General features: G+C 63.5%; 52 protein-coding genes and 1 pseudogene (2 of these 53 running past the window's edge). 32 read left to right on the top strand and 21 right to left on the bottom strand.

What is annotated here, in order from left to right:
• The 3 genes in view from AC1DYO_RS23345 to amrB are tightly spaced (at most 33 nt apart) and all read left to right on the top strand, a layout consistent with a single transcriptional unit that may run on beyond the window.
• Positions 1-230: the 3' portion of a DUF4760 domain-containing protein gene (locus tag AC1DYO_RS23345; RefSeq protein ID WP_477266832.1), read on the top strand. Its footprint begins 484 nt before the window's first position; the window shows 230 of its 714 coding nt (coding positions 485-714); the start codon falls outside the window, past its left edge; it ends in the stop codon at positions 228-230.
• Between the two features lie 33 nt (positions 231-263).
• Positions 264-3,266, top strand: coding sequence for a caspase family protein (locus AC1DYO_RS23340; protein ID WP_477266831.1), 3,003 nt, complete (start codon positions 264-266; stop codon positions 3,264-3,266).
• Entirely contained in the window at positions 3,263-4,948 is a 1,686-nt protein-coding gene (gene amrB, locus AC1DYO_RS23335) for an AmmeMemoRadiSam system protein B (RefSeq protein WP_477266830.1), read from the top strand. The genes AC1DYO_RS23340 and amrB overlap by 4 nt, the downstream gene beginning before the upstream one ends.
• An 84-nt stretch (positions 4,949-5,032) precedes the next feature.
• Here the strand turns inward: amrB and AC1DYO_RS23330 are convergent, their stop codons facing one another.
• A complete protein-coding gene (locus tag AC1DYO_RS23330) occupies positions 5,033-6,871 on the bottom strand; it encodes an MORN repeat-containing protein (protein WP_477266829.1) in 1,839 nt (612 codons plus the stop codon).
• A 151-nt stretch (positions 6,872-7,022) separates the two neighbouring features.
• Entirely contained in the window at positions 7,023-8,102 is a 1,080-nt protein-coding gene (locus tag AC1DYO_RS23325) for a trypsin-like serine peptidase (protein ID WP_477266828.1), read from the bottom strand.
• A gap of 403 nt (positions 8,103-8,505) precedes the next feature.
• On the opposite strand from AC1DYO_RS23325, the gene AC1DYO_RS23320 reads away from it, so the two are divergent.
• A complete protein-coding gene (locus AC1DYO_RS23320) occupies positions 8,506-9,597 on the top strand; it encodes a S1 family serine peptidase (protein WP_477266827.1) in 1,092 nt (363 codons plus the stop codon).
• Between the two features lie 91 nt (positions 9,598-9,688).
• On the opposite strand, the gene mgrA is transcribed toward AC1DYO_RS23320, so the two are convergent.
• The 7 genes from mgrA to AC1DYO_RS23285 form a co-directional block, all read right to left on the bottom strand.
• The gene (gene mgrA, locus AC1DYO_RS23315) at positions 9,689-10,735 is read right to left on the bottom strand and encodes an L-glyceraldehyde 3-phosphate reductase (protein ID WP_477266826.1); all 1,047 of its coding nucleotides are present in this window, start codon (positions 10,733-10,735) and stop codon (positions 9,689-9,691) included.
• 57 nt (positions 10,736-10,792) lie between these two features.
• Positions 10,793-11,935, bottom strand: a complete 1,143-nt coding sequence (locus AC1DYO_RS23310; RefSeq protein ID WP_477266825.1) for a Gfo/Idh/MocA family protein — start codon at positions 11,933-11,935, stop codon at positions 10,793-10,795.
• A gap of 11 nt (positions 11,936-11,946) precedes the next feature.
• Positions 11,947-12,693 (bottom strand): sugar phosphate isomerase/epimerase family protein, encoded by a 747-nt coding sequence (locus AC1DYO_RS23305; protein ID WP_477266824.1) that lies wholly within the window; start codon positions 12,691-12,693, stop codon positions 11,947-11,949.
• A 75-nt stretch (positions 12,694-12,768) separates the two neighbouring features.
• Positions 12,769-13,863, bottom strand: coding sequence for an ABC transporter ATP-binding protein (locus AC1DYO_RS23300; protein WP_477266823.1), 1,095 nt, complete (start codon positions 13,861-13,863; stop codon positions 12,769-12,771).
• 5 nt (positions 13,864-13,868) lie between these two features.
• Positions 13,869-14,804 (bottom strand): carbohydrate ABC transporter permease, encoded by a 936-nt coding sequence (locus AC1DYO_RS23295; RefSeq protein WP_477266822.1) that lies wholly within the window; start codon positions 14,802-14,804, stop codon positions 13,869-13,871.
• Positions 14,797-15,690, bottom strand: coding sequence for a carbohydrate ABC transporter permease (locus AC1DYO_RS23290; protein WP_142870207.1), 894 nt, complete (start codon positions 15,688-15,690; stop codon positions 14,797-14,799). Before AC1DYO_RS23290 ends, AC1DYO_RS23295 begins: the two co-directional genes overlap by 8 nt.
• A gap of 81 nt (positions 15,691-15,771) precedes the next feature.
• On the bottom strand, positions 15,772-17,010 hold the full coding sequence (locus AC1DYO_RS23285; protein WP_477266821.1) for an ABC transporter substrate-binding protein: 1,239 nt from the start codon (positions 17,008-17,010) through the stop codon (positions 15,772-15,774).
• A 393-nt stretch (positions 17,011-17,403) separates the two neighbouring features.
• Here AC1DYO_RS23285 and AC1DYO_RS23280 point away from each other — a divergent pair, with 393 nt between their 5' ends.
• Positions 17,404-18,447: a LacI family transcriptional regulator gene (locus tag AC1DYO_RS23280; protein ID WP_477266820.1), complete on the top strand. Its 1,044-nt coding sequence runs from the start codon at positions 17,404-17,406 to the stop codon at positions 18,445-18,447.
• Between the two features lie 223 nt (positions 18,448-18,670).
• Here AC1DYO_RS23280 and gndA read toward each other — a convergent pair whose 3' ends face one another.
• Positions 18,671-20,098 (bottom strand): NADP-dependent phosphogluconate dehydrogenase, encoded by a 1,428-nt coding sequence (gndA, locus tag AC1DYO_RS23275; protein ID WP_477266819.1) that lies wholly within the window; start codon positions 20,096-20,098, stop codon positions 18,671-18,673.
• 190 nt (positions 20,099-20,288) lie between these two features.
• Here gndA and AC1DYO_RS23270 point away from each other — a divergent pair, with 190 nt between their 5' ends.
• Complete coding sequence (locus AC1DYO_RS23270; RefSeq protein WP_477266818.1) at positions 20,289-20,726, top strand: VOC family protein; 438 nt, start codon at positions 20,289-20,291, stop codon at positions 20,724-20,726.
• Positions 20,727-20,751: 25 nt separating this feature from the next.
• On the opposite strand, the gene AC1DYO_RS23265 is transcribed toward AC1DYO_RS23270, so the two are convergent.
• The 5 genes from AC1DYO_RS23265 to AC1DYO_RS23245 form a co-directional block, all read right to left on the bottom strand.
• Complete coding sequence (locus AC1DYO_RS23265; RefSeq protein ID WP_477266817.1) at positions 20,752-22,392, bottom strand: copper resistance CopC/CopD family protein; 1,641 nt, start codon at positions 22,390-22,392, stop codon at positions 20,752-20,754.
• A 52-nt stretch (positions 22,393-22,444) separates the two neighbouring features.
• A complete protein-coding gene (locus AC1DYO_RS23260; RefSeq protein ID WP_477266816.1) occupies positions 22,445-22,963 on the bottom strand; it encodes a YcnI family copper-binding membrane protein in 519 nt (172 codons plus the stop codon).
• A 35-nt stretch (positions 22,964-22,998) separates the two neighbouring features.
• Positions 22,999-23,532, bottom strand: a complete 534-nt coding sequence (locus AC1DYO_RS23255; RefSeq protein WP_477266815.1) for a copper chaperone PCu(A)C — start codon at positions 23,530-23,532, stop codon at positions 22,999-23,001.
• Between the two features lie 104 nt (positions 23,533-23,636).
• Positions 23,637-23,993: a DUF2946 family protein gene (locus tag AC1DYO_RS23250; RefSeq protein WP_477266814.1), complete on the bottom strand. Its 357-nt coding sequence runs from the start codon at positions 23,991-23,993 to the stop codon at positions 23,637-23,639.
• Between the two features lie 118 nt (positions 23,994-24,111).
• Positions 24,112-25,014: a GntR family transcriptional regulator gene (locus AC1DYO_RS23245; protein ID WP_477266813.1), complete on the bottom strand. Its 903-nt coding sequence runs from the start codon at positions 25,012-25,014 to the stop codon at positions 24,112-24,114.
• A 263-nt stretch (positions 25,015-25,277) separates the two neighbouring features.
• Between AC1DYO_RS23245 and AC1DYO_RS23240 the strand changes: the two genes are divergently transcribed.
• The 6 genes from AC1DYO_RS23240 (at position 25,278) to AC1DYO_RS23215 (ending at position 32,863) form a co-directional block, all read left to right on the top strand.
• Positions 25,278-26,783 carry a UxaA family hydrolase gene (locus AC1DYO_RS23240; RefSeq protein ID WP_477266812.1) on the top strand — a complete coding sequence of 502 codons (1,506 nt, stop codon included), beginning with the start codon at positions 25,278-25,280 and terminating at the stop codon, positions 26,781-26,783.
• A gap of 53 nt (positions 26,784-26,836) precedes the next feature.
• Positions 26,837-27,835: an aldo/keto reductase gene (locus tag AC1DYO_RS23235; RefSeq protein ID WP_477266811.1), complete on the top strand. Its 999-nt coding sequence runs from the start codon at positions 26,837-26,839 to the stop codon at positions 27,833-27,835.
• 303 nt (positions 27,836-28,138) lie between these two features.
• Entirely contained in the window at positions 28,139-29,134 is a 996-nt protein-coding gene (locus AC1DYO_RS23230) for a substrate-binding domain-containing protein (RefSeq protein ID WP_477266810.1), read from the top strand.
• Positions 29,135-29,259: 125 nt separating this feature from the next.
• A complete protein-coding gene (locus AC1DYO_RS23225) occupies positions 29,260-30,813 on the top strand; it encodes a sugar ABC transporter ATP-binding protein (RefSeq protein WP_477266809.1) in 1,554 nt (517 codons plus the stop codon).
• The gene (locus AC1DYO_RS23220; protein ID WP_477266808.1) at positions 30,810-31,775 is read left to right on the top strand and encodes an ABC transporter permease; all 966 of its coding nucleotides are present in this window, start codon (positions 30,810-30,812) and stop codon (positions 31,773-31,775) included. Before AC1DYO_RS23225 ends, AC1DYO_RS23220 begins: the two co-directional genes overlap by 4 nt.
• Before the next feature lie 71 nt (positions 31,776-31,846).
• On the top strand, positions 31,847-32,863 hold the full coding sequence (locus AC1DYO_RS23215; RefSeq protein ID WP_477266807.1) for a zinc-binding alcohol dehydrogenase family protein: 1,017 nt from the start codon (positions 31,847-31,849) through the stop codon (positions 32,861-32,863).
• A gap of 16 nt (positions 32,864-32,879) precedes the next feature.
• Here AC1DYO_RS23215 and phnF read toward each other — a convergent pair whose 3' ends face one another.
• On the bottom strand, positions 32,880-33,629 hold the full coding sequence (gene phnF, locus AC1DYO_RS23210; protein WP_477266806.1) for a phosphonate metabolism transcriptional regulator PhnF: 750 nt from the start codon (positions 33,627-33,629) through the stop codon (positions 32,880-32,882).
• A gap of 119 nt (positions 33,630-33,748) precedes the next feature.
• Between phnF and phnG the strand changes: the two genes are divergently transcribed.
• The 13 genes and pseudogenes from phnG (at position 33,749) to phnE (AC1DYO_RS23145) (ending at position 44,352) form a co-directional block, all read left to right on the top strand.
• On the top strand, positions 33,749-34,210 hold the full coding sequence (gene phnG / locus AC1DYO_RS23205; RefSeq protein WP_477266805.1) for a phosphonate C-P lyase system protein PhnG: 462 nt from the start codon (positions 33,749-33,751) through the stop codon (positions 34,208-34,210).
• The gene (phnH, locus tag AC1DYO_RS23200) at positions 34,210-34,821 is read left to right on the top strand and encodes a phosphonate C-P lyase system protein PhnH (protein ID WP_477266804.1); all 612 of its coding nucleotides are present in this window, start codon (positions 34,210-34,212) and stop codon (positions 34,819-34,821) included. The genes phnG and phnH overlap by 1 nt, the downstream gene beginning before the upstream one ends.
• A 1-nt stretch (position 34,822) precedes the next feature.
• Positions 34,823-35,935, top strand: coding sequence for a carbon-phosphorus lyase complex subunit (locus AC1DYO_RS23195; protein ID WP_477266803.1), 1,113 nt, complete (start codon positions 34,823-34,825; stop codon positions 35,933-35,935).
• Complete coding sequence (locus AC1DYO_RS23190) at positions 35,932-36,201, top strand: hypothetical protein (RefSeq protein WP_477266802.1); 270 nt, start codon at positions 35,932-35,934, stop codon at positions 36,199-36,201. Before AC1DYO_RS23195 ends, AC1DYO_RS23190 begins: the two co-directional genes overlap by 4 nt.
• Positions 36,202-36,206: 5 nt before the next feature.
• Positions 36,207-37,106 carry an alpha-D-ribose 1-methylphosphonate 5-phosphate C-P-lyase PhnJ gene (locus AC1DYO_RS23185; RefSeq protein ID WP_477266801.1) on the top strand — a complete coding sequence of 300 codons (900 nt, stop codon included), beginning with the start codon at positions 36,207-36,209 and terminating at the stop codon, positions 37,104-37,106.
• Positions 37,103-37,879 carry a phosphonate C-P lyase system protein PhnK gene (phnK, locus tag AC1DYO_RS23180; RefSeq protein ID WP_477266800.1) on the top strand — a complete coding sequence of 259 codons (777 nt, stop codon included), beginning with the start codon at positions 37,103-37,105 and terminating at the stop codon, positions 37,877-37,879. The genes AC1DYO_RS23185 and phnK overlap by 4 nt, the downstream gene beginning before the upstream one ends.
• A gap of 2 nt (positions 37,880-37,881) precedes the next feature.
• Positions 37,882-38,589, top strand: a complete 708-nt coding sequence (gene phnL, locus AC1DYO_RS23175) for a phosphonate C-P lyase system protein PhnL (RefSeq protein WP_477266799.1) — start codon at positions 37,882-37,884, stop codon at positions 38,587-38,589.
• Positions 38,586-39,203, top strand: a complete 618-nt coding sequence (locus tag AC1DYO_RS23170) for a DapH/DapD/GlmU-related protein (protein ID WP_477266798.1) — start codon at positions 38,586-38,588, stop codon at positions 39,201-39,203. Before phnL ends, AC1DYO_RS23170 begins: the two co-directional genes overlap by 4 nt.
• Before the next feature lie 88 nt (positions 39,204-39,291).
• Positions 39,292-40,008: a DUF1868 domain-containing protein gene (locus AC1DYO_RS23165; protein WP_477266797.1), complete on the top strand. Its 717-nt coding sequence runs from the start codon at positions 39,292-39,294 to the stop codon at positions 40,006-40,008.
• Positions 40,009-40,117: 109 nt separating this feature from the next.
• Positions 40,118-40,974: pseudogene (phnC, locus tag AC1DYO_RS23160) on the top strand (phosphonate ABC transporter ATP-binding protein).
• An 86-nt stretch (positions 40,975-41,060) separates the two neighbouring features.
• On the top strand, positions 41,061-41,969 hold the full coding sequence (gene phnD / locus AC1DYO_RS23155) for a phosphonate ABC transporter substrate-binding protein (RefSeq protein WP_477266796.1): 909 nt from the start codon (positions 41,061-41,063) through the stop codon (positions 41,967-41,969).
• Between the two features lie 56 nt (positions 41,970-42,025).
• Positions 42,026-42,985, top strand: a complete 960-nt coding sequence (gene phnE, locus AC1DYO_RS23150) for a phosphonate ABC transporter, permease protein PhnE (RefSeq protein WP_477266795.1) — start codon at positions 42,026-42,028, stop codon at positions 42,983-42,985.
• Between the two features lie 8 nt (positions 42,986-42,993).
• Positions 42,994-44,352, top strand: coding sequence for a phosphonate ABC transporter, permease protein PhnE (gene phnE / locus AC1DYO_RS23145; protein WP_477266928.1), 1,359 nt, complete (start codon positions 42,994-42,996; stop codon positions 44,350-44,352).
• Between the two features lie 215 nt (positions 44,353-44,567).
• Here the strand turns inward: phnE (AC1DYO_RS23145) and AC1DYO_RS23140 are convergent, their stop codons facing one another.
• The 3 genes from AC1DYO_RS23140 to AC1DYO_RS23130 all read right to left on the bottom strand — a co-directional run bounded on the left by AC1DYO_RS23140 (position 44,568) and on the right by AC1DYO_RS23130 (position 48,026).
• Positions 44,568-45,419, bottom strand: coding sequence for a sugar phosphate isomerase/epimerase family protein (locus AC1DYO_RS23140; RefSeq protein WP_477266927.1), 852 nt, complete (start codon positions 45,417-45,419; stop codon positions 44,568-44,570).
• Between the two features lie 215 nt (positions 45,420-45,634).
• Positions 45,635-46,822, bottom strand: coding sequence for a Gfo/Idh/MocA family protein (locus tag AC1DYO_RS23135; protein ID WP_477266794.1), 1,188 nt, complete (start codon positions 46,820-46,822; stop codon positions 45,635-45,637).
• 148 nt (positions 46,823-46,970) lie between these two features.
• Positions 46,971-48,026, bottom strand: a complete 1,056-nt coding sequence (locus tag AC1DYO_RS23130; RefSeq protein ID WP_477266793.1) for a sugar phosphate isomerase/epimerase family protein — start codon at positions 48,024-48,026, stop codon at positions 46,971-46,973.
• Positions 48,027-48,427: 401 nt separating this feature from the next.
• Between AC1DYO_RS23130 and AC1DYO_RS23125 the strand changes: the two genes are divergently transcribed.
• From AC1DYO_RS23125 to AC1DYO_RS23105, 5 genes are all read left to right on the top strand, one after another.
• Positions 48,428-49,315 carry a sugar phosphate isomerase/epimerase family protein gene (locus AC1DYO_RS23125; RefSeq protein ID WP_477266792.1) on the top strand — a complete coding sequence of 296 codons (888 nt, stop codon included), beginning with the start codon at positions 48,428-48,430 and terminating at the stop codon, positions 49,313-49,315.
• A gap of 56 nt (positions 49,316-49,371) precedes the next feature.
• Positions 49,372-50,541, top strand: a complete 1,170-nt coding sequence (locus AC1DYO_RS23120) for a mandelate racemase/muconate lactonizing enzyme family protein (RefSeq protein ID WP_477266791.1) — start codon at positions 49,372-49,374, stop codon at positions 50,539-50,541.
• A gap of 2 nt (positions 50,542-50,543) precedes the next feature.
• Complete coding sequence (locus AC1DYO_RS23115) at positions 50,544-51,260, top strand: FadR/GntR family transcriptional regulator (protein ID WP_477266790.1); 717 nt, start codon at positions 50,544-50,546, stop codon at positions 51,258-51,260.
• 89 nt (positions 51,261-51,349) lie between these two features.
• The gene (locus AC1DYO_RS23110) at positions 51,350-52,330 is read left to right on the top strand and encodes an NAD(P)-dependent oxidoreductase (protein WP_477266789.1); all 981 of its coding nucleotides are present in this window, start codon (positions 51,350-51,352) and stop codon (positions 52,328-52,330) included.
• Positions 52,331-52,490: 160 nt separating this feature from the next.
• Positions 52,491-52,751: a hypothetical protein gene (locus AC1DYO_RS23105; RefSeq protein WP_477266788.1), complete on the top strand. Its 261-nt coding sequence runs from the start codon at positions 52,491-52,493 to the stop codon at positions 52,749-52,751.
• Positions 52,752-52,774: 23 nt separating this feature from the next.
• Here the strand turns inward: AC1DYO_RS23105 and AC1DYO_RS23100 are convergent, their stop codons facing one another.
• The gene (locus AC1DYO_RS23100; protein ID WP_477266787.1) at positions 52,775-54,067 is read right to left on the bottom strand and encodes an amidase; all 1,293 of its coding nucleotides are present in this window, start codon (positions 54,065-54,067) and stop codon (positions 52,775-52,777) included.
• Positions 54,068-54,189: 122 nt separating this feature from the next.
• Between AC1DYO_RS23100 and AC1DYO_RS23095 the strand changes: the two genes are divergently transcribed.
• Positions 54,190-54,537 (top strand): GFA family protein, encoded by a 348-nt coding sequence (locus tag AC1DYO_RS23095; RefSeq protein WP_477266786.1) that lies wholly within the window; start codon positions 54,190-54,192, stop codon positions 54,535-54,537.
• Positions 54,538-54,625: 88 nt separating this feature from the next.
• Here the strand turns inward: AC1DYO_RS23095 and AC1DYO_RS23090 are convergent, their stop codons facing one another.
• Positions 54,626-55,840, bottom strand: coding sequence for an MFS transporter (locus AC1DYO_RS23090; RefSeq protein WP_477266785.1), 1,215 nt, complete (start codon positions 55,838-55,840; stop codon positions 54,626-54,628).
• A gap of 174 nt (positions 55,841-56,014) precedes the next feature.
• On the opposite strand from AC1DYO_RS23090, the gene AC1DYO_RS23085 reads away from it, so the two are divergent.
• Positions 56,015-56,285: the start of an AraC family transcriptional regulator gene (locus AC1DYO_RS23085; protein ID WP_477266784.1), read on the top strand. The gene runs 701 nt beyond the window's last position; the window shows 271 of its 972 coding nt (coding positions 1-271); its start codon is at positions 56,015-56,017; the stop codon falls past the right edge of the window.

The raw sequence follows: 56,285 nt of genomic DNA, 5'->3' as shown, positions 1-56,285 counted from the left end.
ACAGTTTCGACCGCATCGTCTATTTCCTCAACCGTCTCTCCATCTGCGTCGACGGCAAGCTCTGCTCGCGCGATGTCGCCGACGCCTATTTCCGCGACTATGCGGTGTCGTTCTGGAGCTACTTTGCCGGCTACATAAAAAAGGAACGCAAGACCGGTTCCGCGAATTATGCCCAGGCGATCGAGAATTATGTAAGCCACGGGTCGCCGCCGCCGGCTGACTCGAAATAGCGGCGCAACACGGTGCCGGGCAGCTCTCATCCCTTGCGTGCTTTCCGGTGGCTGATCCTCGCCAGCCTTTTGGCGCTGGCATCGGTCGCCCGTGCCGAAGACCTCGATTTCCACCTCGATCTCAACACCGGCGGGCACAGCGCGAGGGTGACCGACTTAGCCTTCGCGCCGGACGGTGAGGAACTGGTCTCAGCGTCCGACGACAAAGCCATCCGCATCTGGGACTGGCAGAGTGGGGTGACACTGCGCACCATCCGCGGCTATCTCGGCAACGGCAATGACGGCAAGGTCTTCGCGATCGCCGTGTCGCCGGATGGCAAGACGATTGCCGCCGGCGGTTATTTCGGCGCCGGCATCGGTGACAACCCACCCTATGGCGATATCAGGCTGTTCGATTTCGCTACCGGCAAGATCAAGGCCGTGCTCAAGGCCGCCGATTACGCGATCTACGATGTCGCCTTCGCGCCGGACGGAAACACGCTGGCCGCCGGCGGCGGCGACGGCTTCGTCTATTTCTGGCACCTGGATGACAAATCCGCTTCGGGCTGGACGCTGGCGGCAAAACTCGATGCCGATTCCTGGCGTGTCGAAAAGCTTGGTTTTGCTGCAGCGGGAACCCGGCTGGTGGCCGCGACCACCGACAATGGCATAAGGCTCTGGGATGTCGCCAAGGGCGCGGAAATCGCCTTGCCCGCCGAGGCTGAACCGCTGCGCGACGTCAGCGTCGCCGCACTCGCTGTGTCATTGGACGGCAGCCTGTTCGCCACCGGCAGCAAGAACGGCGACGTCCAACTCTGGCAGGCCAGCGACGGCAAATTCGTTCGTTCCATGCCGAAGCAGGATTTTCAGATCGGCGCGCTGAGCTTCGCCACGGGCTCACGGCTTGTCGCATCCTGCAGCTATCGCTGCGCCGACAAGCACCGCTCGGTGGCCTGGAATACGGATAGCGGCGAGCAGGTGCTCGACTATGGCGGCCATGACGGCACGGTTTTTGCCAGCGCCAGCAATGGCGAAGGGTCGCTGGTGGCGACCGCCGGTGGCGCCCGCAATGCCATTCAGCTTTGGGACCCCACGACCGGCGAGCGCGAGGCGCTGCTGCAAGGGGTCGGCGAACCGGTGACTTCTGTCGGCATCGATACGGCGAGCGGCTCCGTCGCCTGGGGCAATGCCAACCCCTGCCCCGAACGCGTATCCTGCCCCGAACTCCAGGGCACGCTGGACAACGAACTGGCTTTGCCGACCGCCGAGCGGTTCTTCGAGGACCCGGAGGCATTGGCTGAAGAGGGCGCCTACGCCCGCGCCACACTAACCGATGGTGAGTGGTCGCTTCGCGCTGTCCCCAGTGGCAAGGACGGCCTCGAAAATGCCGTGCTGGAAATCACGAGCGGCGGCAAGGTGGTGCACAGCATCGAAAACGCCGCCACCAATGGTTTCGTCCATTCGGCCTATACGCTGATCGGCAGCGGCCTTGGCCTGATCACCGGTGGCAGCGACGGCACGCTGCTGGAGTACAAAACCGCGACCGCCGAGGTATCAGGCGAATTCACCGGCCACACCGGCGATATCAACGCCATGGCTGTCTCCGAGCAGGAGGGGTTGCTGGTCACCGGCAGCGCCGACCAGACCTTGCGGCTGTGGAATTTGAAGACGCACAAACTGATCGTGTCGATGTTTTTTGCCGGCTCCGAATGGATCGCCTGGATGCCGCAGGGCTACTATTACTCGTCCGCCGACGGCGACAGGCTGATCGGCTGGCAGGTCAATCAGGGCCGCGATCATGAAGGGCGGTTCATCAGCGCCGGTCAGCTGAAGAAATATCTCTGGAGCCCGGAAATGGTGCGCCGCGCCATCATCCTGCGCAGCGCCGAACAGGCGGTCCAGGAAATGCGCCCGGGCGTCGACCGCGAGCTGGAAAAGCTTCTTGAGCGCAAGCCGCCGGAATTCGGCATCAAGCTTGCGGCCGACCAGAGCAATGTCCGCGAGGGCTACGTTGCCGTCGAGATCACTGGGGCGGCCGAAGCCGGCGCCGATGTCGCCGGATTTTCGATCCTCTCGAACAGCCGCAATGTCGGCGATGTCACCGCGCGCTCGGTTGACGGCGGCAAGAGCACCATCGTCGAAGTACCGGTCGAGAACGGCGAGAACACCATCCGCATCACCGGCACCAATGAATTCGGCTACCTGACCGAGCGCAGCGTCACAGCACTGGCCAGGAAGACCGAGAAGCCCGCCAACAAGGGCAAGCTGTACGTCGCCGTGATCGGCGTCGACAAATATCCCTTCCTGACCGATGCCTGCGCCGGCCGTGCCTGCGATCTGCGCTACCCCGTCGATGACGCCACCGAATTCCTCGAGGTGATCTCGCAGAAATCGGCGCCTTTGTTCTCATCGATGGAGACTCTGGTGCTGGTCAACCGTGCAGCACTGGACGAGGCGCCCGACGCCGGCAAGGACGTCTTCAAGGTCGCCAGCGCCGACAGCATCCTGGAGCCGGACTCCGACACCATTGATGACCAGCTCGCCGATTTCCTCGACAGACCCGGCGAGAACGACACCACCATCATTTTCGTCGCCGGCCACGGCATCAACATCGACGAAGACTATTATTTCATTCCGACCGACGGCCGCAAACAGGACGCCGATCGCTGGAAGCGCTCCTCGCTGGTCGACTGGGGCGACATCCAGAAATCGGTCGAGCGGGCCAAGGGCATGCGCTTCATGCTGCTCGACACCTGCCATGCCGCCAACGCCTTCAACCCGCGCCTGGAAAAGGACGCGCAGGACGCGCGCATCGTCGTCTTCTCGGCCACCGCCGCCAACAACACCGCCGCCGAACTGCCCGAGCTCGGCCATGGCGTCTTCACCTATTCGATCCTCGAGGGCCTGCGCGGCCGGGCCAAAACATCGGATGGCGGCGTGACGCTGTTCGGCCTCGCCGATTATATCTCGCGCGAAGTGCTGCGGCTGACCGCTTCGAAGCAGAAGCCGTTCTACTATGTCGGCGGCGTCGAAAATATCGTGCTGGCAGAGCCGTGACCGCACGCTTGCTGTCACTTGCCATGCTTTGGCTGCTCGCCGTCGGTGCGTCACAAGCCGCACCGGTCGCCTGCCCGACGGGCAACGAGAACTTCCCGTCCTTCTACGATGACGCCGTGCTCTTCAACGACGCCATAGCGGCGGTCCCCAAAATCGAACCCTCCAACCAACGTCTCACCGGCATCACCGTACCGCACCACCTGCTCGCAGCCGACCTGGTGGCTCTCGGTTTCCATGCCGCTTCCGGCTTTCGCTACAAGCGCATCGTCATCCTGTCGCCGGACCATTTCCACAAGACGCAAAAACTCTTCGCCACCACGACGCGCGGGTTCGACACCGTGCTTGGCCCGGTCAAGGCCGACACGGCGGCCGTGCGCCTGCTGGAGGCGAAAGGCGACATGGTCGAGGACTCCTGCCTGTTTGCCAAGGAGCATGGCGTGGAAGCCATGCTGCCCTTCCTGCATCACTATTTTCCCGAAGCTGAAATCGTTCCGGTGGCGATGTCGGTCAAAGCCAAGCGCGATGACTGGGACCGATTGGCGGAGGCGCTGAAAGCGATCGTCGACAAGGACACGCTGATCGTCGAATCCACCGATTTCTCGCACTACCTGCCGCAGCACGAGGCCCGCCGTTTCGACCAGCAGACGCTGAACATGCTCGCCGCCGGATCGCTCGACGGCATCGCGGCACTGCGCCAACCGGATCATGCCGATTCCGTCGGCGCGCTCTACATCCAGACCAGGCTGCAGCGCGAACTGTTCGGCGCTCAGCCGCTGGTCGTCGCCAATGAGAATTCGCAGGCGCATTCGAGCGACTATGTCGCGCGCACCACCAGCTATGTCGTTGCACTGTTCGGCGCCTTCGGGCCCGGTTTCAACAACCCGGCCCGGCCAAACGACAAGCTCTATTATTTCGCCGGCGACGTGAACGTCGGCCGCGCCATGAAGAAGATCCTGGTCCGTGACGGCGGCGCCGAGAAGATCATCGACAGCGTGCTCGCCCTGACCCACTCAAGGCCGCTGATCGTCAATCTCGAAGGCGTCATCCTGCCCAACGTCCCCGAGGCGATCGACGACATGACGCTGGCCATGCCCACTGATCTCGCCATCGGCATGTTGCAGAAATTGCATGTCGCCGCCGTCAGCCTCGCCAACAACCATGCCTACGACCTCGGCCCATCCGGCTATGCCGAGACGCTGAGCGCGCTCGATGCGGCCGGTATCGCTCATTTCGGCCAGGGCGAGACCGAGGCACTTGCCGATCTTGACCTTGTCGGGCTGACCGACATCGACACCAATGGTTCCAGGAATACCGACCTGCTGACACCTGCCTTATTGGACCGGCTGCTGCACGACAATGCCGAGCGGCCGGTGATTGCCTTTGTCCATTGGGGCCGCGAGTACAAGACCGAGCCGTCGCCGCGCGAGGAGATGCTCGCCGACCAGATGCGGCTGCGCGGCGTCACCGCAATCGTCGGTGGGCACCCGCATGTGTCGAGCGAGGCGATCCTTCCGCTCGCCGGCGGCGATGTGGCGGAGATCTATTCACTCGGCAATTTCCTGTTCGACCAGAAGGCCGAGCGGTCGTCTGGGTCGATGCTGGAATTCAGGGTTTTCAGCCAGGGCACGATCTTTGCCAGGCTGATCCCGCTGCCCAATTATTTCGAGATGGGCTCGAAATAGAGCAATTCCAGGAAAAGTGTGAAGCGGTTTTCCCGGGAAAAGCGCGCAGCGCTTTCCCTTGAGGAATTGCGTCAAAGAAAGAGTTCAACAGCCCTCCAGATCGGCCGGCAGGTAGCAGACCGCAGGCTTGGTCCGGGTTTCAAACAGCGACTGCTTCGGCCGGAAATAGAAGAATGTGGCCGGCTTGCTCTCGCGCGTGCTGCCGTCTGCGAAATGGGCGGCGATGCTGAAGCGATGGATCGACGACATCGACGACCACATCTTCAGCCGCGCCGTGTAGCTGCTGAGGTTCTTGTTGCCGCGTACCGGCATGGGGATGCTGTAATCGGTCTTGCCGATCGGAAATTCGATGTTCTGGTAGCGCAGCGCTTCGGGCGAAGCGCCGCCGCCATCGCCGCATTCGGCCAGCGATTCGGGAACCTCGATGCTGACCAGCGAGACGACGACGAGAAACGGCTCGCTCTGCTGGGTGACAGCACCCTGATCGWCGACCCAGGAATAATCGAACTTGCCGATCCCCGTCACGCTCATCTTCTCGACGCTGCCGTTGATATAATCGGCAACGTCGCCGAACTTGACCTTGTTGGCGACCTGGGCGCGGCAGACGTCGAGCGCGTCCCTCGACGGGCAAGTGAAGCGCTGGGTCTCGAGCGTTGTCGTGTCGACGCCGGCCTCGGCCAGCACGTTCTTGACCGACACATCGACGCCGTCGCCGAAGCTGCCGATGTCCTTTGTGAACATGCGGCTCGGCTCACCAGTCGGGTTGTCTTCTTCGTCGGTCCGGGTGAACTGGATCGACATCTTCATGTCCTTCACGTCGCCCCAGCCATTGTTGACGATCGAAAAGTCGGGGCGGAAGCCGACGCAGCCATAGTGCTCGCTGATCGACAGCATCGGCTTGCGGTAGGCTTCGCTGGAAGCAACCTTCATTTCCAGGCTGTCGAGCTTGACCCTGGACTGATCGGTGGTCTTGAGATCGACTTCGGCGAAGGCCGGCGCCTGCTCCCAGTCCATGCCGTCATAGACATTGCCGGTACGAACCTGTCCGGTGCCGTTCCAGGCGTCATTGTACTCGTCCGACACCGGATAGATCGCGATGTCTTCGTCGCGCACCAGATGCTGGTACTGCATGTCGGCCTGCTGTGTCATGCGCTGGTCGACGGCAATGCCGATCTCGACCTTGTCGGCGGAACCGCCGCCGGTTTGCGCCTTGAGCAAGCCGCCCACCCTGGCATCGGCGAGCACATCGGGGCGCGCGCCGCCAATCTCCTTGCCCATCACCCATTGCGATTCATAGACGGTGCCGCCCGGCAGCCGGGTGCGAGCCTTGCCGTTCTTCAGGCCATCGGCAAATAAGCCGACGAATATCTCGCCCGTTTTCGTCTCCAGCCGGCCCTCGCCATTCGGCACGCCAGCCCTGAATTCCCCCTCGTAGCGATTGCCGTCGGCATCGACATGGATGCCGTGGCCATCGAGCTGGCCGGCGACCCAATGGCCGTCGAGGATCTCGCCCGAGCGCAGTTCCAATCGGCCCTGCCCATCGGGCCGGCCATTCCTGATCTCGCCGAAATAACTGGAATAGATGGTCTTGGGGTCGTAGCTCGCCGAGCCGCGCACGCGCCAGACCAGCCTGCCCTTGCCGTTGACGGTGCCGTCGGCCGCGACCGTCCGGTCCGGTGTCTGGCCGGCGGCCGGCTCCCAGACGAAGTCGAGGCCGAGTTCCGGATGGAAATCCCAGACCCGCACATTCTTGCGCAGCACTGAGCGCGTCTGGCTCTGATAGAGGATTTGCACCCGCTCGGCCCAGGCGCTGCCCGGCGAGGCAACGCCTTGATCGGCGACCGCAGGAAAGCATGTCAGCGCGGCCAGCATGGTTGCAGCCGCTATCGCCCTGACCCCGAAGATCATTCTTGCCCGCGCCATCGTTCCCAACCCCTTGGTTCGCCTAGCGTAAGCGCCGCCGCAAAACTGTGCAAGGGAGCGATTTCGATACAAAAAACCGGCCGCGGGAAAGTCCCGCCGCCGGTTTGGCATTGCTGGTTTTCGCCGCTGTTTGCCGGCGAAAGATCGGGCCTTATTTGTACAGGCCGTTGATCCACTCGATGTTGGCAGCGTTCAGGCGCACCGCGGTATTGGCATTGGGGCTTTCGGCCACGTTCACGCCGGTGACGACGCGCTGCTTGGCGCCATTGTCATAGGCGTAGACCGAGCTGCCGCTCGACCCCGGATAGGTATCGCAGTCGTACTGGAAATACTCCGGGCCGATATTTTCGGCGTGCACTTCGCAGGTCGCCTTCCACATCGTGCCCATCGGCTTGTCGCCGGGATAACCGATGATGTTGGCGGTGAAATCGCCCAGGTTCTCGTAGTTGGCATAACCCAGCCAGCCGAGATTGGTGCCGACATCCTGCTTCAGCGTGACAATGCCGAGGTCCCACGGAATGACCGAGCCGTAGTAGCCCTGATAATTGTCGATGAAGCCCTGCAGGATATAGACGCTCTCATAGCTGAAAGCGCCGAACGGAGCATCGTCGGCGGTGTTGCCGTTGAGCGCCGGCACGAAAATGACGTCATCGAGCCAGGCCTTGTCTTCGTTGCTGTAGAGGCAATGCGCGGCGGTGAGCACCGTGCGTGGCCCGATCAAGGTGGCCGAGCAGCTGCCATAGCCGCTCTTGGCTTTGCCTTCGAGATAGCCGATCGCGGTGAACGGGTAGGTCTTGGTGTTCTTGATCTGCTCGCGATCGTCGGCCCCGAACACTTGGCGGCCGGCTTCGTCGCCGCCCGTCAGCCCGGACTTGTCGGCATTCGGTGCGTTGGCCGGCGCATTCAGTTCCTTGATGACAAGGTCCTTCAGCGTATCGCCGGCATCGATCTTGATGTCCTTGCCATCGGCGGAACGGCCGACGATGCCATAGGATTTGACCGCCGTCCCCTCGTCGGTCAGCGGCGCCGCCCGGCTGGCTTCGTCTTCGGTCAGTTTCGGCGGGGCGATCGGTTTTGCCCGGCCAGGCTGGTAGTCGCCCGTCCCTACATCGCGCATGCTTTCGCCGTTGCCGGCATTCGCGGAGCCGGGATCGGCAGCGAAGGCGGGCATCGCCCACATTGCAGTGGATAGCAATACGGACGCAATGATAGTGCTTGTCAGTTTCGTCATGGTGAGACTCTCCCAAAAGTCAGCAAGGAGTGGATCAAAATATAGAAATATTGTCGAGATCGTGGTGGCGTTAAAAAATCAGTTTGGTTACCCGCCCGTATAAGATCATCGTTCCGGGCGGCCCCGTTAAAGCCCTCCGCCAAACGCACCCGCGTCGATATACTGCCTAAAATAATCCAACATTGGCAATGACAAATCGCTTCCACGTAGCCCGTGGGGGGCTATAGGGTTTGGGTGGGCTCTGCCCGACGGGGCACGATTAGCAAAAGTCGTATTCGGTTTTATGACCGCTCGCGCGCCGTTCGATCTGGCGCAGGGTGCGAGCGGCGTACCGGGTTCGCTTAGGCTGATTTTGCGCTAGGCAGGCATCGCCCGCCAATTGTCGTTCTCAGGAGGTTTCAAGGTGAACATTATCCATCGGTTCAGGCCGCTCGCCGCTGCATCGCTGTTGGGCGTCGCAGCCGCTTTCCCCGCCATCAACGCGCTGCATGCCGCAGACGCCGCCGTCCGGCCGGAAGCGGCGGTCTCGCCGATGGAGCGCGTCGCCGAAGCCAGGGACAAGGCCAAGGCCGAGAACCCCGACGGCGCCGACCGCGTCTATGGCGGCAAGGAAGCCGACAAGGGGGCTTATCCGTTCCAGGTGGCGCTGCTGACAACCGCCCGGCTCGATCCCAGCCCGGCCTCGCAGCCGAACGCGCAATTCTGCGGTGGCAGCCTGATCGCGCCGCAATGGGTGCTGACGGCGGCGCACTGCCTCAACGACAAGGGCCGGCCGATTTCGCCCGATACGGTGACCGTGCTGACCGGCGCCACCGACCTCACCGAAGGCAAGCGCTACAAGGTGGTCGAGGTCATCGTCAACGAGGGCTACAGCGAACAGACGCTGGACAACGATCTCGGCCTGCTCCGGCTGGCCGAACCCGCCGATGCGCCGGTCATCAAGATCACGCATGAGCCGACGCCCGACAGTGGCAAGACCACGGTCATCGGCTGGGGCAAGATGCAGGACGGCACCTTCCCGACCGCGCTGATGGTCGCCGATCTCGATCTCGAGCCGAGCGCAGCCTGCAACAGCGGCATCAAGTCGATCTATGCGCATGACCTGAAGGCCGCGCTCGGCGATCTCTCGCACCGCATGCGCTATTCGGAAAAGGGCATCGATGCCGCCGCCAATGCGATTGCCGCCGATATGTCGGATCCGCTGACCGGCAACATGATCTGCGCCGGCACCGACAGCGGCGAACGCGACGCCTGCAACGGCGACAGCGGTGGGCCACTGTTCATGACCGGTGCCGACGGCCCGGTGCAGGTCGGCGTCGTCTCCTGGGGCGAAGGCCCGTCGGATGGCACCGCCGCCTGCGGCCACAAGAACGCCTATGGCATCTACACGCGGCTCGCCAATTACACCGGCTGGATCGAGGAGAAGATGAAGACCTCGGCTCCTGCTGCCGGGGCGGCGCCCAAGGCTGGTCTCGGCACCGCCAAGAAGCCTTGAGGGCTAGACCGGTCACCCTTCCATAAAAATGAAAACGGCGGGATCTTCCCGCCGTTTTCATTCATATCCTTTGCCGGCTGTGTTTTTTAGCTCACTTCCGCGGCGGACCTTTACGCTCGGCCGAAGCCGCCCACAGATTGATGTCGGACTCGCGCGCGTAAGTGTCGATCTCGGCGAGCTCGGCATCGCTGAAGTCGAGCACCTTGAGCGCACCGACACAGTCCTCGACCTGTTCGGGCCGGCTCGCGCCGATCAGCGCCGAGGTCACCCGGCCCTTGCGCAGCACCCAGGCCAGCGCCATCTGCGCCAGCGTCTGGCCACGCTTGCCGGCGATCGCATTCAGCGCCTGGATGTTGGCGATGGTCTTGTCGTTGATGAAGGCGGGCCGCAGCGACTTGCCCTGGCTGGCGCGGCTGCCCTCGGGAATGCCGCCGAGATATTTGTCGGTCAGCATGCCTTGCGCCAGCGGCGAGAACACGATCGAGCCGACACCCAGCCCTTCCAGCGTATCGAGCAATCCGTCCTCTTCGACCCAGCGGTTGAGCATCGAATAGCTCGGCTGATGGATGATGCAAGGCGTGCCGAGCTGCTTCAATATATCGGCCGCTTCGCGCGTGCGCTGCGAATTGTAGGACGAGATGCCGGCATAAAGCGCCTTGCCCGAACGCACCGCATGGTCGAGCGCGCCCATCGTTTCTTCGAGCGGCGTATCCGGATCGAAGCGGTGCGAATAGAAGATATCGACATAGTCGAGCCCCATCCGCTTCAGGCTCTGGTCGAGGCTGGCCAGCACATATTTGCGGCTGCCCCACTCACCGTAGGGACCGGCCCACATCTCGTAGCCGGCCTTGGTCGAAATGATCAGCTCGTCGCGATAGCCGGCGAAATCGGTGCGCAATATGTCGCCGAAGGCGATCTCGGCCGAGCCGGGCGGCGGACCGTAATTGTTGGCGAGGTCGAAATGGGTGATGCCGAGATCGAAGGCCTTGCGCGCAATCGCCTGCTTGGTCTTGTGCGGCGTGTCGTTGCCGAAATTGTGCCACAGGCCGAGCGAGATCGCCGGCAGTTTCAGGCCGGATCGCCCGCACCTGTTGTAGAGCATTTTCTCATAGCGGTTTTCAGCCGGCTGCCAGCGCATGGGTACAGATCCTGGATTGAATGGGTGTCGGCGCGAGCGCGCCGMCACCCTTCTACCTCATTTCTTCTTCGCCAACAGCCCTTTTGCGTCCTTGACGCCGAGCGCGGCCGGCCGCTCGCAAGTGGTCTGCATGGCGACGAACTTGCCGGTCTCGCCCGACCGTAGCAGGCCGGTCATGACGTCGACGGCATGCAGCGCCAGCTCCATCGAGCAGCGGTGCGGGCGGCCCTCGCTGATCGCCAGCGCCATGTCGGCAAGGCCCGCGGTGCGGTAGTTGGCCATCATGCCCTGGCCGTGCGTTTCGTTGGGCACGCCGAACGGATGCTTCCACTTCGGCAGTTTCTTCACCGGCTTGGCCCCCTCGGTGATGCGCACGTCGCCGCCGAAGAAATTCGGATCCGGCACATACACCGTACCCGTCTCGCCATAGAGTTCCATCGGCGCGTGACCATGGGCCCAGACGTCCCAGCTGGTGTTGAGTGTGATCACGGCGCCGTTCTCGAACTCCAGCAGCCCGTGGATCGTCGTTGGCGTGTTGACCGGGATTTTCTCGCCCGCGCGCGGCTTCGACGAGATCGTGCGTTCCTTTGCGGGCGTCGTCGCGAAGGCCGCCACCTGCTTCACCGGTCCGATCAGCTGAATCAGATTGGTGATGTAGTAGGGTCCGATATCGAGCACCGGCCCGGCGCCCGGCTGGAAGAAGAAGTCCGGATTGGGATGCCAGTGCTCCATGCCATGGCCCATCACGTGACACGTGCCGCTGGTGATCTTGCCGAGTGCACCGGTGTCTAAGAGTGCGCGCACCAGCTGATGCGCGCCGCCAAGGAAAGTGTCCGGCGCCGAGCCGATGCGCAGCCCTTTCTTCTCGGCGCGGCTCTTGAGGTCGAGCCCTTCCTTGACCGACAGCACGAACGGCTTTTCCGAATAGACATGCTTGCCGGCGTCGAGGATCTGCTTCGACACCTCGTAGTGCACCGCCGGAATGGTCAGGTTGACGATGATGTCGATGTCGTCGGCCCCGAGCAGCCCATCGACGGTTTCGGCGCGCAGCTTGAACTCTTTCGCCCGTGCCTTGGCCGCATCCATGTTGATGTCGGCGCAGGCGCGCATCTCGATGCCGCGAAACAGCGGCGCCAGCGAGAAATACGCCTTCGAGATGTTGCCGCAGCCGATGACGCCGATACCCAGTTTCTTTGCCATGATGATTGTTCCTAGTAAGCCTTGACGGATGCGAGCGAGCGGCTGGCGAAGCGCTCGATGTCGTTGGGGTTATCCTGTTCCATGACGTAATACTTGGCCGCGCTCTTCGCCCGAAGCGTCTTGATCAGGCCGGCCCAGTCGATGGTGCCGTGGCCGACATCCGACCAGCCATCCTCGTCGAGGCCTTCGCCCGGTTTGGCCATATCCTTGACGTGGACGGCGCTGATGCGCTTGCCGTGCTTCTCGATCCATGGCAGCGGATCGACGCCGCCGCGGATCACCCAGGCGACATCCATCTCCCAGCCGATATCAGACGCGGCCGACAGAATATGGTCCTGCGGCACCGAGCCATCGGCGAGCTTCTTGAACTCGAAATCATGATTGTGCCAGGCAAAGCCGTAGCCGGCTTTTTTGGCCGTTTCGCCGACCTTGGCCAGACGCTCGCCGAAGCCGCGCCAGCCAGCGGCGTCGGACGGCCTGGAATCGGGCATGAGAAAGGGACAAATGACCAGCGTGATGCCGAGCGCGTCGGCCGTTTTGCGCACGCCGTCGAAATCATTCTCCAGCGCATCGATCGAGAAATGCCCGGTCGGCATCGCAAGCCCGTTCTTGTCGAGTTCGGCGCGGAACGCCTTGGGGTCGTCATAGACGCCGCCAAAACCTTCGACTTCCTTGTAGCCGAGCTTGCCCAGCATTTTCAGGATGCCGTCCCAGGGCAGGAAATTGCGGGCGCTGTAAAGTTGGAATGACCAGTTCATCGTCTCTGTCCGTTTCTTGGGTGGTGGGTCTTTGGGGATCGTTTGGGGGGATGTGATTGGGATGATTCTCGAAAATTACAGGCGATTGCCGGTGGCGGCATCGAACAGCGAGGCGCGTGCCGGATCGAAACCGAACTGGACCGGGTCGCCGCTGCGCAGTGTCCTTTCCGCCTCGACGCGAAACGACAGGTTGCGGCCGCCGAGCTTGGTCCACACCAGCGTGTCGGAGCCCATCGGCTCGACGATCTCGACCGAACCGCTGGCGGAAAACGGCATCGACTTTGCCGCGTCGCCGAAGGCGATGTGTTCGGGCCGGATGCCGAGCACGCAAGTACCCGTGGAACGCTCCGCGCCGTCAAAGACGTAGCGCTTGAGCGACACCGAAACACCGTCGGTCTTGAACGTTGGACCGGCCTCCAGTTGCCCTTCGAGGAAATTCATCGCCGGCGAACCGAGGAACCCGGCGACAAACCGGTTGACCGGCCGGTTGTAGATGGTCTGCGGCGCGTCGAGCTGCTGGATGACGCCGCCGCGCATCACCGCGATACGGTCGGCCAGCGTCATCGCCTCGATCTGGTCGTGGGTGACGTAGATCATGGTGTTCTGCAGCTTGCGGTGCAGCAGCTTGATCTCGACGCGCAGTTCCGAACGCAGCTTGGCATCGAGATTGGACAGCGGCTCGTCGAACAGGAAGACGTCGACGTCGCGCACCAACGCCCGCCCGATCGCCACGCGCTGGCGCTGGCCGCCGGACAAGGCGGCCGGCTTGCGCTGCAGCAGCGGCTCGATCTGCAGGATCTCGGCGGCGCGCGCGATACGCTTGGCGATCTCGTCCTTGGGCACGCCGGCGACGCGCAGGCCGAAGGACAGGTTCTTCTCCACCGTCATCTGCGGATAGAGCGCATAGGACTGGAACACCATGCCGATGCCGCGGTCCTTGGGCTCTTCCCAGGTGACATTTTTGCCCTTGATGAAGATGCGACCTTCGGAAATGTCGAGCAGCCCGGCAATGCAGTTGAGCAAGGTCGACTTGCCGCAGCCCGACGGCCCCAGCAGCACGATGAACTCGCCCTCGGCAACATCGAGGTTGAGCGTCTGCAGCACCGATACGGCGCCGAAATTCAACGACAGGTCCTGTATCGAAACGCTGGTGCCGTTAGCTGCCGCCATACCCATTACCCTTTCACCGCGCCGGCGGCGATGCCGCGCACGAAAAGCTTGCCGGAAATGAAGTAGACGATGAGTGGCACAAGGCCGGTCAGGATGGTGGCGGCCATATTGACGTTGTACTCCTTCACGCCTTGCACCGAGTTGACGATGTTGTTGAGCTGCACCGTCATCGGATAGGTGTCGGGGCGGGTGTAGACGACACCGAACAGGAAGTCGTTCCAGATGCCGGTCACCTGCAGGATGATGGCGACGACGAAGATCGGCAGCGACATCGGCGCCATGATGCGCAGGAAGATGCCCCAGAAGCCGGCACCGTCGACGCGCGCCGCCCGGAACAGTTCCTCCGGCATCGAAGCGAAATAATTGCGGAACAGGAGCGTCAGGATCGGCATGCCGAAGATCGAATGCACGATCACCAGCCCGCTAAGGCTGCCATAGAGACCGATCTCGCGCAGGATGATGACGATCGGATAGATCATCACCTGGTAGGGGATGAAGGCGCCGACGATCAGGATGACGAAGAACGTGTCGGCCCCCTTGAAGCGCCAGTTGGCCAGCGCGTAGCCGTTGACCGAGGCAATCGCGATCGACAGCAGCACCGACGGCACGGTGATGCGCACCGAATTCCAGAAGCCGCGCGACAGCCCGTCGCAGTTGAGGCCGGTGCAGGCTGTCGCCCACGCCTTGACCCACGGCTCGAAAGTGATTTCGAGCGGCGGCGAGAAGATGTTGCCGAGCCGTATCTCAGGCATGCCCTTGAGCGAGGTGACGACCATCACGTAGAGCGGCAGCAGATAGTAGACAGCCACCACGAAGAGCGTGCCATAGAGGAAGATGTTGCGGCGTGAGAAGACATGCCGCGGCCGAGGCCCACTCGGCCCCAGGGCTTCGCGCTCGGCGGCACCCGCGCCGGCGGGCAAGGAGACGGCCGGGTCAGCCACGCTTCTTGCCTCCAAATTCGAGGTAGGCCCACGGCACGATGACGATGACCACCGAGAGCAGCATCATGGTCGAGGCTGCGAATCCCTGGCCGAGATTCTGGGCGAAGAACATGTAGTCGTAGACGTACTTGGCCGGCACTTCGGAGGCGATGCCCGGACCGCCGCTGGTCTGGGCGACAACGAGGTCGTAGACCTTGACGATTCCGGAAGCGATGATGACCAGCGTGGTGATGAAGACCGGCCGCATCATCGGGATGACGATGAACAGATAGGTCTTCCACATCGGGATCCCATCCACCCGCGCCGCCTTCCAGATATCCTCGTCGATGCCGCGCAGGCCGGCCAGCATCAGGCACATGATCAGCCCTGTGCCTTGCCACAGCGCGGCGATCGAAATGCCGTAGATGACGATGCTGGAGTTATAGAGCGGGTCGAAGCTGAAGCTCGTCCAGCCGAGGTCCCGCACCACATGCTGGATGCCGAAATCCGGATTGAGCAGCCACTGCCAGACGAGACCGGTGACGATGAAGGACAGCGCGAACGGATAGAGGAAAATGGTGCGGAACGTGTCCTCGAAGCGGATCTTCTGGTCGAGTAGTGCGGCCAGCAGGAAGCCGATGACCAGCGAGAACACGAGTGAGATGGCGCCGTAGATCAAAAGGTTCTCGATCGAGATCAGCCAGCGCGGTGTCGACCACAGCCGGTAATACTGATCGAGGCCGACGAAATTCAGCCGCGGCAACAGCTTCGAATTGGTGAAGGAATAGAGCACCGTCCACAACGTCCCGCCAACGAAGACCACCGACGCGGTGAGGATCATCGGGATCGAGGCGACCTTCGCATTGAGGTTGCGGAACAGCGGGTTGGGGCGTTCGCTCTTGCTCATCTCGTCAGCCGGCTGGGTAAGGGCGTTGCGATCCCGGCCCTGCATTCGCAAGGCCGGGAGCGAGGTGAATTGCCTCCAACGTCAGTCTGCCGCCGCGATGAGGTCGGCGAAACGCTTCTGCGCCTCTTCCACCGTCATGTCCGGCTTGGCGAAGAATTCAGCGAAGAGATCCTCTTTCTGCTTCTGGGTGTCCTGCGACATCAGCTGGTCCGTCCACGGGATGACGGCGCCTTTGGCGAGGATGGCGAGGCCCTTCTTCATGCAGTCGTTTGCGGCATTGAGATCGACGTCGCCGCGCACCGGTAGCGAGCCCTTCTTGAGGTTGAAGGCGACCTGCGTCTTGGGATCAAGCAGCGTTTCGGCCAGCACTTCCTGCGCCTTGGACTTGTCGGCATCCTTGAGCAGCGGGAAGTAGAAGGCGTCGCCGCCGGTGGCGATGACTTCGTTCAGGCCGAGGCCCGGCAGGCAGGTGTAGTCCTTGCCCGCGACCTTGCCGGCAACCTGGAATTCGCCTTGCGCCCAGTCGCCCATGATCTGGCCGCCGGCCTTGCCGGTGATGACCAGATTGGTCGCCTGGTTCCAGTCCTGCACATTGGTGTTCTTGGCCATCTTGCGGGCATCGTCGGCGGCCTTGAAGACCTTGGCGATCTCAGGCCCGGCGGCGAACTTGGCATCCTTGTCCTTGTAGACCTTGAGGAATGCATCGGAGCCGCCCACGGCCGCCAGCAGCACGTCGAAGGCGCCGGAGGATTGCCAGGCCTGCCCGCCGACGGCGAGCGGGATGATGCCGGCCTTTTCCAGGGCGGGCGCTGCCGCGACGAATTCATTCCAGTCCTTCGGCAGCGGCACGCCGGCCTTCTCGAAGGCCTCGTTCGACAGCCACAGCCACTGCCAGGAATGGATATTGACCGGCACGCAATAGATCTTGCCGTCGATGGTGCAACTGTCGAGCAGGCTCTTCGGCCGCACGATTTCCGTCCACTTGCCCTTGGTGGCGACATCGGTGAGGTCGCGCATCAGGCCGGCCTGCACCAGTTCTTCGGCCTGCCGGCCGTGGTTGAACTGGGTGGCGCCCATCGGGTCGCCGCCGGTGATGCGGCTGATCATGATCGGCCGCGCCGTACCGCCGGAACCGGCGATGGCGCCGTCGACCCAGTGGTTGCCGGTGGCGTCAAATGCCTTGGCGAGTTCCGCAACCGCCGCCGCCTCGCCGCCCGACGTCCACCAATGGGTGACTTCCAGGTCGGTCGCGGCTGCCGGGCCGGCAAATTGCAGCGCGGCCGTCGCGGCAAAAGCAGCGGTCAAAAGTTTATAGCGCATTTCGGTTCCTCCCAGAATCTGAAACGTTACAGATTTTCGATACGGCAATTGTGCGGTGCGTGCAACCCCTCCGGTAGACGTGCCTCGATATTTTTTCGAGGCGCGAACAAATTCCTTTCGCATAAGCCGGCAAACTCCGCACAAAAGCAGCTGTTGCGCTGCAAAATCATGCTGCAGTGCAAGAAACCCACCTCGAGTCTCGTTTCTCGCGCGGCGTCGACCGGGCCTGAAAACCCTGTCGGAACCATGAATTAGGCAGTCTGCGGTGGCAAGATTGGCAATCTGTAACGTTTCAGTATACTGACGCTAGCGGGCGGACTGCCGTGCCACATCGTCATGTAAACGATTGTCGGCAGAGCCGGCGGCTGCTAAGCGCCTGACGGGGCGGGACGAATGGACAGGGACCAGACGGACAAGGACGGCGAGGCGTCGGCGCATGAGCGGCCGACGTTGAAGACGCTTGCCTTCATGACCGGGCTCGGCGTCACCACCGTCTCGCGCGCCTTGAAGGATGCACCCGAAATCGGCGCCGAGACCAAGCGGCGTGTTCAGCTCGTCGCCAGGCAGATCGGCTACCGGCCGAACCGCGCCGGTGTGCGCCTCAGAACCGGCAAGACCAATGTCATCAGCCTCGTCCTCAACACTGAGCACGAACTGATGAGCTTCGTCTCTGATATCATCTACGGCGTCACCGAAGTGATTGCCGACACGCCCTATCACCTGATCGTCACGCCCTATTCGCGCTCGCAGGATCCGCTGGATCCGGTGAAGTACCTGGTCGAGTCCGGCTCGGCCGACGGCGTCATCATTTCGCGCACGCAGCCCAATGACCCACGCGCCCGCTACATGCTGGAGCGCGGCATTCCCTTTGCCACACATGGCCGCACCGATATGGGGCTCGTCCACCCTTACCATGACTTCGACAACTACGCCTTCGCCGCCGAGGCGGTGCGCCATCTGGCCGGCATCGGCCGGCGCCGGCTGGCGCTGGTGACACCGCCTGTGGGGCTCACCTATTACGGCCACACGGTGAACGGCTTTGCCGATGCGCTGGGTGAGATCGACGCCAGCGAAGTGCCGTTCAACACCGTTTCGATCGACCAGTCGATCGATCAGATCAGGACACGGACCGCGCAGTTGATGCGCCGCGACGTCCGACCGGACGGTTTCGTCAGCAGCGCCGCCGCGGCGACGCTGGCCATTGTTGCCGGCATCGAGGATGCCGGCCTGAAACTCGGCCGCGACGTCGATGTCGTATCCAAACAGTCGTCGGAATTGCTGCATTTGTTCCGCCGGGAGTTGCTGGTCGTCAACGAAGACTTCCGCCTGGCAGGCACCGAACTTGCCCGCGCCGTTCTGGGCTGGATAGGCGGCGGCGCACCCGGCTCTTTGCAGAGCGTGGTCAAGCCGGGCAACGTCGTCGCCTATCGCGGCTGACTTGCGCTACCCTGAGAGGCAGGTCAGGCCGAGCCGGAGTCGAAGACGGGCGCGAAGCGACCAACTGGGTTGATACCGAGAACCGGAGCGGAGCGTACTTTTCGTACGTGAGCACCGGCCTACGCCGACCGTAGCCTTAGCTACCTCAACCCTCCTGAGGGCTTCGGCCGGCGAAGGCCGGAAGCGCAGGTATCAGCCATTTGCAGGCCGGCCTCACCTGACTCTAGCCAGCCGCCCCGCTGCCCCAGGGACCATGGAAAGCCCCCTGCTCGCCGATACGCTCGAAGCCATGCGCGCCGAAGAAATCGCGCTGCGCCTGGATCAGGTTCGATGTGCCGCGGCCCTGGCGATAGCTGTCGAAATAGGCGAGCGCCGACGCCAGCGCCGGCACCGGCGAGCCGGCCTCCGAGGCCCGAGCCACGATCCTGCGCAACGACGGATGCGCCTCCTGCATCATGGCGATGAAGGCCGGCGCCATCAAAAGGTTGGTGGAGGCTCCGCCGGAACCGAAGGCTTCCGCCATGGTGTCGAGCATCTGCGAGCGGATGATGCAGCCGGCGCGCCAGATCTTGGCGATCGTCGGCATCGGCAGGTTCCAGTTGAACTCCTTCGAGGCGCCGCTCATCACGGCAAAACCTTGCGCGTAGGCTGCGATCTTGCCGGCGAGCAGTGCCAGTTCCAGGTCTTTCAGAAGTGCCGCCTTGTCGCCGGCGATCTTGGTCACGCCGATGTTGCCATAGGCTTTTTCGGCGGCCTGCCGCTCGTCCTTGATCGAGGACAGCACGCGCGCCGCCACCGCGGCCTCGATGGCAGTCGCCGGAATGCCGAGCTGCTGCGCCTCGATGACCGACCATTTGCCGGTGCCCTTCTGGCCGGCGCGGTCGAGGATGATGTCGACCACCGGCTTGCCGGTCTTCGCATCGTCGGCGGCCAGCACCTTGGCGGTGATCTCGATCAGGTATGAATCGAGCCGGCCCTTGTTCCAGTTTTCAAAGACGGCGCCGATCTCCTTCGGCCCCATGCCGAGACCGTCGCGCAGGATGCCGTAGATCTCGGCGATCATCTGCATGTCGGCATATTCGATGCCGTTGTGGATGGTTTTCACGAAATGCCCGGCACCGTCAGTGCCGAGCCAGGCAGCGCACGGTTCGTCCTTGAACTTGGCCGAGATCGCGGTCAGCACGCTTTCGACGCGTTTCCAGGACTCTTCGGTGCCGCCGACCATGATCGACGGCCCATGGCGCGCGCCCTCCTCGCCGCCGGACACACCCATGCCGATGAAGGTCAGGCCCGAGCCCGCCAGTTCGGAAAAGCGCCGCATCGTATCGCGGAAATTGGCGTTGCCGGCATCGATGACGATGTCGTTGGCCGACAGCACGCCGCGCAGCGCTTCGATCTGTTCGTCGACCGGCTTGCCGGCCAGCACCATGATGATGATCGGCCGCGGCGGCCGGATCGCGTCAGCGAGTTCCTCCAGGCTGTAGCAAGGCACCACCCTGTCGCGCAGCGCACCGGCGCTTTCGAGGAAAGCATCGGTGCGCGCCTTGGTGCGGTTGAAGACGGCGATGCGGTGCCCGTGCTCGGCAATGTTGAGCGCCAGGTTGGAGCCCATCGTGCCAAGGCCGATCAGGCCGATTTCGGCTTTTTCCATCGTTTCTTCCCTGCTTTCGGATTTTGTTGAGGTCGCGTTTTGCCGGGATGATTGACGGGCCTTTCGCGCCGCGTCAACCGCTTCGCTGAATTGTGACGACCCCGCGCTGAGGTCGGGCCGAGCCAAGAAGGGTTCGTTGGTGGATCAGGCGACGCCTTGTCGATTGGAGATATGGCGATAGATTGGACTTATGGCAGTCAAACGAATGGACAATGTAGGTATCGTCGTCGAGGACCTCGAAGCGACGGTTGCTTTCTTTCGCGAGCTCGGCCTCGAGTTCGAAGGGCGGGCGACGATCGAGGGAGAATGGGCCGGACGTGTCACCGGACTGGGCGATCAGCGCGTCGAGATTGCCATGATGCGCACGCCGGACCGCCACAGCCGGCTCGAGCTCTCCCGCTTCCTCACGCCGCCTGTCGTCGCGGATCATCGCAACGCCCCGGTGAACGCTCTGGGCTACCTCCGCGTCATGTTCACCGTGGACGACATCGACGAGACGCTTGAAAGGCTCCGCAAGCGCGGTGCGCAGCTCGTAGGCGAAGTCGTCCAGTACAAAGACGTGTATCGGCTGTGCTACATCCGCGGGCCGGAAGGGCATCTCATCGGACTCGCCCAACAGCTCGGCTGAGCGCCCTTCGCGGGCAGGCTGACTATCACTCGGCGCGGATATCGATCGGCGCTTCGATCTTTACCACCTCGAAATCCGAAACCAGAATATCGAGCCGCGCCGTCCACCGGCCGGGAACCGGGATGACGAGATCGTCGACGCGCCAGGTGCCGTCGCCGGGCTTGGTCGCCGGACGCTTTATCGGCTCGATGCCGGAGTCGGGCTTGGACAGCACCAGCGTCACTTCCTTGGCGTCGAGCGGTCCGAAATCGCCGGTCATGATGACGATGGAAGCGACGACCTCCCCGGTATGGCCGGGCGTGATCTCGATATCGGCCATCGCCTTCAGCGTGTGGATATGGGTCGATGTCGGCTGTGCCGCGGCGATGGCCAGCGCCCGTGGCGGCGGCGTGAAGCGCCAGCCGGCGGCAACGCCGAAGATCAGAAGCACGATCAGCATTTCGACTGAGATCGAACGGGTGAGCCGGCGCCGCACTTCCGTCGCGCCGGCTTCTGCCGAGGCGGTCAGCCGCCAGCGATTGACCGCCGCCAGTGTGAACAGAAACACCAATAGTGCCAGCTTAATCAGCAACAGCCGGCCATAGGCGGTGTTGGCGAGCGCTGCCGGCGTCTGCACCTGGATGATGGCGAGCACGATGCCGGCGGCGGCAAGCACCGCCACCACGGGCAGAATCACGCGCGAAAACCGCCTCAGAAACAAGCCGGCCTCCGCCGACTGGCTGCCCAGCGCCAGGCCGAGCGGCAGCAGCGCCCCGGCCCAGAAAGCGATGCCCGCGCCATGCAGGAACACCATCGGCCGCGTCAGCCATTGCGGTTCGGCCGCACTCGCATGGCCGCTGGCGGCAAGGGCCGCGCCCACACCGGCCAGTCCGGCGAGCGCCAGCGGCCGGGCGGTGGCGCGCGGCCCGACCAGCGACAAAAGGCCAAACCCGAGCGCCGCCAGCGCAATCAGCACCGTCCAGCCGAAGCTGGCGCAGAGCCCGGTTTGCCAGACCACCGGTTGCGCCAGCCGCGCAAGCGGCGCGCCCAGAGCATCCAGCCCCTGGAACCCGAGCGACAGCGGTGCGGCGACCAGGCCGCACAGGATGGCGGCAATGACGAAACGCTGGCCTGAGCGCACGCCTTGCGCCAGCCAGACAAGCGCGAAGGCGCCGCCGACGCCGAGGAAAAGGCCGATGTAGAGAAGAACCTTGCCGGTCCAGATCGCCGACCGCAAATCCATGTCGACGGCCTCCGCCACCGCCGGCGCCGCACTTGGTGCGCCGACGGAAAACAGCACCGAGCCGCCAACCGGATGACCGTCGGCGGAAATCACCCGCCAGCTCAAGACATGTGTGCCCGACCCGAGCTTTTGCGGATTGTCTATCTCGACCGTCTGGTCGTCGAGGCGAAAGGAGGTCAGCGCGACAGGCGTTCCGTCGGGCCGCACCAGCGTCAGCACCAGCGGCGACACCGGCTCGCTGAAGGTCAGCGAAAATTGCGTAGGCGCTAGCTCCAGAACCGCGCCGTCGGTTGGCTCGGCCTTGATCAGTGCCGCGTGGGCAAAGGCCATGGTCGGGGCGGCAAGCACGGCCAGCAGCAGGATCGAGGCCAGTATGCCGAATGCCAGCCGGTCGACGCATCTGCCGGCTGTCCGTTCCTTCAGCTGGAAATAGGCCACGCTCATGCCACCACCAAAACAATGGCGCGCCGCTTCGAAGCAGCGCGCCACCAATGCATCACTTCTTCGGCAACAGATTGAGGCCGGGCGCCGGATCTTCCAGCGCATCCTCGTTCTGACCGGCCGCCGGAATCTCTATCCAACGCGTGGCAGCGCCATCGCATTCCTGCACCACCGGAAAATAGATCTTCTGGCTGGCCGGCAGATCGGCGGCCAGCGTGCTGCGGAAGACGAACTCGTCATAAAATTCATCCGGCAGGCTGCCGCCGCTCCAGTCGACTTCCTTGACGCCCGACGTCACCGCCTCGCCGTAGAGCTGGTAGGATTTCTCGTACTTGCCTTTCTTGACCTGCAGCGTCCAGCCCGGCTTCGGCATCGGCTTCACCGCGATCACCCCTTCCGGGATTTGCACGCGCACGGCAATCGTCGCCTTGCCGTCGCAGCCATGCGGCACCCGCAGCACGGCCTTGTAGGTCGAACCGACCGGCGCTTCCTGGGTTTCGAGCGTGATATGGGCGAAGGCAGCACTTGTCCCCAGGACGAGACATGCAACCGCGGGCAAAAGGTACTTGTTCATGATGGTCCCTCGAAAAATCGGTTGGCAATAATTGGTCAGTCGTTGTCTTCCTGGGGCGGCGCGCTGCCGATGGCTTGCACGGCAAACTCGACGGTCACCGTCCCGGCCTTCTCGAAGGTGAGCGTGGCGGCAAACATCTGGCCCTCCTTGGGCGGCTGCTTCAGATCCATGAACATCACGTGATAGGCGCCGGGGCCCAGCGTGACCTTGCCGCCCGCCGGAATTTCCAGGCCACCCTCGACCGGGCGCATGGTCATGACGCCATCCTTCACCCCCATTTCATGCAGTTCGGCCTTTGCCGAAATGTCGGAGGCAATCGACAGCAGCCGGTCCGGCGCGCTGCCCTTGTTGACGATGGTGAAATAGCCGCCGGCAACCTTGGCGCCTGCCGGCGTTGCGCGCGACCAGGGATGCTCGATCTCGATATCACCAGCCTTGAATTCATGTGCCAGGGCAGAGTGGGCGCCGACGAACAACAGGGCGAAGGCGAAGACGGCGCCGCCAAGACGGTGCTCGAGTGTGCGGAAGAAAGGCGTGCGGCGCGATGCGGCATGAAAAAAACGGGACATGGGTAAGCTCCATGAATATGAGGTCGCGCCGTTGCCGGTCGCGAACGATGTCGATCGTTGGATGGTTATCGCCTGCGCAGGTTACGCGAAGCGAGCGGCAGTTTTCAGGCCGCGACTGGCGGTGCGCGCGGATTGGCCGGTGAGCGCTCGCGCGTGACGTCAGGATACCTGACTGCCGGCAGAACAAAGGCGACTGTTTCAAAGGACAGACGGACCGGCGCCACACCGACGCCTGCCGGCGGCGCATAGGCCACGAAAGCCATGCTGCAGCCAAGCATGCAGCAAGCCGGCATATGCTGCTGGTGCGGATCGCCGCCGGGAAGCTTGACCGCACCCTCATGGGTGCAGATGACATTGCCGAAGGCGTCGATCTGTGACGCATCCGATGCAATGCCGAAAGCAAACACGCCGAGCGTCGACTGGAGCAGCAACACACAGGCGGCGACAAACGCGGCCGTCATGCTCCATCTCTTACGCCGGATGTTCAAAGACCTGCCTCTTCACGCAGCAACGATGGATGTCTAGCACGCGGCGCGCAGCCGGAAAATCGCCAAATCAGCGCTGCGGCAACGCGGCGCGTCAGGAAATTATGCGGTTGCCGGTTTCGGGGATCGAGGTCAGCAGCGTGTTGCGCGCCGACTTCAGATGCTTGCGGCAGGCAGCGTCGACCTTGCCGAGATCGCGCGACTTCAGCGCCGCGATATAAGCGAGATGCTCAGCCACCGCGACTTCGTTGCGTTCGCGCTCCTGCGCCTTGTTCCACTGGTAGTGGTAGTGGAAGATCATGGCGATGACGTCGTAGAAATCGACGATGAAGCGGTTGTGCGACGCCCGGTGGATCAGCCGGTGAAAGCGCTCGTCGAGCTCCGAGAATTCGTTGAAGCGGGTGGCGATCTCGCTGGCCAGAAGCCGGTGCTCGTCCTCCAGGCGGTCGAGATCGGCCCATACCGGGCTGTCCTGCGGCAAGGTGGCAAAGGCCGCAGCCGAGCGCAGTTCGAACATCTCGCGGATTTCGGTGAGTTCGAGCGCAAAGGCGCGGGTAAAACCCTTCAGCACCCAGTGGCTGTTGCGCCGCTTCTCGATCAGGCCGAAGCGGGAGAACCGGATCAGGAATTCGCGCACGCTGGTGGTGCCGACGCCGATCTCGCGCGCCAGTTCGAGCTCGTTGATCTGCATACCAGCCTCGGCGCCGCCGGCGAGCAGCCTGCGCATGAACGAGCGTTCGATGATCTGCGCCAGCGTGTCGGTCTCCTCCTCGGGGAAGAAATCGTCCGGCTTCGGCGCCCTGAGCACTGTCTTGCTGCGTTTGTTCCAGGCGATCAGCCCGGTCTCTTCCATGCGCGCCAGGATGGTGCGCACCGTGGTGCGGCTGACACCGAGCAGAGTGCCCAGCTCCGGCTCGGACGGCAGGCTCTGCGTTTCACCGAGCAGCCGCAGGCCCCTGTTGTAAGCGTCCTTGTAGACGTTGTTGCTCTTCGACATCCCTGCCCCGTTGCGCGCCGGCGCTTGCTGTGGCTGGCTTGAAGCGCGATATCACAGATGTTTCCTAGCGCATGACCCGGCAAAGCAAAACGCTTTCCCGTGTCGGACGCGGCTCCCTACAACCCACGCTTCCATCGGATGCATGGTCTCCTCCTGAAAAAACAATTGACGCACAAATGTTTTTTCCCGATAAAAGACATTATATGTAAACAGACGCGTGTCAATCCGCGCATCCCCCCAGGAACAGACCCAGGAAACTGCCCGTGAACGCCTCGAACAGCATTCTTCTGTCTCCCGCCGACAATGTCGCGGTCGCCAATGGCCGCATCGAGATCGGCACCGCTCTCCCCGGCGGCGCCGTCGCCACGGCCTTGATCGAGCCCGGCCACAAGGTGGCGATCAAGCCTATCGCCGCCGGCGAGGCGGTGGTCAAGTATGCCCAGGCGATCGGCCGCGCCACGCAGGACATCGCTCCCGGCGACCACGTCCATTCGCACAATCTGGTTTTCGAGTCCGGCCGCCTGCCGGTGGTGCCGCCGAGCGAGGCCGAGCACGCGACGGAGGCCGATCGCGCCCGCACGTTCATGGGCTACCGTCGCGCCGATGGGCGCGCCGGCACCCGCAACTTCATCGGCATCATCGCCAGCGTCAATTGCTCGGCCACCGTCTGCCATGCCATCGCCGACGAGGCTAACCGCACGTTGCTGCCAAAATATCCGGGGATCGACGGTTTCGTGCCGATCGTCCATGGCCAGGGCTGCGGCATGAGCAGCACCGGCGACGGCATGATGGTGCTGCACCGGACGCTCGCCGGCTACACCCGCCATCCAAATTTCGGCGGCGCGCTGATGGTCGGCCTCGGCTGCGAGGTCAACCAGCTCACTCTCTACGGTCAGAAGGGTGCGGCTGCAGGAAAACGCCATTTCAACATCCAGGACGCCGGCGGTTCGCGCAAATCGGTGGAAAAGGCGATGGGCGTGCTGGCTGAAATCGCCGAGGAAGTCGGCACGTTGCAGCGTGAGCCGATCCCGGTCTCAGAGATCGTCGTCGGCCTGCAATGCGGCGGTTCCGACGGCATGTCGGGCATCACTGCCAATCCAGCACTTGGTGCGGCCGTCGATATCCTGGCCGGCGTCGGCGGCATCGGCATCCTGTCCGAAACGACGGAGATCTATGGCGCCGAGCATCTGCTCGCCTATCGCGCGGCAACGCCCGAGATCGCCAAGAAGCTCGATGGTTTCGTCAAGTGGTGGGAGGACCATGTCGCCAAGCATGGCGCTTCGATCGACAACAACCCTTCACCCGGCAACAAGCGCGGCGGCCTGACCACCATTCTGGAGAAGTCGCTGGGCGCCGTAGCCAAGGGTGGCCAGACGCCGCTCAACGGCGTCTTCGGCTATGCCGAGAAAGTCACCGGCAGCGGCCTGGTGTTCATGGACACGCCCGGCTACGACCCGGTCTCGGCGACCGGCCAGGTGGCGGGCGGCGCCAACATCATCGTCTTCACCACCGGCCGCGGCTCCTGCTTCGGCTGCCGGCCGACGCCATCGATCAAGGTCGCCACCAACTCGACCATGTATCACCAGATGGAAGAGGACATGGACGTCAACTGCGGCGTCATCGCCTCGGGCGAGAAGACCATCGCCGGCATGGGCCGCGAACTGTTCGAGCTGATCGTCGAGACCGCGTCGGGCCGCAAGACCAAGAGCGAGGCGTTCGGCTACGGCGACAACGAGTTCGTGCCGTGGCATCTCGGCGCGACACTCTAAAACACTGACGAAAAACACGGGCTGCAAAGACGGCTCGCTACGGGAGGCTTTGGATGAACAAACGCCGCATCGGCACGACTGCGCTCGAGGTCACCGAGATAAGCTTCGGCGGGGCGGCGATCGGCGGGCTCTACCGGGCCTGTCCGCGCGAGGCGGCGATGGAGACGCTGCAGACCGCCTGGGAGGCCGGCCTGCGCTATTTCGACACCGCGCCCTTCTATGGCTTCGGCCTGTCGGAGCGGCGGACCGGCGATTTCCTGCGCTACAAGCCGCGAGATTCTTACGTGCTGTCAACCAAGGTCGGACGGCTGTTCCGTCCGGTGCCGGAAGACCAGGTTCCCGATCATTCCTATGTCGACCCGCTGCCTTTCGCGCTCGACTACGACTATTCCTATGACGGCATCATGCGCTCGGTCGAGTTTTCCTATGCGCGGCTCGGGCTAAACCGGATAGACATCCTGTTTGTTCACGACATCGGCACCTACACGCATGGTGTCGAGAAGACGAAGCTGCACTTTCGCCAGCTGATGGATGGCGGTCTGAAGGCGCTGGACGAGCTGAAATCGTCGGGCATCATTTCCGCCTACGGGCTCGGCGTCAACGAGGTGCAAATCTGCCTCGACGTACTGCGCGAAGCGCCACTCGACTGCATCCTGCTCGCCAGCCGCTACTCGCTGCTCGACCGCTCGGCCGAGGCTGAACTTTTGCCGCTCTGCCGGCAGCGCCAGACCTCGCTGATTATCGGCGGCGTCTTCAATTCCGGCATCCTGGCGACGGGGCCGGTGCATGGCGCGCATTTCGACTATGTGCCGGCGACACCAGACATACTCGAACGCGTCGGCGCGATGGAGAAAATCGCTGATGAAGGCGGCTATCCGCTGGCGGCGGCGGCGTTGCAGTTTCCCCTGCACGAGCCTGTCGTGGCCAGCGTGCTGACCGGTACTGCCAAGCCTGCCAACCTGACACGCAATCTCGACCTGTTCGACGTCAAGGTGCCGCAAACGGAATTCGCGAAATATGCTCCCTACACCATCGTGCAGGAGATCGGCTGACGGAACGCCACGATCACGTCATCCTCAAGAAAGAATGAATATTCCATATTGACTCGATGATGGAATTAATATTCCATAGTCATCAAGGAGGATCGGAAGCGTCTGGACGTGGCATTGAGGATCGGCATGGAGGCTTCTCCCCCGAGCCATGCGCAGGCCGATATGAAACACCGCTTGCGTCGACTGCATCGATGCACTATCAAAAAGCGTCAACTGTTTTTTATTGATAAAGTTCTGTTTGGGCCGCGCCTATCCGAATGGAGCTTCCGTAACCTTCACCGGGCGATCTAGGGAGGATTCCTAATGAAATTCGTGACCAGCATTCTCAACCGCCGCTCACTTGTGGCGCTCGCTGCCGCCTCGATGCTTGCCGGCGCGCTGCACACGGCGCCGGCTTCGGCGGCCGATGTGACCATTCCGATCATCGTCAAGGACACCACGTCCTTCTACTGGCAGATCGTTCTGGCCGGCGCCCGCAAGGCCGGCAAGGATCTCGGCGTCAATGTGCCGGAACTCGGCGCCCAGGCCGAGACTGACGTCAACGGCCAGATCTCGATCCTCGAGAACGCCGTSGCCGGCAACCCGGCCGCCGTCGTCATCGCGCCGACCGAAGCCAAGGCGCTCGGCAAGCCGATCGACGAGGCAGCAAGCAAGGTCAAGGTCATCGGCATCGACTCCGGCGCCGACTCCAAGGCCTTCACCTCGTTCCTCACCACCGACAACGTCCAGGGCGGCCGCGTCGCCGCTGACGGTCTCGCCGCGGCGATCGGCGAGGCGAACGGCGGCAAGGTCGAGGGCAAGGTTGCCCTGATCACCGCGCTTCCCGGCGCTGGCTCGCTCGAGCAGCGCGCGCAGGGTTTCAAGGAACAGCTCAAGGCGAAATATCCGGGCCTTGAACTGGTCGCCGACAAATATGCCGACGGCCAGGCCACGACCGGCCTCAACATCGCGACCGACCTGATCACTGCCAACCCCGACCTGAAGGGCATCTTCGCGTCCAACCTGATCATGGCGCAGGGCGTCGGCCAAGCGATCGCCGAGAACAACCTTGCCGGCAAGGTCGGTCTGATCGGTTTCGACAGCGACGAGAAGCTCATCAAGTTCCTCAATGACGGCGTCATTTCCGGCCTCGTCGTCCAGGACCCGTACCGGATGGGCTATGACGGCATCAAGACCGCGCTCGCCGCCTCGAAGGGCGAGAAGGTCGAAGCCAATGTCGACACCGGCGCCAACCTGGTCACCAAGGCCAACATGAAAGAGCCCAAGATCGACGCGCTGCTCAATCCGAAGCTCGACTGAGCATCGCCACAGGCGCATCGTCTCCGGGGCCTCTTGCCCCGGAGACACCCCGCATCCCGATCTATCGTGATGCGACAGGCTCTGGTCTACGTGCCCAATCGCAGGACCAATCTGGGAGGATTGTCATGACGTCCACGGCGCAGGAACTGCACCCGGCCCCGACCTTGGAGCCCGGCAGGACGATCCTCGAACTCAAGGGGCTGGAGAAGCGATATCCCGGCACCCACGCGCTGAAGCCGGTGAACCTTGCCTTCAAGTCCGGCGAGATTCACGCCATCGTCGGCGAAAACGGCGCCGGCAAGTCTACCCTGATCAAGCTTCTGACCGGTGTCATGCCGCGCACCTCCGGCGACGTCATCTGGGAGGGCAAGCCCGCAGCGCTGGCCACCCCGCACGAAGCGATGGCGCTCGGCATCAATGCCGTGCACCAGGAGGTCGTGCTCTGCCGCCACCTGACGGTCGCGGCCAACATGTTCCTCGGCGAGGAGAACTCGCGCTATGGCATCCTGCAGCAGCGCGCCATGGTCAAGGACGCGCAAAAGATCATCGACGATCTCGGCTTCGACCTGCCGGCGCATGTCGTTCTCGGCGATCTCACCATCGGCCAGCAGCAACTGATCGCCGCCGCCCGCGCCACGGTGCGGGGCACTAAATTCCTGATCTTCGACGAGCCGACCGCCTATCTCACCCGCAAGGAGGCCGACCAGCTGTTCAAGCTGATCCGCCGGCTGAAGGGCGAAGGCGTCACCATCATCTACATCAGCCACCGCATGGAAGAGGTGTTCGAGCTCGCCGACCGTGTCTCGGTGCTGCGCGACGGCACGCTTGTCGGTACAAGGAATATCGCTGAGACCAACGACGCCGAGTTGGTCAAGATGATGATCAACCGCTCGATCGAGCAGGTCTACCACAAGGAGCATTTTACCCCGGGTGCGGTGATCGTCGAAGCGAAGAACCTGTCGGGCAAAGGCTTCGAGAACGTCTCGGTCTCGGTGCGCGCTGGCGAGATCGTCGGGCTCTACGGCCTGATCGGCGCCGGGCGCAGCGAATTCGTCACCACGCTCTATGGCCGTCATCGCAAGTCGGCCGGCCAGATCCTGTGGGAAGGCAAGCCGGTCCAGGTCAATTCCGAGCACGACGCAATCAGGCTCGGAATGGCGCTGGCGCCAGAGAGCCGACGCGACCAGGGTCTGTGCCTCAATCTGCCGGTCGGCCTCAACCTCAATCTGCCGATCTACAAGCGCATTTCCAGCAACATGCTGATCTCGGGCGCGAAGGAAAAGGCCGAGGCGGATCGCCAGATAGCCGGCCTCAGGATCAAGACGCCGACGCGCGGCGCGCTTGCCTCCAGCCTGTCCGGCGGCAACCAGCAGAAGATCGTCATCGGCAAATGGCTGGCGCATGGCGCCAAGCTGTTCATCTTCGACGAACCGACGGTCGGCGTCGATGTCGGCACCAAGGCCGAGATCTACCGCCTGTTCGGTGCGCTTCTGTCGAAAGGCGCCGGCATCATCCTGATCTCGTCCTATTTGCCGGAGGTCTATGAACTCTCCGACACGCTGCACGTCTTCCGGCGTGGCAAGCTGGTCGCCACGCACGGGTTCCGCACCGCCGACCATGAAGAAATTCTCACGCAGGCGCTCGCCGAGAAACAAGAAAAGCTGGGAGGACAGACATGAGCACCGAAGCAGCAGCTGCCGAAAAACCGAAACGCAATTACAATGCCCTGTTCGGGCTGACGCTGCTGGCGCTGCTGGTCGTGTTGTGGGTCATCCTGTCGGTGTCGACGCAGAGCTTTGCCTCGGGCAACAACATCTCGAACCTTTTGCGCCAGGGCTCGATGATCGCCATCCTGGCGGTCGGCCAGACCTTCGTCATCATCACCGGCGGCATTGACCTGTCCGTCGGCGCCGTGGTCGGCTTCGCCACCGTCATCGCCGCCATGCTGATCAATGCCGGCGTACCGGTCTTCCTCGCCATCCTGCTCACGCTGCTCGTCGGCGTCGCCATCGGCCTGTTCCATGGCTTCGGCATCGTCAAGATGGGCCTGCCGCCCTTCATCATCACGTTGGCGACGCTGACCTCGTTGCGCGGCATCGGCCTGCTGATGACCAACGGCAACTCGATCTCGATCAACAATGACGCCTTCCAGGAGTTTTCGCGCAACTCCTTCATCGGTGTCCCCAATCTGTTCTGGATGGTGATCCTGGTCGGCATCCCGGCCTATATCTTCCTGCATCACAGCCGCTGGGGCCGCTATCTCTTCTCGGTCGGCTCCAACGCCGAGGCTTCACGTCTGTCCGGCGTCAATGTCCAGCGCACCATCTACATGGCCTACACGCTGTCTGGTCTGTGCGCCGCCTTCGTCGGCGTGCTCTTGGCCTCGCGCATCGGCATCGGCAATCCGACCCAGGCCGAGGGCTGGGAGTTGCAGGCGATCGCCTCCTCCGTCATCGGCGGCACCTCGCTGTTCGGCGCCGTCGGCTCGGTGCATGGCCCGCTGCTCGGCGCCTTCATCCTCGCCACCATCAACAACGGCGCCAACCTGCTCAACGTCAACGCCTTCTGGCAGCGCATCATCACCGGCGTTCTGATCATCGTCATTGTCTACTTCGACGGCCTGCGCCGCCGCGGCAAATGAATCCTCCCTGACCCTCTGCGCCGGTCCGCTCAACCAACGGACCGGCACCTTTTTAACAACGGAATTACTCAATGAAAGCCGCCGTCTGCCGCTCGCCCGGTGACCTTGTCCTGGAAGACCGCGCCGCACCCGGCGCTCCCCCTGCCGGCTGGGCACTGGTCGCGGTCAGCCATGTCGGCATCTGCGGCACCGACTATCATATCTTCGAGGGCAAGCATCCGTTCCTCGCCTACCCCCGCATCATGGGCCATGAAGTGTCGGGCACCGTCATCGAGACCGGCGAAGGCGTCGACCTTGCCATTGGCGAGCCCGTCATCATCAACCCCTATCTCGCTTGCGGCAAATGCATCGCCTGCCGGCACGGCAAGCCGAATTGCTGCGTAAGGATCGAAGTGCTCGGCGTGCATCGCGACGGCGCCATGGCCGAGCAGATCCTGGTGCCGGCGCAGAATCTTTATCCGGCAAACGGCCTGTCGCTGGCCGATGCCGCGGCGGTGGAGTTTCTGGCCATTGGCGCGCATGCCGTGCGCCGCGCCCGCGCTGAACCAGGTGCCCGCACACTGGTCATCGGCGCCGGGCCGATCGGGCTTGGCACAGCGCTGTTTGCCCGCATCGCCGGGCTCGATGTCAGCCTGCTCGACATGAGCACGGAGCGGCTGGATTTTGCCAAAGGCGAACTCGGCTTCGCCACACTCGACGGCTCGCAAAAGGCGGCAGCCGAGCTGGTGCGCGATGCTACCGGCGGGGAAGGTTTCGATGTCGTCTTCGACGCCACCGGCAACACCGCCTCGGTGCAGTCTGCCTTCGCCCATGTCGCCCATGGCGGCACATTGGTGCTGGTCAGCGTCGTCAAGGACGACATCGTCTTTTCCGATCCCGAATTCCATAAGCGCGAAATGACCCTGATCGGCAGTCGCAATGCGCTCAAGGCCGACTTCGACCACGTCGCCGCCTCGATCCGCAACGGCGCGGTGCCGCTGGCCAAACTCGTCACCCACCGCACGACACTGGCCAGCACGCCTGATGATCTCGCCCGCTGGGCGCATGAGAAATCCGGGTTGATCAAGGCGGTGATTGAGATTGCCTAAGGCGCCGGCAGGCGGCTTACAGGGCTGACAGCTTTAGCTCCACCCGTTCCGCCGGAAACCGCGTTTCGGCGAACTGGATCGGCTGCCCGTCCGGCGTAACGTTGATGGCGACCGCGACCAGCACGATGGCGCCGGGCTGCAGGTCGAGGTCGGCGAGATCGGCGGCATCGGCGTGGCGCGCCGACAGCACCGTCGATTGCCTGAGATAATCGTCGATACCGAACCGCTTAAGCGAGGCGGTGATCGAACCGGTCTCCGCCATCACAGCATCGATGCCGGCGAAACGCTTGGCCTCGTACCAGCTGGCAGCCCGCGACACCGGGCGTCCATCGGCCTCGCCGCGCGTCTCCAGCCGGATCACTTCAGTACCCCTGGCAAGGCCCAGCCCTTCGGCGACACGCTGGCTGGCCGGCTCAACCACTGATGTGAGCAGCACGATGTGCCGTTCCGATGTCTGCCCCTGAAGGCCTGTCGAAAACCGCGTCCGGGCGCCGATCGGATAGGACAGCCGCTTGCGCGACAACACGAAAGTGCCGCGCCCCTGTTCGGCTCTGAGCACCCCCTCCTGCACGAGAGCCGCAATGGCGCTGCGCACCGTGTGGCGGTTGACGCCGTAGCGTTCGGCCAGCGCCACTTCCGGCGGCAGGGCGGCGTTCTCGGCAAAATCGCCTGCCGCGATCGAATGCAGGATCTGGTCGGCGATCTGCCGCCACAACGAGACACCGCTGCGGCGTTCGATGCTGCTCGCGCTCTTTTGACCGACCATTTTCGTTCCCCGTCCCGCCCCTGTCATCCACCCGTCATGGACACGGGTTAGATAATAGGTATAATTTGTATAGTTGTCTATATCACTAGACAAATTTTACGCACTCAGGGAGTTGCTCCATGCGAGGACAGGAAGCCCGCGACCAGGCTGAGCGCAAAGCCGTGATGGCGACGCTGGCGCAGGCCAGCGGCGACGACATCGCCCGGCTCTGGAACGAGGCCGGCCTGACCTCTGAAGCCGAGCTCTTGCGCGGGCCGGAAACCGGCCTGGTCACCGTGCGCGGCCGGATCGGCGGCGGCGGCGCGCCCTTCAATGTCGGCGAGGCCACGGTCACCCGCGCCACCGTTCGGCTGCCATCCGGACAGGTTGGCCACAGCTACACGCTCGGCCGTGACCGGAAGAAGGCGAAGCTGGCGGCAATCGCCGACGCGCTCTGGCAGGACCCGGCGCAACGCCAGACCGTCGAGACCGCGCTGGTCGCGCCATTGCGGGCTGCCCAAGGCGAGGCGCGCGAAAAACGCCGCGCCGAGACGGCGGCAACGAAAGTGGATTTCTTCACCATGGTGCGCGGAGAAGACTGATGGACATCGCAGCCCAATCGATCGACGGCGGTTTCGCCGATCCGGTGTTCAACGCCCAGACGGTCTTCCGCGCCATCATGGACGCCATGGCGCGGCCGGGCAGTGTGCAGGCCCTGCCGGCCTTCGCCCGCCCGCCGGCGCCACTGTCGGCAACCGCCGGCGCCATCGCGCTTTCGCTGTGCGACCACGACACGCCGCTCTGGCTCGACCCTGCTTTGCAGACGTCGGCCGCGGTAAAAGCCTGGCTCGGCTTCCACGCCGGCGCGCCGCTCGCCAACACGCCTGCCGATGCGCATTTCGCCGTGATCGCCAACCCGGCGGAGATGGCGGCCCTCGACGGTTTTTCGCAAGGCACGCAGGACTATCCCGATCGGTCGACGACGCTGATCCTGCAGGTCGGCGATCTCGTCTCCGGCGCGCCGCTGCTGCTCGAAGGTCCCGGCATCGAAACCTCTGCCACCATCGCGCCGGCGCAGATGCCGCGCCATTTCGTCGAGCAGTGGAAGCAGAATATCAGCCGCTTTCCACGCGGCGTCGACATCATCCTGGCAGCGCCCGACGGCATCGCCTGCCTGCCACGCACAACGCGCATCAAGACGATGGAGGCGTAAAATGTATGTCGCGGTAAAAGGTGGCGAGGCCGCTATTCGTAATGCCCACAGCCTGCTCGCCGACCGCCGGCGCGGCGACCGTTCAGTGCCGGCACTTCGCCTCGACCAGATCGTCGAGCAGTTGGCGCTCGGCGTCGACCGGGTGATGAGCGAAGGCTCGCTCTATGACCGGGAGCTGGCCGCGCTCGCCATCGTCCAGGCGCGCGGCGACATGATCGAGGCGATCTTCCTGGTGCGTGCCTACCGCACCACGCTGCCGCGCTTCGGCTACAGCAATCCCATCGACACCGGCGCGATGCTGGTCGAGCGGCGTGTGTCGGCGACCTATAAGGACCTGCCCGGCGGCCAGTTGCTTGGGCCCACCTTCGACTACACGCACCGGCTGCTCGATCCCGCGCTCGCTGCAGGCGCCGACGTCGCCGAACCGTTGCAGCGCGAGACGGAAGCGCAGGCTATGCCGCGCGTCTCGGCGATCCTTGCCCGCGAAGGCCTGATTGAGCCGGACGGCGAGATGCCGCAGGACCATGTTCCCGGCGACATCACCCGCGAACCCTTGGAATTCCCGATGGCGCGCGACATCCGCCTGCAGGCGCTGTCACGCGGCGACGAGGGTTTTCTGCTGGCGCTCGGCTACTCGACGCAGCGCGGCTATGCCCGCAACCATCCGTTCGTCGGCGAGGTCCGCATCGGCGAGGTCGAGCTGGAGCTCGACGTGCCGGAACTGCCTTTCGCTGTGCCGCTCGGCAGCGTTCGCGTCACCGAGTGCCAGATGGTCAACCAGTTCAAGGGCTCGGCCAAGGCGCCGCCGCAATTCACCCGCGGCTATGGCCTGGTGTTCGGCCAGAGCGAGCGCAAGGCGATGGCCATGGCGCTCTGCGACCGCGCGCTGCGCGCTACCGAACTGGGAGAGGATGTCGTCGCCGCCGTGCAGGACGAGGAGTTTGTCATCTCGCACTCGGACAATGTCCAGGCGACCGGCTTCGTCGAGCATCTGAAGCTGCCGCATTATGTCGACTTCCAGGCCGAACTCGACCTCGTGCGCCGCATGCGCGCGGAACACGACGCGCGCGAAAATACCGACGTGCTGGAAGACAAGAAGGAGGCCGCGGAATGAGCCTAGTCGCCCGACCCACCGTGACCGCCGCCGCTATCATGGGAATGGCCGCCATACCCGCCACTGTAGTTGTCGCTACCGCCGATGTTCTCGCCATGCGCGCCCTCCCTCGGGGCAGGCAGAACCATCCTTCGAAGAAGAAAAGCGACCACGCCGACGAATGCCAGCAGCAGAATTCCAAGATGCATCCAACCGGTTTGGGTCATCCGATTTCGCCCTTGTTTGCGCGTCCTGGACGCCAGTTCGATAGCACAATGTGGATGTGATCGCCATGACCGACATCGCCACCTACAACTTCGCCTATCTCGACGAGCAGACCAAAAGGATGATCCGCCGGGCGATCCTCAAGGGCATCGCTATTCCCGGCTATCAGGTGCCGTTCGCGTCGCGTGAAATGCCGATGCCCTATGGCTGGGGCACTGGCGGCGTGCAGGTCACCGCCTCGATCATCGGGCCCGACGATGTGCTGAAGGTCATCGACCAGGGCGCCGATGACACCACCAACGCCGTTTCGATCCGCGCTTTCTTCAAGAAGGTCGCCAATGTCGCCGTCACCACCGACACGGCAACCGCCTCGATCATCCAGACCCGCCACCGCATCCCCGAACATCCGCTGAGCGCCGGCCAAATTCTGGTCTATCAGGTGCCGATCCCGGAACCCTTGCGCTTCCTCGAACCGCGCGAGACCGAAACGCGAAAAATGCATGCGCTGGAGGAATATGGCCTGATGCATGTGAAGCTCTATGAAGACATCGCCAAACACGGCCGTATCGCCACCACCTATGCCTATCCGGTGAAAGTCGAGGGCCGCTATGTGATGGACCCCTCGCCGACGCCGAAATTCGACAATCCGAAGATGCACCGCTCGCCAGCTTTGCAGCTGTTCGGCGCCGGACGCGAAAAGCGCATTTACGCCGTGCCGCCCTTCACCGATGTCGTCAGCCTCGACTTCGAGGACCATCCGTTCGAGGTGCAGACCTTCGACCAGCCCTGCGCGCTGTGCGCGGCCGAGAATGTCTATCTCGACGAGGTCATCCTCGACGACCATGGCGGCCACATGTTCGTCTGCTCCGACACCGATCATTGCGAGAAGCGGCGTGCCGATGGCCATCGCGGCCATCTTGCCCCCGAAACCCATCCTGTCTCCGAAAAAATGGAGCCGGCGCAATGACCGACGAACCGCTGTTGCGCGTCTCAGCACTGTCCAAATTCTACGGCTCGCGCGTCGGCTGCGAGAACGTCACCTTCGACCTCTGGCCGGGTGAAGTCCTGGCCGTCGTCGGCGAATCCGGCTCCGGCAAGACGACGCTGCTCAACTGCCTGTCGACGCGGCTCTTGCCTTCCTCCGGCACCGCCAGCTACCGGCTGCGCGACGGCCAGTTCCGCGAGCTCTACCGGATGAGCGAGGCCGAGCGCCGCTTCCTGATGCGCACCGACTGGGGCTTTGTCCACCAGAACCCGGCCGACGGCTTGCGCATGACGGTGTCTGCCGGTGCCAATGTCGGCGAGCGGCTAATGGCCGTCGGCGACCGCCACTATGGCAAGATCCGCGCCACCGCTGTTGACTGGCTGTCACGAGTCGAGATCGACGAAGACCGCATCGACGACGAGCCGCGCGCTTTTTCCGGCGGCATGCGTCAGCGCCTGCAGATCGCCCGCAACCTCGTCACCGGTCCGCGCCTGGTGTTCATGGACGAGCCGACAGGCGGCCTCGACGTCTCGGTGCAGGCGCGCCTGCTCGACCTATTGCGCGGGCTGGTCACCGATCTCGGCCTCGCGGCCATCGTCGTCACCCACGACCTCGCGGTGGCGCGGCTTCTGTCGCAGCGCATGATGGTGATGAAGGACGGCCGCGTGGTCGAAAGCGGTCTCACCGACCGCGTCCTCGACGATCCGCGTGCGCCTTACACGCAGTTGCTTGTTTCTTCGATTCTTCAGGTCTGACCATGCCCACGCCCCTCGTTGTCTCCGACGTCGCCAAAAGCTTCACCATGCATCTGCGCGACGGCGTTAAGCTGCCGGTCGTCGCCGGCGTCTCGTTCTCGATCCGGGCCGGCGAATGCGCCGTGCTCGGCGGCCCCTCCGGCGCAGGCAAGAGCTCCATCCTGAAAATGCTCTACGGCAACTATGCCGTCGACGAAGGCCAGATCATCGTTCAGCATGAGGGCGGCCTGATCGATCTCGCCAATGCCAGCCCGCGCACGGTGCTGGCCGTGCGCCGCCAGACGATCGGCTATGTCAGCCAGTTCCTGCGCACCGTGCCGCGCGTTTCGGCGCTGGACGTCGTCGCCGAGCCGCTGGTCGAACGCGGCGAGGACCGCGAGAGCGCGCGGGAGAAAGCGTGCGCCCTGCTTGCGCAGCTCAACCTGCCGGAAAAACTCTGGGCGCTGCCTCCGGCGACATTCTCCGGCGGCGAACAGCAGCGCGTCAACATCGCGCGCGGCTTCATCACCGAGCATCCCGTCCTGCTGCTCGACGAGCCGACCGCTTCGCTCGACGCCAAAAACCGCGATGTCGTGGTTGCGCTCATCGCCAGCAAGAAGGCGGCCGGCGTCGCCTTGCTCGGCATCTTCCATGACCTGGATGTGCGTGACGCCGTCGCCGACCGCATCATCGACGTCACCTCCTTCGCCGCCGGAAAAATCGCCGCATGAGCAGGAAATTATCGGAGGCGCCGTTCGTCCATGAGACGGCGCAGGTCGAGAATTCGACATTGGGGCGCTGGACCGAGATCGCCGACCGCAGCCGGGTCTCCGAGAGCATCCTCGGCGACTATTCCTACATGATGCAGGACTGCGCCGTCTGGTGCGCGACGATCGGCAAGTTCGCCAACATCGCAGCCGCCGTGCGCATCAACGCCACAAACCATCCGACATGGCGGCCGACGCTGCACCACTTCACCTACCGCGCCTCGGATTATTGGGACGACGCCGAGCATGAGAGCGAATTCTTCGCCCAGCGCCGTGCCAAACGCGTCACCATCGGCCACGACACCTGGCTTGGCCACGGCTCGACCATCCTGCCCGGCGTGACTGTCGGCGATGGCGCCGCGGTCGGCGCAGGTGCGGTGGTGTCGAAGGATGTCGCGCCCTACACCATCGTCGGCGGCGTGCCGGCAAAACCGATCCGCGAACGCTTCGACCGCCGCACCGCCGAACGCTACCAGGCGCTTGCCTGGTGGGACTGGGGCCACACCAGGCTGCGCGCCGCGCTCGATGATTTTCGCGAGCTAGAGGCTGAGGCTTTCCTGGAAAAATACGGCGGATAGCCCATCACATCATCGTCATAAGATCGGCCCGATTCACATCCTTGACACATGACTCGGACACGAGGCCATCTCCCCACAGGAGATCGCAATGCCTCAATCCATCAGACCCTCGCTCGCCGGCTTTTTCGAAGGCACCAACCCCAAGCCACCTGTGCATCTCGGCACGCGATACGACACAGCGGGCAATTTCCTGCTCGAGCCCGGCAACACGGTCGTCAGCCATCTCGTGAGCGGGTCGCCTTCCGAGGCGGTGGTGATCGAGGTGCGCGAGCGCATGCGCGCCATGCCGGATGCCGACCGGCTGGCCTTCACGCCGATCTCCAGCCTGCACATGACGTTGTTTCAGGGCATCATCGAATACCGTCGCCGGCTGCCCTACTGGCCGCAGGACGTGCCGCTCGACACCAGCGTCGACGACATGACCAGCCTCTATCTGGAGCGGCTCAAGGGCTTTGAGGGCCGCGGTGCGTTCAACATCAAGGTGCTTGAGGTCGTGCCGACCGGCCTCACCGTTGCCGGTGCCACTGAGCAAGACAGGCGCGCCATGAGCGCCTGGCGCGATACGCTATCGGTGCCGTTCGGTTACCGCCACCCCGACCACGATAGCTACATCTTTCACATCACCTTCGCCTACCAGATCCAGCGTCTTCCCGATGACCGGGCTGCCGCATGGCGGGACTTCTTCGACGACAGTCTGGCGCTCTTCGAACAGCAGGCTCCGGTGATCGAAATCAAGCCGCCAGCCTTCTGCAGCTTCAACGACATGAACCATTTCGAAGAGCTGCTGGTCCTGGGTCGCTCATAACTCACAGCTGTGGAGCGTAACAAAACTGACATGCTGGCGACACGGCAGGTTCATGTGGCTGCGCTAGGCGAAAGCCTGACGATCAATATGGTCCGCACTGGAACCTGCCATGTCAGCAAGCTCTGCCACTCTCGAAATCCGCGGCGTCTCCCGCCGATTTGGCAAGAACACCGCCGTCAGCGCCATCGACCTGTCGATCCCGCAGGGCCAGATGGTCGGCATCATCGGCCGTTCCGGCGCCGGCAAGTCCACCCTTCTTCGTATGATCAATCGTCTCATCGACCCCAGCCAGGGGTCGATTTTTTTTGACGGCGCCGAAGTCTCGCGGCTGCGCGGCTCGCCGTTGCGGCGCTGGCAGCGCGACTGCGCCATGATCTTCCAGCAGTTCAACCTGGTGCCGCGCCTTGATGTGCTGACCAACGTTCTGCTCGGCCGGCTCAATCATCGCTCGACCTTCTCCAACCTGCTCGGCATGTTCACCCGTGCCGAATGCGCCGAGGCGGTCGCCGCGCTCGAGCGCCTCGACATCGCCCGCACGGCACTGCAGCCGGCCGGCACGTTGTCCGGCGGCCAGCAGCAGCGCGTTGCGATTGCCCGCGCCATGATGCAGCAGCCCAAGGTGCTGCTCGCCGACGAGCCGATCGCCTCACTCGACCCGCTCAACGCCAAGGTGGTGATGGACTCGCTGCAGGATATCAATCTGCGCGAAGGCATCACCGTCGTCACCAATCTGCACACGCTTGACACCGCCCGCACCTATTGCAACCGCATCATCGGCATGGCCGCCGGCAAAATCGTCTTCGACGGCCCGCCGGAAGCGCTCAACCGTGAAGCCGTGCGCCAGGTCTATGGCGCCGACGCCAATGGCGCTGAATCTCCGAGGCCATCACCTCGACCAGCATCGCCTACAAGCAAAAGATCGAAGCATCCGCCAGCCCGCTCGAACCCGCTTTCCCGGGATACTGAGCGGCTGGGATCGCCAGCCCGCGTCAAGGGCACCTTCAAATCAAGAACGCTGCCGGCGCGGGGCCGGAACCTACAGGAGAGATAAAATGTTCAGGAAGATGGTATTCGGCGCCGTATCGGTGCTCGCCATGGCAACCAGCATGGCTCACGCGGCCGACCTCAAGGAATTCCGCGTCGGCATCCTCGGCGGTGAAAACGAAACCGACCGTCTGCGCAACTACCAGTGCCTGGCCGACCACCTGAAGACTGAATTCGGCTTCGAAAAGGTCTCGCTGTTCCCGGCCGCCGACTATGACGGCGTTATCCAGGGCCTGCTCGGCGGTACGCTCGACTTCGCCGAACTCGGCGCTTCCGGCTACGCCAGCGTCTACATCAAGGACCCAAAGGCGGTCACCCCGATCCTCACCACCCAGCAGACCGACGGCGCCACCGGCTACTATTCGATCGGCCTGGCGCTCAAGTCCTCGGGCATCACCGACATCAAGTCGGCCAAGGGCAAGAAGCTCGGCTATGCCGATCCGGATTCGACCTCGGGCTACCTGATCCCGCTGACCCAGATCCCGAAGGACACTGGCGCCTCGAACGAAACCTTCTTCGCTTCGACCCAGTTCAATGGCGGCCATGAGAACAACGTTCTTGCCGTCCGCGACGGCAAGGTCGACGTGGCGGTGGACGATTCCTCGGGCATCGGCGACTTCAAGAACGGCTACACCTCCGGCACCTTCCACAAGGAAGTCGCCAAGGGCGCCGTCGACCCCAACGACTTCGTCGAAGTCTGGCGCTCGGGCCTGATCCCGAACGGCCCGCTGGTAGTGCGCACCGCGCTCGGTGACGACATGACCGCCAAGCTGACCGCCTTCTTCACCGACCTGCCGAAGAAGGACAAGGCCTGCTTCGAAGGCGTCGAAGGTGGCGACTTCACCGGCTACGTTCCCGTCAAGCCTGACTTCTACAGCGTCATCGTCGAAGCCCGTAAGGCAGCCATCGGCGGCTAACGGCGAAATCGAAAAGGGCGGTGTTCTAAAACACCGCCCTTTTTGCATCTCCGATCATGACCCTTTCCGTGACAGCGCCCTCCGGCGTCACCCACCAGATGGCCGATGCCTGGCGACGCCAGACATCGTTGCGTCGGCTCTATACCGTGCTCGGCATCAGCCTGCTGCTTGCCGCCATGTTTTCCAGCATGTGGTTCGCCGACGAGGCCAATGCCGGCCACTTTTTCGACCGGCTGCCGCACATCCTCGATTTCCTCAGCTGGCTGGTCCCCAAGGACTGGAACGATGTCTGGCGGGCGCTGTTCGACATCGCCTCGCCGCATGACACCGGCACCCAGGAATTCAACTTTCCGCTCGGCCGCGTCTATATCTGGGGCGGCTTCTACATCCCTGAATATTTCGAGCTGATGCTGACCACGGTCAACGTGGCGTTGGTCTCGACCTTCATCGGCTTCATCTTCGCCGTGCCGTTTTCCTTCATCGCCGCGCGCAATTTGACGCCGCATCCGGCGTTGCGGCTCGTCGTCAAGCGCTTCATGGAGCTGCTGCGCGCCTTTCCGGAGATCGTCATTGCCGGCCTGTTCGCGGCCATCGTGTCGACCGGCCCGATCGCCGCCATCATCGCCATCGGTCTGCATTCGATCGGCGCGCTGGGCAAGCTGTTCTACGAGATCAACGAGAACATCGACATGCGCGCCGAGGAAGGCCTGAAGGCCGTCGGCGCCAACTGGTTCGAGCGCGTGCGTTTCGCCGACCTGCCGCAGGTGCTGCCCAATTTCCTGTCCTACACACTGCTGCGCGTCGAGATCAACGTGCGAGCTTCGACCATCATCGGCGCCGTCGGCGGCGGCGGCATCGGCGAGGAACTGAAGCTCTCGATTTCACGCGGCTTCGGCGCCAAGACCCTGGCGCTGGTGCTGCTCTTGTTCACGACCATCTTCATCATCGACCAGTTCTCCGCCTGGCTGCGCCGCAAGCTGGTGGGTGAGCAGGCCTTTTTGATGGGCGGAGCGTGACCATGGCCATGACTGTGGATGAGATCAAAGCCATCGAGGAGCGCTTTCCGCACGTGTTCCATCGCCCGTTCCTCCAGCGCTTCTGGCCGCTGTTCCTGGTTGCCGGCACCGTGCTTTACCTCATCTATGCCTTGTGGTTCTTCAGCCTGCCGCAGGTGCTGAGGGAATCGCATTGGGAGCGTCTGCCGCTCTTCCTGTCGCAATGGATCAGCTACGATCTGCAGCCGGAATTCCGCCTCGACCAGCCCGAGATCACGCCGAAATACCCGCGCTTTTCCGCCCTCGGCGACAACCCCAATCCCGACTGGGTGGTCAGGAACGCCGACGGCACCTTCACCGTGCTGATCGACGGCCAGGCCAAGTCCGTCACCTTCGACAAGACCAAGGCGACGATTGTCGCCAATGGCGAAACGGTGCCTGTCGCCCTGACCAGCGGCAAGCCGGTGATATCAGGTCCGGTGCCCGACTGGATCACCGCGCATGACGACGAGGTCGTCGCCAAGATAGGCTTTGTCGGCGAGGTGCGCGTCACCGTCGACCGCGTGAAGGTCCGCAAGCGTTTCCTCGGCTGGGCGAATTTCGTCTTCGACACGCGCTCGCCCTTCTTCGGCAAATCGACCGGTGAAGTGATCTCGCTGATCTGGTCCGGACCGGAACTGAAACCCGGCACCTCGAACCTGGCGTTGGCCGGCGACAACATCTGGAACAACGCGCAGTGGCAGCATGGCGACGTCTGGACGAAGCTGCTGCAGACCATCGTCATGGCGTTTCTCGGCACCTTGCTCGGCGCCTTCGTCGCCTTTCCGCTCGCCTTCTTCGCCGCCCGCAACATCACGCCGAGCGGCCTGCTCAGCCAGGTGCTCAAGCGCTTCTTCGACTTCATGCGCTCGGTCGACATGCTGATCTGGGCGCTGTTCTTCACCCGCGCCTTCGGCCCCGGACCGCTGGCTGGCAGCGCCGCGATCTTCTTTACCGAGATCGGCACGCTCGGCAAAACCTATTCGGAAAGCCTGGAGAACATCGACGACAAGCCGCGCGAAGGCATCAAGTCGACCGGCGCCAACGGCTTGCTGGTGCAGCGTTATGGCGTGATGCCTGAAGTCATCCCGGTCTTCATCAGCCAGACGCTCTACCAGTGGGAATCCAACACGCGTGGCGCCACCATCATCGGCGCCGTCGGCGCCGGCGGCATCGGCCTGAAGCTGTGGGAAGCGATGCGCACCAATTCCAACTGGGCCAACGTCTTCTACATGGTGCTGTTGACGCTGTTCGTCGTGTTCGTGTTCGACAACATCTCGAATTTCCTGCGCCGGAGGTTGAGCCGGACGATCCATGATTACAACAGGATCCAGGCCGAGCAGGGGTGACGCTGCGAGACGCCGGCGGGACAGCGCCCCCCTCTGCCCTGCCGGGCATCTCCCCCACTTGGGGGGAGATTGGCCGTCACCTTAGCCTTCGCCAATCTCCAGCGTCGCAGGAATAAGCGGCGCGCCCGACCTGCCAATCTCCCCCCTCGTGGGGGAGATGTCCGGCAGGACAGAGGGGGGCGCGAAGGATCGCAAGCGCTTGTCGGACGACGCCCCTACGCCGCCTTCTTCCACCCATCCCTGATATGCCTATACCCCTCCCGATACACCGCCTCCGGCGTCTCTGAAAAATCCCGCCACACCTTGGTCGCCGCCGCCAGATCCTTCAGCGAGCGCCCAAACGCCTCGATGGTCAGCCAGTCGTCATAGCCGCTCTTGCGGATCGCCGAAAAAGTCTCCTTCCACGGAATGTTGCCGCGCCCCGGCACGCCACGGTCATTCTCCGAAATGTGGATATGGACGACATTCCGTCGGTGCTTGGTATAGGCGCCGATCGGGTCGGCCTCCTCGATATTGGCGTGGAAGGTGTCGTACATCGCCTTGATGTGCGGCCTGTCGATGGCGTCGATGTGCTCGGACAGGTCGGCCATCGTGTTGAGCAGATAGCATTCGAAGCGGTTGAGCGCCTCCAGCCCGATGGTGACGCCCCGCTTGCCGGCATGATCGCCGATGGCGCGCTGCGAGGCGATTGAGCGCTTCTTTTCGGCGGCGGTCGGCCCACTGCCGGAGAAGGCGCCGAGCGTCGAATGCAACGGACCGCTCAGCCTATCCGCGCCCAATGCCACGCTGCAGTCGATCGCCCATTTCATGTAGTCGATGCCGGCCTTGCGGGTCGCCGCATCCGGCGAGATCAGATTCATCGCCGGATCGCCCATCGCCGTGACAGCCGTGCGCTCCAGCCCGATGCTGTCGAGCAGCTCGCCAAGCCTCTTGTAGTCGTCAGGCGCACCGGCAAAGACCGGTATCTCGACGCCATCGAAGCCTGTCGCCTTGATGTCCCTGAGCAGCGCCTCGTGCTTTTTCGAGACGTTGGTCGTCCACAAGAACATGCACATGCCGATTTTCATCGACATTCCCTCCCCATTTGACGGCGCGCCGGTCTTCTTTCGCCAGCTTCGCGCCATGCCCCCTCATCCGGCCGCTTCGCGGCCACCTTCTCCCCGTTGGGGAGAAGAGACTTTGCGTCGGCGCCAACACCTCCTCTCCCCTCGGGGAGAGGTCGGATTGCCCCGAATTGTCTTCCGCAATTCGGCTGGCAATCCGGGTGAGGGGGAGACGCCGCCTAAAGCTTCGTCCACGCCCCGTTCTTCTTCGACGACTTCACGCAAGCCTCGATAAAGGCCATGCCTTCGACGCCGTCCTGGATGGTCGGGAACACAACCTCCTTGCCCGGCTTGCCACCCTTCTTGCGGGCCGCACGGATCGCCCGCGCGGCCTCCTGATAAATGTTGGCGAAGCCTTCGAGATAGCCTTCGGGATGGCCCGAGGGGACGCGGCTGACACGGCCGGCGACCGGCAGCGCGCCGGCGCCATTGCGGGTGAGCAGCTGCTTGGGTTGGCCGAACGGCGTGTACCAGAGATAGTTCGGGTCGGCCTGCACCCATTCCAGCCCGCCCTTGGAGCCATAGATGCGCAACTTCAGCCCGTTCTCATGGCCGGGCGCCACCTGGCTCGCCCAGATCATGCCCTTGGCCGGATGCGTCTTGCCGACCGGCTTGAAGCGCAGCATGACGTTGACGTTGTCGTCGAGCTGCCGCCCGGGCACGAAGGCATCGAGATCGGCCGACAGCGAATCGAGCTCCAGACCGGAGACGAAGCGCGCGAGATTGTAGGCATGCGTGCCGATGTCGCCGAGCGCACCGCCGGCACCCGCCTGCTTGGGGTCGGAGCGCCACGCCGCCTGCTTCTGGCCGGTGGCGGCAAGATCCTCGGTCAGCCAGTCCTGCGGATACTCCGACTGCACGATGCGGATGTCGCCAAGCTGGCCCTTGGCCACCATCTCGCGCGCCTGGCGGATCATCGGATAGGCGGTGTAGTTGTGCGTCAGCACGAACACCTTGCCCGTCTTTTCGACCACTGCCGCGAGCTTCTTGGCCTCGGCCAAAGTCGTAGCCAGCGGCTTGTCGCAGATGACGTGGATGCCGGCCTCGAGAAACGCCTTGGCCGCCGGCACATGCACATTGTTGGGGGTGACGATGGCCACTGCCTCGATGCCGTCCGGACGCTTGGCCTCGGCCTTGGCCATCTCGGCATAAGACGCATAGCTGCGCGCTGGATCGAGCCCGAGCTCGGCGGCGGACGCTTTGGCGCGTTCGGCATTGGCCGACAGCGCGCCGGCCACCAGCACGAAGTCATTGTCCATGCGCGCCGCGATCCGGTGCACCGCGCCGATGAAGGCACCCTGGCCGCCACCGACCATGCCATAGCGGATCGGGCCGCCTCCCGCTTCCGACTTCGATGCGCCGACCATTTTTCTCTCCTCGTTGTTCACCTCCCCCTTGAGGGGAGGTCGATCCGCACAGCGGATCGGGTGGGGTCGTTGAAAAGTAGAGCCCAGTACGAACCGACCCCACCCGGCCCTTCGGGCCACCCTCCCCTCGAGGGGGAGGGAAATCGCGCTAGATTCCCATCATCGCACGCAGCATCTTCTTGTCCGTCGTGCCGCCGGCGAAATCGTCGAATGCCTTTTCCGTCACCCTTATGATGTGGTGCTGAATGAAGGGCGCGCCTTCAGCCGCGCCGTCCTCCGGATGCTTGAGGCAGCATTCCCATTCCAGCACCGCCCAGGAATCATAGCCATACTGGGTGAGCTTGGAGAAAATGCCGCCAAAGTCGACCTGCCCGTCGCCCAGCGAGCGGAACCGCCCGGCGCGATTGGTCCAGCTCTGGTAGCCGGAATAGACGCCTTGCCGTCCCGTCGGATTGAACTCGGCGTCCTTGGCGTGAAACGCCTTGATCCGCTCGTGATAGATGTCGATGAATTCGAGATAGTCGAGTTGCTGCAAGAGGAAATGCGACGGGTCGTAATTGATGTTGCAGCGCTTGTGACCGCCAACCGCGTCGAGGAACATTTCAAAGGTGGCGCCGTCGAAGATGTCTTCGCCCGGATGGATCTCATAGCCAACATCGACGCCGTTCTCGTCATAGACGTCGAGGATCGGCTTCCAGCGTTTGCCGAGTTCGGCAAACGCCTCTTCGATCAAGCCGGCCGGCCGCTGCGGCCAGGGATAAAGGTAAGGGAAGGCCAACGCCCCGGAAAACGTCACCGAGGCCTTGAGGCCCAGATTCTTCGACGCCTTGGCGCCGAACTTCATCTGTTCGACTGCCCATTTCTGCCGTGCCTTCGGGTTGTTGTGTACTGACGCCGGGGCAAAACCGTCGAACTGCCCATCATAGGCTGGATGCACCGCCACCAACTGCCCCTGAAGATGCGTCGACAGTTCGGTGATCTCGACGCCGGCATCGGCGCAGATGCCCTTCACCTCGTCGCAATAGGCCTTGGAAGACGCCGCTTTCTCGAGGTCGAACAGGCGTGCGTCCCAGGTCGGGATCTGTACGCCCTTGTAGCCGAGGCCGGCCGCCCATTTGGTGATCGAGGCCAGCGAATTGAACGGCGCGGCATCGCCCGCGAACTGCGCCAGAAACAGCCCCGGACCTTTCATTGTCGACGGCATCGGCATCCTCCCAATTCATTTTTCCAAGGACCAAGCATAGCGCCTGATGAAAGCAGGGCCAGCCTCTTTGGTCTTTTGTGATGTCCATTCTCGTATTGCCATTCTGGTATTACCAAATACCGGAAATGGGTCAAGCCATTTGACTCGCGAGCGCAGCAGGCCGCGCACCCTAGAATGCGGAACATATGCAAGCATAATCAACACAGTAAATGGATGCCGCGATCGCACAGAGGCAGTTCTTGCCGCGCGAAGAAAATTGCTGTAGACCTCCATTCAGGCCCAATTGGTCGAACCAGTTTGCGTAAAAATGCTGGAGCGCCTTGGGGAGGAATCATGAGACGCGCTTCGCTGAGGCGCATCGCAGGCGAACTGGCACAGACGAATTCTGGGAAGGATAGACCATGCATCTTTCAACGCACAACTGGATGCGCGCGGAGCCGTTGGAGGTGACGCTGAAGCGCATCAAGAAATTCGGCTACGAGTCGATCGAGATTTCCGGCGAGCCCGAGCAATACAAGACCAAGGAGACCCGCGCGCTGCTGAAAGAACACGGCATACGCTGCTGGGGCGCGGTGACGCTGATGCTTGGCGAACGCAACCTAGCCGCCAGGGATCAGGGTCAGCGCGAGCGCTCGGTGCAGTACGTCAAGGACGTGCTGACCATGATCAGCGAACTCGACGGCGAGATCATCACGCTGGTGCCCGCCACCGTCGGCAAGGTGGTGCCTGACGGCACCGAGGAAGAGGAGTGGAAGTGGGTGGTCGACGCCACTCGCGAGTGCTTCACTCATGCCAAGAAGGTCGGCGTCAAGATCGCGGTCGAGCCGCTCAACCGCTTCGAGACCTATCTGTTCAACCGCGGCGCGCAGGCGCTGGCGCTCGCCGATGCGGTCAGCCCCGAATGCGGCGTCTGCCTCGACGCCTACCACATCCACATGGAAGAATTTAACGTCCATGACGCCATCCGCCAGGTCGGCAAACGCCTGTTCGATTTTCACGTCGCCGACAACAACCGCTTTGCCGCCGGCCTCGGCCAGATCGACTGGCCACGGATCGTGCAGACACTGAGGGAAGTCGGCTATGATGGCGCGCTGACCAACGAGTTCGTCGCGCCCGTCGACCGCACGCCGGCCGCGCCCTATCCCGACATGGTCGAGCGCCATCCGGTCGACATCTCGCCCGAACAGCTGAAGTTCATTCAGGATCACGGCTCCAGCGTGCTGACGGAGAAATTCTACACTGACCAGATGCGCATCACCGCCGAAACAATATTGCCGCTGATCAAGTAGCCGATCCGATTTGGAATGCGCCCTTCCGCCTGCCGGCGGTGGGGCCGGGGATGACCATGCGCATCAGAAACGTCCAGGCCTGGTGGGTCCGCATACCGATCGAAGCCGCGAAGCAGCATCGCAGCGACTTCGGCCAGGTGACGACGTTCGACGCCGCCATTTTGCGCGTCGAGACCGATGACGGGCTGGTCGGCTGGGGCGAAGGCAAGAACGCCGCCGGCAGCGCCGGCAGCTATGGCGCGCTGGTCCACATGCTGAACCATGAGGTCGGTCCGCAATTGATCGGCCGCGACCCGGCCGACATCGGCATCATCTGGGAGATGCTCTACAACGGCGTGCGCCACGACAGCGCCGCACGCGCCGGCCACGCCATGCCGCAACTGGCGCGGCGCGGCATGAGCGTTGCGGCCATCAGCGCCGTCGACATCGCGTTGTGGGACATCTTGGGCAAATCGCTGGGACAGCCGGTGTGGCGGCTTCTCGGCGGCCGCAAGCTCGACCGCATGCAGGCCTATGCCTCCGGCGGCTGGGCTGCCGCCGACGCCATCGGCGAGCAGCTCAAATCCTACATCGCCAAGGGCGGCTTCAAGGCGCTGAAGATGCGCGTCGGCGCCATGGACGGCGCCCCGCATATCTCCGCCGCCCGCGTCCGTGCCGCACGGCAGGCGCTCGGCCCCGATGTCGAGCTGATGGTCGACGCGCATGGCACCTATACGGTGGCCGAGGCCAAGCGCTTCATCAGCCTGGCCAGCGATCTCGACCTCGCCTGGTTCGAGGAGCCGGTCATCGCCGACGACAAGGCTGGTATGGCAGAGGTGCGCGCCTCCGGCTCGATCCCGATCGCCACTGGTGAAAGTGAGGCGACGCGCTATGCCTTCCGCGATCTCGCGGTGCTCAAATCGGCCGACATCTTCCAGCCCGATCCGGCCTTTTGCGGCGGCATCAGCGAAGCGATGAAGATCGGCACCATCGCCAGCGCCTTCAATCTGCGCTTCGCCCCGCATCTGTGGGCCGGCGCGCCATGCTTCTTTGCCGGGCTGCATGTCTGCGCTGCTTCGCCGGCTAGCTTCACCGTCGAATATTCGCTCGGCGCCAACCCGATGATCCATGATCTTATCGAAGAGACTGTCGAAGCAAAGGACGGTATGATAGCGATCCCTGAAAAGCCGGGTCTGGGATTCACCATTTCGGAGCGGTTCCTGGAGGCGCACGCGCAACGCGGTTGACGATGAAAGAAAAGAACCTTCTCGCCGAACTCGCCGCCTATCTGTTCTCCCATTCGGACAAGGAGACCGGCCGCACGCCGTCTGAGCGCGAACTGGCGGAGCATTTCAGCGTCAGCCGCGGCCAGATCCGCGAGGCGTTGGCCATTCTCGAAGCCATGCGCATCGTCGAGCGCCGCGCCAAATCCGGCATCTATGTGGATACAAGGCAGGCCAGTGTAGAAGCCTTGGCCCTTTTCGCCCGCGCGGGCCTGCCGCTCGATCCGGTGCAGATCTACGAGACCGTCGAACTGCGCAAGATCCACGAGATCAAGGCCGCCGAACTTGCCTGTTCGCGCGCCACGGAAGAGAATTTCGAACGCCTGCGCGAAATTCTGAAAGCCTCGGAGGAGCGCATCGCCGCCGGTGAAGGCCTCGCCAAGGAGGACCGCGAATTCCACCTCGAAATCGTGCGGGCAACCAAGAACGGCGTCTTCCACAACATCTGCAGTGTCTACTATCTGATGGGCGAGCAGCGTCTACCGATCTACTTCAACGATCCCGAGCGCTCAGTGCGCTCACATGCCGAGCACATCCAGATCTACGAGGCGCTGCTGCGCCGCGACGGCAACCTGGCCCAGGCGCTGATGAGCGCCCATCTGCAAGGCGCGGAAAGCTACTGGAAGGGCATCATCGAGGGCCGCGGCATGGAGCAGAAAACCGCCACGCTCGAAAAGGTCTAGAGCAATTCCGGGAAAAGTGTGAAAACACTTTTCCCGGGAAAAGCGCGTGGCGCTTTCCCTTGGGAATTGCGACAAAAAACGGGAGCCTCATGCCCAGAATCCTGTCGACGCACACGCTGCATCCGCGTGCCTCCGCCATGCTGGTGGGCGCCGGCGAACTCGTCGTCGCCTCAGCGCTCGATGCGGCAACACTGACCGCCGAGGCCAAGAACGCCGACGTCATCATCGTGCGCGCGCCGCTGCCGCCGGCGCTGTTCGAAAACGCAACGAAGCTTCGGGCAGCGGTCCGCCACGGCGCCGGCCTCGACATGGTGCCGATGGAGGCCGCCGCCGCCGCCGGCGTGCTGGTCGCCAACGTGCCGGCGGTCAATGCGCGATCGGTCGCCGAATATGTGATGTTTGCAGCGCTCGCTTTGCTTCGACGCTTCCGCTCGGTCGACCGCGACCTGCGCGCCAGGGGCTGGAATGCCGGCCGCGACCACGCCAGCCATGCCAGCGAGCTTGCTGGCAAGACCATCGGCATTATCGGCTTCGGCGCCATCGGCCAGGCGGTAGCCCATATCGCAGCGCACGGCTTCGGCCTCAACGTCGTGGCGACGACGCGCAGCATGCAGCCGGCGCCCGACAGGATCGGCTTCCTGTCGATCGACGCGCTGGTCGAACAGAGCGACATCATCGTGCTCTGCTGCCCGCTGACCGAGGAGACGCGCGGCCTGATCAACCGCGAACGTATTGCCCGCATGAAGCCCGATGCGCTGCTCATCAACATTTCGCGTGGGCCAGTGATCGACGACGAGGCGCTGATCGAGGCCTTGCGCAAGGACCGCATCGGCGGCGCCGCGCTCGATGTCTTTGCGACACAGCCGCTGCCGGCAAATCACCCCTATTTCAGTTTCGACAATGTCATTGTCACCCCGCACATGGCTGGCATCACCGAGCAGTCGATGATGCGCATGGGAGTCGGCGCCGCCGGCGAAACGCTGCTGGTGCTGGCCAACCGGCTGCCGGTCAATTTGCGCAACCCCGACGTGGTCGAGCACTACCGCCGGCGGTTTCCGGCAGACACGTGAGCCACATCGCGGTTTCGCCCCAATTCTCCGCGACGTTAAAACCATGTTAGGTCATCGCCTCGCCTTCCTGGCCATCGCGGTGTCTTCAATCGAGGCTTTGCCGTCACTCGCCGCAGCCGAAAACAGCAGTTATGTCTACTGCAGCAACGGGATAGCGTGCATGATGGCGCCCTGCCCATCGGGCAACGCGCTCGACCTCGCCACCGGCAAGGTCATCGAGGGCGTTGCACTCGACACCACCCGACTGTCGGTTCTGGACAGAGCCTCACCTGATGTTTCGGAAAAGCTTTACGCGGGAAAGATCGTCGTCAGAGGATCGATCCAGCGTCGCGGCGACGAACACGATCCGCCCTCGCTGATCGTCATCAGCATCGAACGCGCCGCCAGGCGGAGCGAGCGCAAGCACTGCTCGGCGCACTGATTGCCGATCTGCGGTTCTGCCTGTCAGAGCAAGCGCTCGACTTCAGCCGCGATGCGCAGCAAATGATGGTCATGACCGTTGCGCGCCACCAGCATCAGCCCGGCCGGCCGCGTCATGCCAGGCATCGGCAGCGAGATCGCGCAGAGGTCGAACTGGTTGGCGACCTGGGTGTTGCGCAACAACAGGCCTTCGGTACGTTCGCGCAGGGCGGCATCCTCGGCCATCGAAACGATGGTCGGCGCCGTCACCGGCGTGGTCGGCAGGGCCAGCACATCGACCGAAAGCAACCGCTCGTCCATGGCTATGCACAATGCCGCGCGGCGGCGCAGTGCCCTGATATAGACCGGCGTCGGTATTGCCGCCGCCCGTGACAACGGCCCGCTGACATAGGGATCGACCGACACCGATGCGCCTGTCGCCAGCCAGTCGGCATGGATTTCCGCGCCTTCCATGGCCGCGATCGAACCACGTTTGGTGGCCGCGCGCAGGTCGGCAACGAGGTCGTCGATCGAAACATCCGTCAGCCGCGCGCCTGCCTGCTCGATTTTGACAAGGCTGCGATCGAACGCCGTGCCGATCCCGCTTTCGGTGTCTTCGAAAAGCAGACCGCGCGGGATTCCGACACGAAGCTCGGCAAGCGGTAGCGTCAGGTGCAATGGCGGCAGATCGTCGCCCGACATCGCCGCGTCGGCAAGCGCACAGGCGGCAACGCTCAGCGCCAGCGGCCCGATCGAATCCAACGTCGCGGATAAGGGATAGGCGCCGGCCAACGGCACGCGCCGCGCCGTCGGCTTGAAACCGACGACACCGTTCAGCGATGCCGGGATGCGCACTGAACCGCCGGTGTCGGAGCCGATGGCGATGTCGCAAGTGCCCTCGGCCACGGAAACGCCGGCGCCGGACGACGAGCCGCCCGGAATGCGGCTGGCGTCGGCGGCATTGCCCGGCGTGCCGTAGTGCATGTTGTCACCGATCGCGGTGAAGGCGAATTCGGTCATGTTGGTCTTGCCAATGATGACAGCGCCGGCCTGCCGCAGCCGGTTGACGATTGCCGCGTCGTGCCGGCGAGGTGCGGTGTCCCTTAGCATCAGCGAACCAGCCGTGGTCGGCTCGCCGGCGACGTCGAACAGATCCTTGATCGAGACAATCGTGCCGTCGAGCGGCCCGAGGCTCACACCGGCCCGTTTGCGGGCATCGCTGGCATCGGCCGCAGCCCGCGCGGCTTCGGCATAGAGCCTGGTGAACACGCGTTCGTCACCGGCACGGGCGGCAAGGCGCGCCAGCAAGGTTTCCAGATGATCGCGCACGGATTGCATTTTGGATGTCGGACTCCGGATGGCTGCAACGTCTTAAGGGATAGAGGCCAGCGCATGGCTTGCCGAAACTTGAAACTTGCGCAGGTCGTTTCATATCCTGCCGGACGGAAGGAAGAAAACCAATGCTCCATAAAGGCAGCTGTCACTGCGGCAAGGTCGCGTTCGAATTCAAGGCGGAGCTGACGGGCGCCGTGCGGTGCAATTGTTCGATCTGCTCGCGCAAGGGCGCGCTTCTATGCGCCATACCGCATGACAGCCTGAGGCTGCTGGCCTGGGGCGACGATCTCGGCACCTATACATTCGGCAATCACGCGATGGCGCACCGCTTCTGCCGCACCTGCGGCATCCATCCCTTTGCCGAGGATGTTCGCCAAGGCGGTGAACGCAGCGCCTACATCAACCTCAACTGCGTTACCGATATCGATCCTGCCAGCCTGCCGGTTTTCGACTTCGACGGCCGCGCCGTCTAAGCTTACCGGTAGCCGTTCACCACAAAAACAGCGACCCGAAACCCTTGATGGTTCTCGGGCCGCTTCGAAAGCCGCGGATGGTTGTTGGCTATTCGACGCTCTTCGGGCCGCGCGCAAACACCACGATCGCCGCCAGCAGGGTTGCCGCGCCACAATAAGCGAAGGCGCTGGCCACGCCGGCATTGTCGACCAGCAGGCCGCCGAAGACGGCGCCAAGCGCAATTGCTATCTGGAACGTCGCGACCATCAGCCCGCCGGCACTTTCAGCCTGGTCGGGCGCGGCGCGCACCAGCCAGCTCTGCAGCCCGACCGGAACCGCGCCGAAGGCAAAGCCCCAAACGGCAACCGAAGCAGCAGCGATCGTCGGCGAAGCGCCGAAGACCAGCATCGAAGCTGCCGCGACCGCAATCAGCAACGGCGCCAGCGCCACGGCCGCCTTGAGGCTGCGTTCGGCCACGATGCCGCCGACGATGTTGCCGAAGAAGCCGCCAATACCGTAGGCGAGCAGCACCAGCGAGATCGTCTCGATGTGCAAGAGAGGCACCTTCTCAAGGAAGGGGCGAACATAGGTGAAGCCGGCGAAATGGCCGGAAGCGACCAGCAGCACGACCAGCAGCGCCACACGGATCGACGGCCGCTCCAGCACCTCGAGCAAGGTGCGGAAGCTTGCCACGCCCACCGGCGGCAGCCGCGGAATGGTCGCCAGTTGCACCAGCAGCGCTAGCCCGCCGACGATGGTCGCAATCATGAACGCCGTGCGCCATCCCCAGATGTCGCCGACATAGGCGCCGACCGGCGCCGCGGTGACGGTGGCCAGCGAAACGCCGGTCAGGATGATCGACATGGCGCGCGGCATCAGCCGCATCGGCACCAGCCGCAACGCCATGGCTGCCGACATCGCCCAGAAGCCGCCAAGCGCAACACCGAGCACGACGCGAGCAAGCAAAAGCATGGGTAGCGACGAGGCAAAGGCTGCAAGAAGATTGGAGATGATCAGGAAGCTCGACAGCATCCACATCACCAGCCGGCGGTCCATGCGCCTGGTGATAATAGCCATGGTCGGGGCGGCAATGGCGCCGACAATTGCCGTCGCCGTCACCGCCTGTCCGGCAATGCCTTCGCTGACGCCAAGATCGCGCGCCATCGGCGTCAGCAGGCTGGCAGGCAGGAATTCCGCCGTCACCAGACCGAACACACCGAGCGCCAGCGAGACCACGGCGCCCCAGGCCGGTTCGGTTCGTTCATCGGATTCTGCAGGGTTTAAAACCGTGGCGTCGATGACGCCCGTCGAGGATTCGGCCATGGTCAGTCTCCGATCTGTTTGCAGCGCCACATAGGGAGCGACCGGATGGTGGCTCCACCCGTTACATGCCTTGCCGTCCTGGCTCGGCTATGAGGCCGTTCCCTGATTTGTTTGCGGCGCTGCACTGCAACATAGGGAGTGACGCCCTGGAGTTTCCATGTTAAAAACACCGAAATGAACTACAATTCGTCCAAAGCCGCTTTACCCGCGTCCGGCGACCCGCTGACCGACATGCTGCGCGGCCTGCGCCTCGACGGCGTCGACTATGGCCGCTGCGTGCTTGGCGAGCCCTGGGCCGTTTCCTTTCCCGCGCAGAAAGCGGCGCGGTTCCATTTCATTGGACAGCAAAACTGCTGGCTGTTCTCGCCGTCGAAGGAGTGGATCGAACTGTCGGTGGGCGACGCGCTGCTGATCCCGCGCGGCGACGAGCATATTCTGGCCAGCG

The sequence above is a fragment of the Mesorhizobium sp. P2_F5 genome (assembly GCF_056403715.1).
The sequence above is the reverse complement of the archived record's forward strand: the minus strand, read 5'-3'. Positions and strand labels throughout refer to the sequence as shown.

What these genes read in the sequence shown, in the direction of transcription:
- AC1DYO_RS23300 (WP_477266823.1), bottom strand. Translation starts at nt 13,863, where the DNA reads ATGGCGGCAGCTAACGGCACCAGCGTTTCGATACAGGACCTGTCGTTG.
- AC1DYO_RS23130 (WP_477266793.1), bottom strand. Translation starts at nt 48,026, where the DNA reads ATGCCGTCGACAATGAAAGGTCCGGGGCTGTTTCTGGCGCAGTTCGCG.
- AC1DYO_RS23105 (WP_477266788.1), top strand. Translation starts at nt 52,491, where the DNA reads ATGATGGCGCCCTGCCCATCGGGCAACGCGCTCGACCTCGCCACCGGC.
- AC1DYO_RS23280 (WP_477266820.1), top strand. Translation starts at nt 17,404, where the DNA reads ATGGACAGGGACCAGACGGACAAGGACGGCGAGGCGTCGGCGCATGAG.
- AC1DYO_RS23265 (WP_477266817.1), bottom strand. Translation starts at nt 22,392, where the DNA reads ATGAGCGTGGCCTATTTCCAGCTGAAGGAACGGACAGCCGGCAGATGC.
- AC1DYO_RS23260 (WP_477266816.1), bottom strand. Translation starts at nt 22,963, where the DNA reads ATGAACAAGTACCTTTTGCCCGCGGTTGCATGTCTCGTCCTGGGGACA.
- AC1DYO_RS23120 (WP_477266791.1), top strand. Translation starts at nt 49,372, where the DNA reads ATGCGCATCAGAAACGTCCAGGCCTGGTGGGTCCGCATACCGATCGAA.
- AC1DYO_RS23285 (WP_477266821.1), bottom strand. Translation starts at nt 17,010, where the DNA reads ATGCGCTATAAACTTTTGACCGCTGCTTTTGCCGCGACGGCCGCGCTG.
- AC1DYO_RS23190 (WP_477266802.1), top strand. Translation starts at nt 35,932, where the DNA reads ATGAGCCTAGTCGCCCGACCCACCGTGACCGCCGCCGCTATCATGGGA.
- phnE (WP_477266795.1), top strand. Translation starts at nt 42,026, where the DNA reads ATGACCCTTTCCGTGACAGCGCCCTCCGGCGTCACCCACCAGATGGCC.
- AC1DYO_RS23170 (WP_477266798.1), top strand. Translation starts at nt 38,586, where the DNA reads ATGAGCAGGAAATTATCGGAGGCGCCGTTCGTCCATGAGACGGCGCAG.
- phnE (WP_477266928.1), top strand. Translation starts at nt 42,994, where the DNA reads ATGACTGTGGATGAGATCAAAGCCATCGAGGAGCGCTTTCCGCACGTG.
- AC1DYO_RS23110 (WP_477266789.1), top strand. Translation starts at nt 51,350, where the DNA reads ATGCCCAGAATCCTGTCGACGCACACGCTGCATCCGCGTGCCTCCGCC.
- mgrA (WP_477266826.1), bottom strand. Translation starts at nt 10,735, where the DNA reads ATGCGCTGGCAGCCGGCTGAAAACCGCTATGAGAAAATGCTCTACAAC.
- AC1DYO_RS23225 (WP_477266809.1), top strand. Translation starts at nt 29,260, where the DNA reads ATGACGTCCACGGCGCAGGAACTGCACCCGGCCCCGACCTTGGAGCCC.
- phnK (WP_477266800.1), top strand. Translation starts at nt 37,103, where the DNA reads ATGACCGACGAACCGCTGTTGCGCGTCTCAGCACTGTCCAAATTCTAC.
- phnF (WP_477266806.1), bottom strand. Translation starts at nt 33,629, where the DNA reads ATGGTCGGTCAAAAGAGCGCGAGCAGCATCGAACGCCGCAGCGGTGTC.
- AC1DYO_RS23270 (WP_477266818.1), top strand. Translation starts at nt 20,289, where the DNA reads ATGGCAGTCAAACGAATGGACAATGTAGGTATCGTCGTCGAGGACCTC.
- AC1DYO_RS23310 (WP_477266825.1), bottom strand. Translation starts at nt 11,935, where the DNA reads ATGGCAAAGAAACTGGGTATCGGCGTCATCGGCTGCGGCAACATCTCG.
- AC1DYO_RS23115 (WP_477266790.1), top strand. Translation starts at nt 50,544, where the DNA reads ATGAAAGAAAAGAACCTTCTCGCCGAACTCGCCGCCTATCTGTTCTCC.
- AC1DYO_RS23215 (WP_477266807.1), top strand. Translation starts at nt 31,847, where the DNA reads ATGAAAGCCGCCGTCTGCCGCTCGCCCGGTGACCTTGTCCTGGAAGAC.
- phnH (WP_477266804.1), top strand. Translation starts at nt 34,210, where the DNA reads ATGGACATCGCAGCCCAATCGATCGACGGCGGTTTCGCCGATCCGGTG.
- AC1DYO_RS23325 (WP_477266828.1), bottom strand. Translation starts at nt 8,102, where the DNA reads ATGACGAAACTGACAAGCACTATCATTGCGTCCGTATTGCTATCCACT.
- AC1DYO_RS23235 (WP_477266811.1), top strand. Translation starts at nt 26,837, where the DNA reads ATGAACAAACGCCGCATCGGCACGACTGCGCTCGAGGTCACCGAGATA.
- phnD (WP_477266796.1), top strand. Translation starts at nt 41,061, where the DNA reads ATGTTCAGGAAGATGGTATTCGGCGCCGTATCGGTGCTCGCCATGGCA.
- phnG (WP_477266805.1), top strand. Translation starts at nt 33,749, where the DNA reads ATGCGAGGACAGGAAGCCCGCGACCAGGCTGAGCGCAAAGCCGTGATG.
- AC1DYO_RS23250 (WP_477266814.1), bottom strand. Translation starts at nt 23,993, where the DNA reads ATGACGGCCGCGTTTGTCGCCGCCTGTGTGTTGCTGCTCCAGTCGACG.
- AC1DYO_RS23125 (WP_477266792.1), top strand. Translation starts at nt 48,428, where the DNA reads ATGCATCTTTCAACGCACAACTGGATGCGCGCGGAGCCGTTGGAGGTG.
- AC1DYO_RS23165 (WP_477266797.1), top strand. Translation starts at nt 39,292, where the DNA reads ATGCCTCAATCCATCAGACCCTCGCTCGCCGGCTTTTTCGAAGGCACC.
- AC1DYO_RS23305 (WP_477266824.1), bottom strand. Translation starts at nt 12,693, where the DNA reads ATGAACTGGTCATTCCAACTTTACAGCGCCCGCAATTTCCTGCCCTGG.
- AC1DYO_RS23100 (WP_477266787.1), bottom strand. Translation starts at nt 54,067, where the DNA reads ATGCAATCCGTGCGCGATCATCTGGAAACCTTGCTGGCGCGCCTTGCC.
- AC1DYO_RS23290 (WP_142870207.1), bottom strand. Translation starts at nt 15,690, where the DNA reads ATGAGCAAGAGCGAACGCCCCAACCCGCTGTTCCGCAACCTCAATGCG.
- phnL (WP_477266799.1), top strand. Translation starts at nt 37,882, where the DNA reads ATGCCCACGCCCCTCGTTGTCTCCGACGTCGCCAAAAGCTTCACCATG.
- AC1DYO_RS23185 (WP_477266801.1), top strand. Translation starts at nt 36,207, where the DNA reads ATGACCGACATCGCCACCTACAACTTCGCCTATCTCGACGAGCAGACC.
- AC1DYO_RS23095 (WP_477266786.1), top strand. Translation starts at nt 54,190, where the DNA reads ATGCTCCATAAAGGCAGCTGTCACTGCGGCAAGGTCGCGTTCGAATTC.
- AC1DYO_RS23245 (WP_477266813.1), bottom strand. Translation starts at nt 25,014, where the DNA reads ATGTCGAAGAGCAACAACGTCTACAAGGACGCTTACAACAGGGGCCTG.
- AC1DYO_RS23220 (WP_477266808.1), top strand. Translation starts at nt 30,810, where the DNA reads ATGAGCACCGAAGCAGCAGCTGCCGAAAAACCGAAACGCAATTACAAT.
- AC1DYO_RS23140 (WP_477266927.1), bottom strand. Translation starts at nt 45,419, where the DNA reads ATGAAAATCGGCATGTGCATGTTCTTGTGGACGACCAACGTCTCGAAA.
- AC1DYO_RS23090 (WP_477266785.1), bottom strand. Translation starts at nt 55,840, where the DNA reads ATGGCCGAATCCTCGACGGGCGTCATCGACGCCACGGTTTTAAACCCT.
- AC1DYO_RS23135 (WP_477266794.1), bottom strand. Translation starts at nt 46,822, where the DNA reads ATGGTCGGCGCATCGAAGTCGGAAGCGGGAGGCGGCCCGATCCGCTAT.
- AC1DYO_RS23195 (WP_477266803.1), top strand. Translation starts at nt 34,823, where the DNA reads ATGTATGTCGCGGTAAAAGGTGGCGAGGCCGCTATTCGTAATGCCCAC.
- gndA (WP_477266819.1), bottom strand. Translation starts at nt 20,098, where the DNA reads ATGGAAAAAGCCGAAATCGGCCTGATCGGCCTTGGCACGATGGGCTCC.
- AC1DYO_RS23255 (WP_477266815.1), bottom strand. Translation starts at nt 23,532, where the DNA reads ATGTCCCGTTTTTTTCATGCCGCATCGCGCCGCACGCCTTTCTTCCGC.